Origin of the sequence: Ralstonia pickettii (genome assembly GCF_016466415.2) — a bacterium.
Classification (GTDB): domain Bacteria; phylum Pseudomonadota; class Gammaproteobacteria; order Burkholderiales; family Burkholderiaceae; genus Ralstonia; species Ralstonia pickettii.
In genome coordinates, this window is sequence record NZ_CP066771.1 from 1 (window position 1) to 57,185 (window position 57,185).

48 protein-coding genes (1 of these 48 running past the window's edge) are annotated in these 57,185 nt (G+C 62.9%); 28 read left to right on the forward strand and 20 right to left on the reverse strand.

Annotation, left to right across the window (positions count from 1 at the left end):
- The 8 genes from dnaA (at position 1) to RP6297_RS00040 (ending at position 13,904) form a co-directional block, all read left to right on the forward strand.
- Complete coding sequence (gene dnaA / locus RP6297_RS00005; protein WP_037027908.1) at positions 1-1,590, forward strand: chromosomal replication initiator protein DnaA; 1,590 nt, start codon at positions 1-3, stop codon at positions 1,588-1,590.
- A 276-nt stretch (positions 1,591-1,866) separates the two neighbouring features.
- Positions 1,867-2,982: a DNA polymerase III subunit beta gene (gene dnaN, locus RP6297_RS00010; RefSeq protein ID WP_012760842.1), complete on the forward strand. Its 1,116-nt coding sequence runs from the start codon at positions 1,867-1,869 to the stop codon at positions 2,980-2,982.
- A 128-nt stretch (positions 2,983-3,110) separates the two neighbouring features.
- A complete protein-coding gene (gene gyrB, locus RP6297_RS00015; protein ID WP_037027910.1) occupies positions 3,111-5,639 on the forward strand; it encodes a DNA topoisomerase (ATP-hydrolyzing) subunit B in 2,529 nt (842 codons plus the stop codon).
- A gap of 978 nt (positions 5,640-6,617) precedes the next feature.
- Complete coding sequence (locus RP6297_RS00020) at positions 6,618-8,693, forward strand: DEAD/DEAH box helicase family protein (RefSeq protein WP_037027911.1); 2,076 nt, start codon at positions 6,618-6,620, stop codon at positions 8,691-8,693.
- Complete coding sequence (locus RP6297_RS00025) at positions 8,690-8,908, forward strand: hypothetical protein (RefSeq protein ID WP_037027912.1); 219 nt, start codon at positions 8,690-8,692, stop codon at positions 8,906-8,908. The genes RP6297_RS00020 and RP6297_RS00025 overlap by 4 nt, the downstream gene beginning before the upstream one ends.
- On the forward strand, positions 8,905-10,890 hold the full coding sequence (locus RP6297_RS00030; RefSeq protein WP_037027913.1) for an AAA family ATPase: 1,986 nt from the start codon (positions 8,905-8,907) through the stop codon (positions 10,888-10,890). Before RP6297_RS00025 ends, RP6297_RS00030 begins: the two co-directional genes overlap by 4 nt.
- On the forward strand, positions 10,887-11,273 hold the full coding sequence (locus RP6297_RS00035; protein WP_144244002.1) for a hypothetical protein: 387 nt from the start codon (positions 10,887-10,889) through the stop codon (positions 11,271-11,273). Before RP6297_RS00030 ends, RP6297_RS00035 begins: the two co-directional genes overlap by 4 nt.
- 681 nt (positions 11,274-11,954) lie before the next feature.
- Positions 11,955-13,904, forward strand: a complete 1,950-nt coding sequence (locus tag RP6297_RS00040) for a sigma factor-like helix-turn-helix DNA-binding protein (protein WP_037027918.1) — start codon at positions 11,955-11,957, stop codon at positions 13,902-13,904.
- Here the strand turns inward: RP6297_RS00040 and RP6297_RS00045 are convergent.
- The 4 genes from RP6297_RS00045 to RP6297_RS00060 all read right to left on the reverse strand — a co-directional run bounded on the left by RP6297_RS00045 (position 13,901) and on the right by RP6297_RS00060 (position 19,218).
- Positions 13,901-14,806 (reverse strand): DNA-methyltransferase, encoded by a 906-nt coding sequence (locus tag RP6297_RS00045; RefSeq protein WP_225694659.1) that lies wholly within the window; start codon positions 14,804-14,806, stop codon positions 13,901-13,903. The genes RP6297_RS00040 and RP6297_RS00045 overlap by 4 nt on opposite strands.
- A gap of 681 nt (positions 14,807-15,487) precedes the next feature.
- The gene (locus tag RP6297_RS00050; RefSeq protein WP_037027922.1) at positions 15,488-15,958 is read right to left on the reverse strand and encodes a hypothetical protein; all 471 of its coding nucleotides are present in this window, start codon (positions 15,956-15,958) and stop codon (positions 15,488-15,490) included.
- Between the two features lie 403 nt (positions 15,959-16,361).
- Positions 16,362-17,512 (reverse strand): IS3 family transposase gene (locus RP6297_RS00055; RefSeq protein WP_086003189.1). Its coding sequence is split into 2 segments (ribosomal slippage): positions 16,362-17,266 and positions 17,266-17,512, totalling 1,152 coding nucleotides; the frame shifts between segments, so codons are not numbered across the junction.
- A gap of 146 nt (positions 17,513-17,658) precedes the next feature.
- On the reverse strand, positions 17,659-19,218 hold the full coding sequence (locus RP6297_RS00060) for a recombinase family protein (protein ID WP_223293251.1): 1,560 nt from the start codon (positions 19,216-19,218) through the stop codon (positions 17,659-17,661).
- Positions 19,219-20,146: 928 nt separating this feature from the next.
- On the opposite strand from RP6297_RS00060, the gene RP6297_RS00065 reads away from it, so the two are divergent.
- The 7 genes from RP6297_RS00065 (at position 20,147) to RP6297_RS00095 (ending at position 26,424) form a co-directional block, all read left to right on the forward strand.
- Positions 20,147-21,106 (forward strand): fimbrial protein, encoded by a 960-nt coding sequence (locus RP6297_RS00065; protein WP_037028760.1) that lies wholly within the window; start codon positions 20,147-20,149, stop codon positions 21,104-21,106.
- 491 nt (positions 21,107-21,597) lie between these two features.
- Positions 21,598-22,362, forward strand: coding sequence for a FadR/GntR family transcriptional regulator (locus RP6297_RS00070; protein WP_037027924.1), 765 nt, complete (start codon positions 21,598-21,600; stop codon positions 22,360-22,362).
- 27 nt (positions 22,363-22,389) lie between these two features.
- Positions 22,390-23,217, forward strand: coding sequence for a transporter substrate-binding domain-containing protein (locus tag RP6297_RS00075; RefSeq protein ID WP_037027927.1), 828 nt, complete (start codon positions 22,390-22,392; stop codon positions 23,215-23,217).
- A gap of 67 nt (positions 23,218-23,284) precedes the next feature.
- Entirely contained in the window at positions 23,285-24,019 is a 735-nt protein-coding gene (locus RP6297_RS00080; RefSeq protein WP_037028762.1) for an amino acid ABC transporter permease, read from the forward strand.
- Complete coding sequence (locus RP6297_RS00085) at positions 24,016-24,669, forward strand: amino acid ABC transporter permease (protein WP_037027929.1); 654 nt, start codon at positions 24,016-24,018, stop codon at positions 24,667-24,669. The genes RP6297_RS00080 and RP6297_RS00085 overlap by 4 nt, the downstream gene beginning before the upstream one ends.
- Positions 24,656-25,393, forward strand: coding sequence for an amino acid ABC transporter ATP-binding protein (locus RP6297_RS00090; protein WP_012760853.1), 738 nt, complete (start codon positions 24,656-24,658; stop codon positions 25,391-25,393). Before RP6297_RS00085 ends, RP6297_RS00090 begins: the two co-directional genes overlap by 14 nt.
- A gap of 83 nt (positions 25,394-25,476) precedes the next feature.
- Positions 25,477-26,424, forward strand: coding sequence for a bestrophin family protein (locus RP6297_RS00095; protein ID WP_037027931.1), 948 nt, complete (start codon positions 25,477-25,479; stop codon positions 26,422-26,424).
- 22 nt (positions 26,425-26,446) lie between these two features.
- Here RP6297_RS00095 and RP6297_RS00100 read toward each other — a convergent pair whose 3' ends face one another.
- Both RP6297_RS00100 and RP6297_RS00105 read right to left on the reverse strand, forming a co-directional pair.
- Complete coding sequence (locus RP6297_RS00100; RefSeq protein WP_037027935.1) at positions 26,447-27,118, reverse strand: hypothetical protein; 672 nt, start codon at positions 27,116-27,118, stop codon at positions 26,447-26,449.
- A 102-nt stretch (positions 27,119-27,220) separates the two neighbouring features.
- Entirely contained in the window at positions 27,221-27,919 is a 699-nt protein-coding gene (locus RP6297_RS00105) for a Crp/Fnr family transcriptional regulator (protein ID WP_037027937.1), read from the reverse strand.
- A gap of 193 nt (positions 27,920-28,112) precedes the next feature.
- On the opposite strand from RP6297_RS00105, the gene RP6297_RS00110 reads away from it, so the two are divergent.
- Positions 28,113-29,747 carry an acyl-CoA synthetase gene (locus RP6297_RS00110; RefSeq protein WP_037027938.1) on the forward strand — a complete coding sequence of 545 codons (1,635 nt, stop codon included), beginning with the start codon at positions 28,113-28,115 and terminating at the stop codon, positions 29,745-29,747.
- A 108-nt stretch (positions 29,748-29,855) separates the two neighbouring features.
- On the opposite strand, the gene RP6297_RS00115 is transcribed toward RP6297_RS00110, so the two are convergent.
- The gene (locus RP6297_RS00115; RefSeq protein WP_037027939.1) at positions 29,856-31,427 is read right to left on the reverse strand and encodes a lactonase family protein; all 1,572 of its coding nucleotides are present in this window, start codon (positions 31,425-31,427) and stop codon (positions 29,856-29,858) included.
- Positions 31,428-31,642: 215 nt separating this feature from the next.
- Between RP6297_RS00115 and RP6297_RS00120 the strand changes: the two genes are divergently transcribed.
- Positions 31,643-32,188, forward strand: a complete 546-nt coding sequence (locus RP6297_RS00120) for a GNAT family N-acetyltransferase (RefSeq protein WP_037028764.1) — start codon at positions 31,643-31,645, stop codon at positions 32,186-32,188.
- 85 nt (positions 32,189-32,273) lie between these two features.
- On the opposite strand, the gene RP6297_RS00125 is transcribed toward RP6297_RS00120, so the two are convergent.
- From RP6297_RS00125 to RP6297_RS00135, 3 genes are all read right to left on the reverse strand, one after another.
- Positions 32,274-32,744: a carboxymuconolactone decarboxylase family protein gene (locus tag RP6297_RS00125; protein ID WP_012760860.1), complete on the reverse strand. Its 471-nt coding sequence runs from the start codon at positions 32,742-32,744 to the stop codon at positions 32,274-32,276.
- Between the two features lie 132 nt (positions 32,745-32,876).
- Complete coding sequence (locus RP6297_RS00130) at positions 32,877-33,788, reverse strand: RNA polymerase sigma-70 factor (RefSeq protein WP_037027942.1); 912 nt, start codon at positions 33,786-33,788, stop codon at positions 32,877-32,879.
- A 71-nt stretch (positions 33,789-33,859) separates the two neighbouring features.
- Positions 33,860-36,082, reverse strand: a complete 2,223-nt coding sequence (locus tag RP6297_RS00135; protein WP_037027943.1) for a response regulator — start codon at positions 36,080-36,082, stop codon at positions 33,860-33,862.
- Positions 36,083-36,322: 240 nt separating this feature from the next.
- On the opposite strand from RP6297_RS00135, the gene RP6297_RS00140 reads away from it, so the two are divergent.
- Positions 36,323-36,937: a glutathione S-transferase gene (locus RP6297_RS00140; RefSeq protein WP_037027944.1), complete on the forward strand. Its 615-nt coding sequence runs from the start codon at positions 36,323-36,325 to the stop codon at positions 36,935-36,937.
- A 12-nt stretch (positions 36,938-36,949) separates the two neighbouring features.
- On the opposite strand, the gene RP6297_RS00145 is transcribed toward RP6297_RS00140, so the two are convergent.
- Entirely contained in the window at positions 36,950-38,098 is a 1,149-nt protein-coding gene (locus tag RP6297_RS00145) for an HPP family protein (protein WP_037027945.1), read from the reverse strand.
- Positions 38,099-38,330: 232 nt separating this feature from the next.
- Here RP6297_RS00145 and RP6297_RS00150 point away from each other — a divergent pair, with 232 nt between their 5' ends.
- Positions 38,331-40,316, forward strand: a complete 1,986-nt coding sequence (locus tag RP6297_RS00150) for an acid phosphatase (protein WP_037027946.1) — start codon at positions 38,331-38,333, stop codon at positions 40,314-40,316.
- A 19-nt stretch (positions 40,317-40,335) separates the two neighbouring features.
- Here RP6297_RS00150 and RP6297_RS00155 read toward each other — a convergent pair whose 3' ends face one another.
- The gene (locus tag RP6297_RS00155) at positions 40,336-41,217 is read right to left on the reverse strand and encodes an AraC family transcriptional regulator (RefSeq protein ID WP_037027949.1); all 882 of its coding nucleotides are present in this window, start codon (positions 41,215-41,217) and stop codon (positions 40,336-40,338) included.
- A 269-nt stretch (positions 41,218-41,486) separates the two neighbouring features.
- Between RP6297_RS00155 and RP6297_RS00160 the strand changes: the two genes are divergently transcribed.
- Positions 41,487-41,780: a GYD domain-containing protein gene (locus RP6297_RS00160; RefSeq protein WP_004635830.1), complete on the forward strand. Its 294-nt coding sequence runs from the start codon at positions 41,487-41,489 to the stop codon at positions 41,778-41,780.
- A 70-nt stretch (positions 41,781-41,850) separates the two neighbouring features.
- Here RP6297_RS00160 and metK read toward each other — a convergent pair whose 3' ends face one another.
- Entirely contained in the window at positions 41,851-43,041 is a 1,191-nt protein-coding gene (gene metK, locus RP6297_RS00165) for a methionine adenosyltransferase (protein WP_004635827.1), read from the reverse strand.
- 239 nt (positions 43,042-43,280) lie between these two features.
- Here metK and RP6297_RS00170 point away from each other — a divergent pair, with 239 nt between their 5' ends.
- From RP6297_RS00170 to RP6297_RS00185, 4 genes are all read left to right on the forward strand, one after another.
- The gene (locus tag RP6297_RS00170) at positions 43,281-44,129 is read left to right on the forward strand and encodes a lysophospholipid acyltransferase family protein (protein WP_037027950.1); all 849 of its coding nucleotides are present in this window, start codon (positions 43,281-43,283) and stop codon (positions 44,127-44,129) included.
- A gap of 13 nt (positions 44,130-44,142) precedes the next feature.
- On the forward strand, positions 44,143-45,036 hold the full coding sequence (locus RP6297_RS00175; protein ID WP_009239318.1) for a lipid A biosynthesis lauroyl acyltransferase: 894 nt from the start codon (positions 44,143-44,145) through the stop codon (positions 45,034-45,036).
- Positions 45,037-45,125: 89 nt separating this feature from the next.
- Positions 45,126-46,004 carry a diaminopimelate epimerase gene (gene dapF, locus RP6297_RS00180; RefSeq protein WP_012760869.1) on the forward strand — a complete coding sequence of 293 codons (879 nt, stop codon included), beginning with the start codon at positions 45,126-45,128 and terminating at the stop codon, positions 46,002-46,004.
- A gap of 47 nt (positions 46,005-46,051) precedes the next feature.
- Entirely contained in the window at positions 46,052-46,879 is an 828-nt protein-coding gene (locus RP6297_RS00185) for a polyphosphate kinase 2 family protein (RefSeq protein WP_012760870.1), read from the forward strand.
- Positions 46,880-47,005: 126 nt separating this feature from the next.
- Here the strand turns inward: RP6297_RS00185 and pyrE are convergent, their stop codons facing one another.
- On the reverse strand, positions 47,006-47,683 hold the full coding sequence (gene pyrE, locus RP6297_RS00190) for an orotate phosphoribosyltransferase (protein WP_004635818.1): 678 nt from the start codon (positions 47,681-47,683) through the stop codon (positions 47,006-47,008).
- 33 nt (positions 47,684-47,716) lie between these two features.
- Between pyrE and RP6297_RS00195 the strand changes: the two genes are divergently transcribed.
- Both RP6297_RS00195 and argC read left to right on the forward strand, forming a co-directional pair.
- Complete coding sequence (locus RP6297_RS00195) at positions 47,717-48,502, forward strand: exodeoxyribonuclease III (RefSeq protein ID WP_009239315.1); 786 nt, start codon at positions 47,717-47,719, stop codon at positions 48,500-48,502.
- A 127-nt stretch (positions 48,503-48,629) separates the two neighbouring features.
- A complete protein-coding gene (argC, locus tag RP6297_RS00200) occupies positions 48,630-49,643 on the forward strand; it encodes an N-acetyl-gamma-glutamyl-phosphate reductase (protein WP_037027954.1) in 1,014 nt (337 codons plus the stop codon).
- 72 nt (positions 49,644-49,715) lie between these two features.
- Here the strand turns inward: argC and RP6297_RS00205 are convergent, their stop codons facing one another.
- The 4 genes from RP6297_RS00205 to RP6297_RS00220 form a co-directional block, all read right to left on the reverse strand.
- Positions 49,716-50,624: a prohibitin family protein gene (locus RP6297_RS00205; RefSeq protein WP_037027955.1), complete on the reverse strand. Its 909-nt coding sequence runs from the start codon at positions 50,622-50,624 to the stop codon at positions 49,716-49,718.
- 308 nt (positions 50,625-50,932) lie between these two features.
- A complete protein-coding gene (locus RP6297_RS00210; protein WP_037028765.1) occupies positions 50,933-51,688 on the reverse strand; it encodes a YdcF family protein in 756 nt (251 codons plus the stop codon).
- Between the two features lie 121 nt (positions 51,689-51,809).
- A complete protein-coding gene (locus RP6297_RS00215; RefSeq protein ID WP_037027956.1) occupies positions 51,810-52,415 on the reverse strand; it encodes a DUF6630 family protein in 606 nt (201 codons plus the stop codon).
- Between the two features lie 25 nt (positions 52,416-52,440).
- Positions 52,441-52,953: a MarR family winged helix-turn-helix transcriptional regulator gene (locus tag RP6297_RS00220; protein WP_037027957.1), complete on the reverse strand. Its 513-nt coding sequence runs from the start codon at positions 52,951-52,953 to the stop codon at positions 52,441-52,443.
- Between the two features lie 217 nt (positions 52,954-53,170).
- Here RP6297_RS00220 and RP6297_RS00225 point away from each other — a divergent pair, with 217 nt between their 5' ends.
- Complete coding sequence (locus RP6297_RS00225) at positions 53,171-54,079, forward strand: DMT family transporter (protein ID WP_037027958.1); 909 nt, start codon at positions 53,171-53,173, stop codon at positions 54,077-54,079.
- An 8-nt stretch (positions 54,080-54,087) separates the two neighbouring features.
- Here RP6297_RS00225 and RP6297_RS00230 read toward each other — a convergent pair whose 3' ends face one another.
- Positions 54,088-55,032, reverse strand: a complete 945-nt coding sequence (locus tag RP6297_RS00230; protein ID WP_037027961.1) for a M48 family metallopeptidase — start codon at positions 55,030-55,032, stop codon at positions 54,088-54,090.
- A gap of 97 nt (positions 55,033-55,129) precedes the next feature.
- Here RP6297_RS00230 and RP6297_RS00235 point away from each other — a divergent pair, with 97 nt between their 5' ends.
- A complete protein-coding gene (locus RP6297_RS00235; RefSeq protein ID WP_037027963.1) occupies positions 55,130-56,419 on the forward strand; it encodes a muropeptide transporter in 1,290 nt (429 codons plus the stop codon).
- 4 nt (positions 56,420-56,423) lie between these two features.
- Here the strand turns inward: RP6297_RS00235 and RP6297_RS00240 are convergent, their stop codons facing one another.
- On the reverse strand, positions 56,424-57,185 hold the 3' portion of the coding sequence (locus RP6297_RS00240; RefSeq protein WP_037028766.1) for a class I SAM-dependent methyltransferase. The gene runs 432 nt beyond the window's last position; the window shows 762 of its 1,194 coding nt (coding positions 433-1,194); its start codon lies off the right edge, out of view; its stop codon occupies positions 56,424-56,426.

Genomic DNA, 57,185 nt, shown 5'->3' on the forward strand with positions numbered 1-57,185 from the left:
ATGCAGGATTTCTGGCATGCGGCGTCCGCTCAACTCGAAAGTGAGCTGACGCCGCAACAATTCAAGACGTGGATCAAGCCGCTGACGCCGCTGTCGTTTGACGAGCAGGCGTGCACGCTGCGGATTGCCGCGCCCAACCGTTTCAAGCTCGACTGGGTCAAGAGCCAGTTCTCGGGCCGCATCCAGTCGCTCGCGTGCGACTACTGGGAGGCGGCGGTCGATGTGCAGTTCGTGCTCGACCCGACCGCCGGCCAGCGCCAGGCGGCCCTCCAGCCGGCGCTCGCGCCGGTGCCGATGCAGCCCCTCGGTGCGCAAGCAGGTCAACCGCGGCAGGCCATGCCGACCGGCAACGGTGTCACCCATGACGCTGCCACGCTGCGCCCCGCGCCGTCCGTGTATCGCGAAGCCGCGCTGGCAACGGCCAGCCATGCCGCGGCCGATATCGACGTGCCCGTGATGGACGCCGCCGAGGTCAGCGCGCAGTCGTACCGCATACCGCCGCAGGCGCCTGCCGTGGTCACGACCCTGGCCGCGCCGCCGCAGGCGCCCGTGGACGATTCCGTGCATGAGCGCTCGCGGCTGAACCAGATCCTGACGTTCGACAACTTCGTCACCGGTAAGGCGAACCAACTGGCGCGCGCTGCCGCCATTCAAGTCGCCAACAACCCGGGCAAGTCGTACAACCCGCTGTACCTGTACGGCGGTGTCGGCCTGGGCAAGACGCACTTGATTCATGCCATCGGCAATTTCATGCTGATGGAGAATCCGCGTGCGCGCATCCGCTACATCCACGCAGAGCAGTACGTGTCGGATGTGGTGAAGGCGTACCAGCGCAAGGCGTTTGACGATTTCAAGCGCTACTACCACTCGCTCGATCTGCTGCTGATCGATGACATCCAGTTCTTCTCGGGCAAGAACCGCACGCAGGAAGAATTCTTCTACGCGTTCGAGGCGCTGATCGCCAATCGCGCGCAGGTCATCATCACCAGCGATACGTATCCGAAAGAGATCACGGGCATCGACGACCGCCTGATCTCGCGCTTCGACTCCGGCCTGACCGTGGCGATCGAGCCGCCCGAGCTGGAGATGCGCGTTGCGATTCTGATGAAGAAGGCGCAGGCCGAGAACGTGACCGTGCCGGAAGAGGTGGCCTTCTTCGTGGCCAAGCACCTGCGCTCGAACGTGCGTGAGCTGGAAGGCGCGCTGCGCAAGATCCTGGCTTACTCCAACTTCCACGGCAAAGAGATCACGATCGAGGTCACGCGGGAGGCGCTCAAAGACCTGCTGACGGTGCAGAACCGCCAAATTTCGGTGGAAAACATTCAGAAGACCTGCGCGGATTTCTACAACATCAAGGTCGCGGATATGTACTCCAAGAAGCGGCCGGCCAACATCGCGCGCCCGCGTCAGATCGCCATGTATCTGGCCAAGGAACTCACGCAGAAGAGCTTGCCCGAGATTGGCGAACTGTTCGGCGGACGCGACCACACCACGGTGCTGCACGCCGTACGAAAGATCGCCGACGAGCGCACCAAGGACGCCCAGCTCAACCACGAGTTGCACGTGCTGGAGCAAACGCTCAAGGGCTGACCGCGCGATGGTCAGTAGAGCGCATGGCAACGCCATTCGCCCTGAATCAAGCCTCGACAGACGCCCGCTCGAATGCGGGCGTCTTTTCATGCACAATAGACATATTTGCCGCGCGCGTGACGCTATCCAGCGCCCCCTTATTTGCGGTATAATTTGTGATTAACCCCTTGATTTACAACAACTTTGGGTTAATCGCGAATGCTCCTGCAGGCACCTGGCCATGTGGCCGAGGCTGGGGCGCGCGCGGTGTCACCTCTCAAGCCAAGGATCGCCTTCATGCAATTGGTCAAAACCTCGCGAGACAACCTGCTGCGTCCGCTGCAAATCGTGAGCGGCATCGTGGAACGCCGACACACGCTGCCGATCCTGGCCAATCTGCTGATCACCAAGCAAGGTGAACGGGTTTCCTTCCTGTCCACGGACATCGAAATCCAGATCACCACGCACGCCGATTGCGGCGCCGGCGCGGGCGATATCGCCACCACCGTGGCTGCCCGCAAGCTGGTCGACATCCTGCGTGCCATGCCTGACGGCGAAGTTGCCCTCACGCTCAACGACAAGCGCATGACGGTGCAATCCGGCAAGAGCCGCTTTGCGCTGCAGACGCTGGCCGCCGAAGAGTTCCCGACCGTTGCAGAGGCGACCGATTTCGGTGCCCGCATCACGCTGCCGCAGAAGACGCTCAAGCACCTGCTGGCGATGGTGCATTTCGCGATGGCCCAGCAAGACATCCGTTACTACCTGAACGGCATGCTGCTTGTGGTGGACGGCAAGCAAGTCATGGCCGTCGCCACCGATGGCCACCGCCTGGCCTACTGCGGCGTTGAAACCGGCGAGCAACCGGCGGGTGCCGGCGGCCGTCAGGAAGTCATCATCCCGCGCAAGACCATCCTCGAGCTGCAACGCCTGCTGGAAGACGTGGACGATCCCGTCTCGGTGCAACTGGCCTCCAACCAGGTCAAGTTCACCTTCGGCAATATCGAGCTGATCTCCAAGCTGGTCGAAGGCAAGTTCCCGGATTTCCAGCGCGTGATCCCGAAGGGTTACCGCAACAGCTTCACGATCGACCGTGCCTTCCTGCAGCAGGCGCTGCAACGCACGGCCATCCTGACCACCGACAAGTTCAAGGGCGTGCGCTGCATGCTCGACACCAATGTCCTGAAGATCAGCTCCACCAACGCTGACCAGGAAGAAGCGCAGGAAGAACTCGAAATCGACTACCAGGGCGATGCACTGGATATCGGTTTCAACGTCACCTACCTGCTGGACGTGCTGGCCAACCTCAAGGCCGAAAAAGTGCAGGTGAGCCTGGGCGACTCCAATTCGAGCGCGCTCATCACCCTGCCGGACGACGACACCTTCAAGTACGTCGTCATGCCGATGCGCATTTGACGCACCGCTGCACCCAGAGCAAGACGAGGGGCTGGATCGTGACGATCCGCCCCTTCGCCGTTTTTAAGCAACCCCGCTGTGTGCGTTGAGATAACCATTTCCGCGCCCATGGCAGCGAGCAGAACGACATGACCGAAGAGCAGAAACCGCAATCCACCCCCGCCGAGGCCAACAGCTATGACGCCGCCTCGATCCAGATCCTGGAAGGCCTGGAGGCGGTACGCAAGCGGCCGGGCATGTACATCGGCGACACCTCGGATGGCACCGGCCTGCACCACCTCGTGTTCGAGGTGCTGGACAACTCCATCGACGAAGCACTGGCCGGGCATTGCACCGAGATCCAGGTCACCATCCACACGGACAACTCCATCTCCGTGATCGACAACGGCCGTGGCATCCCGACCGGCATCAAGTTTGACGACAAGCACGAGCCCAAGCGCAGCGCGACCGAGATCGCCATGACCGAGCTGCACGCCGGTGGCAAGTTCAACCAGAACAGCTACAAGGTGTCGGGCGGCCTGCACGGCGTGGGTGTGTCGTGCGTGAACGGTCTGTCGAAGTGGATGAAGGTGACGGTGCGCCAGGGTGGCAAGGTGCATTACATCGAGTTTGCACAGGGCGTTCCGCAAAACCGCCTGATCGAAACGGTGCAAGGGCCGGACGGCCAGATGGTGGAGGTCTCGCCGCTGCGCGTGTTGGGCACCACCGACAAGCGCGGCACCGAAGTGCACTTCCTGGCTGACGAAGAGATCTTCACCAACGTCGAATACCACTACGAAATCCTCTCCAAGCGCATTCGCGAGCTTTCGTTCCTGAACAACGGCGTGCACATCCGGCTGACCGACCAGCGCACCGGCAAGGAAGAAGACTTCGCCTTCTCGGGCGGCGTGAAGGGCTTTGTTGAGTACATCAACAAGAACAAGACCGCGCTGCACCCCACCATCTTCTTTGCCGCTGGCGAGAAAGACGGCGTGGGCGTCGAAGTGTCGATGCAGTGGAACGACGCCTACAACGAGCAGGTGCTCTGCTTCACCAACAACATCCCGCAGCGCGACGGCGGCACCCACCTCACGGGCCTGCGCGCCGCCATGACGCGCGTCATCAACAAGTACATCGCCGACAACGAGATCGCCAAGAAAGCCAAGGTCGACACCTCGGGCGACGACATGCGCGAAGGCCTGACCTGCGTGCTTTCCGTCAAGGTGCCCGAGCCCAAGTTCAGCTCGCAGACCAAGGACAAGCTCGTCTCGTCGGAAGTGCGCCTGCCGGTGGAAGAAGTCGTCGCCAAGGCGCTGAGCGACTTCCTGCTGGAAACGCCCGTCGACGCGAAGATCATCTGCGGCAAGATCGTTGAAGCCGCCCGCGCGCGTGAAGCCGCCCGCAAGGCCCGCGAAATGACACGCCGCAAGGGCGTGCTTGACGGCATGGGCCTGCCCGGCAAGCTGGCCGACTGCCAGGAGAAAGACCCCGCGCTGTCAGAACTCTTCATCGTCGAGGGTGATTCCGCAGGCGGCTCCGCCAAGCAGGGCCGCGATCGCAAGTTCCAGGCAATCCTGCCGCTCAAGGGCAAGATCCTGAACGTCGAGCGCGCGCGCTTTGACAAGATGCTCTCCAGCCAGGAAGTGCTCACGCTCATCACCGCCATGGGCACCGGCATTGGCAAAGACGACTACAACCTCGACAAGCTGCGCTACCACCGCATCATCATCATGACCGATGCTGACGTAGACGGCTCGCACATCCGCACGCTGCTGCTCACGTTCTTCTACCGCCAGATGCCCGAGATCATCGAGCGCGGCCACGTGTACATCGCCCAGCCGCCGCTCTACAAGATCAAGCACGGCAAGGAAGAGCGCTACATCAAAGACGACGTCGAGATGGCCGCCTACCTCGTGCGCCAGGCGCTGGACACCGCCGTGCTCGTGCGCCCCGACGGCACCGAGATTGCCGGCGACGCCCTGGCCGAACTCGCACGCCAGTACCAGTTCAGCCAAAGCGTGATCGAGCGCCTGTCTCGCGTGATTGACGCCGACGCCCTGCGCGCCATTGCCGAAGGCGTGTCGCTGGACTTGTCCAACGAAGCCGCAGCCGAAGCCAGCGCCCGCACGCTCAAGGCCCGCCTGCTCGAAATGCAAGGCAACGCCAGCAGCGCCAACGGCGGCGCCACCGCAGACGCCTTCATGCAGTACGACGAGAAGACCGAGAAGTACCGCATCATGGTCGTCCGCCGCCAGCACGGCAACCAGCGCCTGAGCCACATCGACGCCGACTTTGTGGCCGGCGCCGACTACACCGCGCTCTCAAGCACCGCCGCCACCTTCCAGGGCCTGATTGGCGACGGCGCCAAGGTGCGCCGCGGCATCGGCGACAAGGTGCGCGAGCAGAACGTTGCCGACTTCCACGCCGCCATGACGTGGCTGCTGAGCGAGGCCGAGCGCGGTGTGAGCCGCCAGCGCTACAAGGGCCTGGGCGAAATGAACCCCGAGCAGCTGTGGGAAACCACCATGGACGTCACCCAGCGCCGCCTGCTGCGCGTGCAGATTGAAGACGCCATTGCCGCGGACCAGATTTTCACCACGCTGATGGGCGACGACGTGGAACCGCGTCGGAACTTCATTGAGAGCAATGCGTTGGTGGCGCGGAATATTGATGTTTGAGGAAAGGCTGGCCACAAGACGCCAGTGCGTACCCTCTGACACCGCGAGTCTTTGACGGACAGATAGGTGCAAATGCCATGACGCCCTACGCTGCACTGTGCCGGCGTGGGGCGCTCGAAAGGCAGATAGTGAATGCGAAGAAGTCTAAAGAGCCGGCCGAGGCACTTCAACTGCCGATACCACGTCCAGTCAAGTGAAGCTCTACAGTAAAGTCAAGGCGTTACAGTAGTCTCCAGTGACCCTCCGCATTTCTTGGAGCGGCCCGCCCTTGTGCGGTTTTCGGTGTCAACGCTGTCTGACATAACAGCATTACTAATTCTAGGTGCCCGTTCTGGGACCTGCGGCCGCTTTTGGATGTGCTGCCACTGCGACGTGTGTGCCATATTCTTGGCCTTCGCGTGGGACGCCTTCCTTACCAACAACTGCGTTACTAAATCAAAAGGGTTACAGCGTCTTCGTTGTAACCCTCTTTTTTTGGTTTTGAGCGGCCATGCAAACGATTCAACTTGCTACGCCGAACTAATCGCCCCGTCGCAGCAATATGTCACGTCGCGTCGATTCGCTACCTGGCCAGCGTGTCTCGGTCCATACGCTCCGCTGGCACAGAGGCATGCTTAGATTCTGATTTCCCATAGAAAAAATGCCCAGAGACATCCCCTCCGATGGGGGGCTCACCAACTTGAGGGGTGGCGGAGTAGTCTCTGCAAGCACACGTAGATCTTGCGGAAACAGGGTATGGCTATGATCGATGCTGTTACCTAGACCATTACGAGCCTATCTGTAGCACTGCACGGCAACATTTCATAGCGCTAATTTGACCCAGAGCTAATGAGTTACTTGTTGTAGTCGTATGGTCAGCTCACGGCCAAAATTTTCGCCACCTTTACTTCCAAATCGCTTCACACATTCGTGTCCCAATCAGATTAAGTTCGCTTACGAGCCCCTCTTATATTGACCGGGAAGAAAGTGGATGTACATATGAGTCCAGATACAGGGTTAGCAAGGTTCAGTTTCTCTACCGAGTACAGAACTGGCGATATCGATCCGGTCTCCGGCTTCTATCGCCCATGTTTGTTGAACTCGATCGATTACAAGCGAGCGGTAGGGTATTTTCGCTCCTCGGTCTACCTGATCGTCGGGCCCGCCACCGTCGAGTTTGCAAAACGAGGGGGCAAGATTCGATTGGTTTGCTCGCCATCCGTCACGACAGAGGATATGGAGACCATCGAAGCCGGTTATGAGGCTCGTATTGAACGGGTGGCGGCGAATCTTGGGGAGGAAATAGACCGAATGTTGGCTTCTGAGAACACAGCCTACCGCACGCGAGTTCTAGCAACTCTGATCTCGGCTGGAGCGTTGGATATTCGGCTCGCTCTTCGGCCGGAAGGATACGGCCTCTATCACGAAAAGATTGGAATATTCCGGGATGCAGTGGGGAATCGAGTCAGCTTCCTTGGCTCGGCAAATGAAACATGGAACGGCTGGCATAGCAGGGGAAACCACGAGGCTATAGAAGTATTCTGTAGCTGGCGAAATGGGGCCGAAAGAGAGCGTGTCGAACGCCACGATAGCTATTTCGAGCGACTTTGGGATGGAACTGTTACTGGAGTGGATGTTGTCCCGTTTCCGGAGGCGGCGAAGAAGCGTTTGCAAACAGTGAGTCTCGAAGGGATCGATACCGTGGACATGGACGCGCTAGATGAAAGCGCAGGTAAACGCGCTGCGCTGCCGCACCAGCTAGCAGCAATTGAGGCGTGGAAACGCGCTGGCAGTCGTGGAATATTTGAGCACGCCACAGGTAGCGGAAAGACTTATACGGCTTTGTTAGCTGTTAAAGAGCACACCGCGAAAGGCCTCCCGGCGCTCATTCTTGTTCCGAGTGCGTTGTTGCTGGAACAATGGGCGATAGAAATCCGCGATGAATTACCCGAGGCAATCCTTCTTCGGGCTGGTTCGGGCCATAACCGCTGGAAGCAAGCAGGACGTCTTGCAGGTCTAACGGACCCTTCGCCGGAATTCGGGCCACGGGTGATTCTCGCTACTATGCAGACGGCTGCAACGGACGCCTTCCTCGCGGATACGTGCGGCGGCGCACATCTATTGGTGATCGCAGATGAAGTGCATCAAATCGGAAGCCCTTACAACGCGCGAGCCATGGGAATAGAGAGCGGCTCCCGGCTTGGTTTGAGTGCGACACCTATTCGGTATGGTGACCCAGAGGGGACGGCAAAGATCCTTGCCTACTTCGGGCCGGTTATCCCACCCGCCATATCCCTCAGGGATGCAATTCGATCGGGCCGACTAGTCGAGTATGAATATCACCCCCATCCAGTGCACCTCACAGCGGAGGAAGCTGAAAGCTGGAAAGTGCTCACACGCAGAATTTTTCTGGAAATTAACAAAACAGAAGGCGACGTGATTAGATCTGCTCCTTTGAATGAGAAGGCAAAAATGCTCCTCATTCAACGCTCTCGCATCGCTAAGAAGGCGCAAGGAAAAATCCCCTTGGCGGTCGAGGTACTCCGTAGTGCCTATCGAAAGGGGCAGCGTTGGCTCGTATATTGTGAAGACGGCCACCAATTGGCCGAGGTCCTTGAGGCACTCTCACACGCAGGTCTTTCGGCGATGGAGTACCACACGGGCATGGCTGGCGACCGGGCGGCAGCGCTTGCATGGTTTCGTTCCTTTGGCGGCATATTGGTCTCCATAAAGTGCCTAGATGAAGGTGTTGATATTCCAGCGGTTGACCATGCGTTGATCCTCGCCTCATCTCAGAATCCAAGGCAGTTTATCCAACGACGCGGGCGCGTATTGAGGAGTGCGCCTGATAAACATATCGCTGTGATACACGATGCAGTAGTAGTGCCGTTGAATCTCGAAAATGAGCCCGAGCAGCTGTCTTTACTAAAAAGCGAATTTGTTCGTGCGATAGAGTTTTCAGAATCTGCACTTAATAGGACCGCAGGTGCGGAATTGCGAGCAATGGCCAATACCATGGGGCTCGACTTCGACATGTGGCGGGATGCTGGAGTGGAAGAGGAGGAGAAGGAATGACTGAGCCCCAGGAGGCAAACGACATGGCGTTAAACACGCTACTTTCGGTGGGACGCGAAGTCGCCCCGGATCTGCCAGAGCACCTTCTGCGCAGAGTTTTCAACTTGCAGCGATCCCATCAATTCGACGTTGACCGAGATGCGTCGCTACTCGATCTGCAGCGCGCCGTCGAGGAGTTTATTGGTCAATCTAACGCCGGCGAGGTGGCCGAATGAAGTTAATCTCCCTGACGGTTGAGAACTTCATGCCTTACAAAGGGGAAGCAACACTCGCCTTTCCGCAAGATCCGATGCGGAACGTGATGGTGGTGTTCGGTGACAACATGCGCGGTAAAACCAGCCTACTAAACGCGCTCAGGTGGGTTTTCTACGGCAAAGCTCTTGGTAGACATCTGCGCGAACTGCCCCTCCATGAATTGCTAAACAGGGAGGCTACGCTGGAAGGCTGCTGGACCATGGATGTAAGTGTGCAGTTCGAAGCGGAAGGCCATCTTTACGATCTGCGGCGGCGCGCTACGAAACGTGCCATCGTGGCGCAACCTACTCGGCCGGAAGACTTCGAGGTGCTGGTTGCTCTGAAGAAAGATGGCATACCCGTCGCCGGCAATTTGGTCGACGCAGAGATAAATCGTTTTGCCCCAGAACAGGTTTCTCGGTTTTTCTTGTTCGACGGCGAGTTGCTGCAGGAGTACGAAACGCTCCTGATTGAGGGGAGTGAGCAAGGTAAGCGCATAAAAGAGGCAATTGAACAAGTGCTCGGCGTGCCGACCTTAATTCATGGTCGGGATGAAGCGACGACCTTGCTGCGGAGTGCTACAAAGCAACAGACCAAGGACCTAGCTCACGTGGCTGGCTTGGAGAGCCAAGCACAGCGTCAAGCTGCGTGGCAAGCCAAGCTAGAGTCACTAGAAGATGACCGCGGCCGTCTGAAAATCAAGCTAACAGAAACTACACAACAGCGTTCCTCGCTTGATGACGAGCTTGAACGGTTGGCAGAAGTACATACCGCCAAGCTGCGCATTGACTTTCTTGGCGACCGTGAAAGCGAAATACAAAGGGAGCAGAAGACTCGAACGGAGGAGCGTCTTCTGCTATTGCGCGAAGCATGGCGCGATCTGCTGCGCCCAAAGCTGACGGTTAAGCAAAAGTTCCTTTTTGAAGCACAAAGCAAGATCACAGGAAAAATGGATGAGCGCAGCAAGCTCGAATTGCGCGCGGCAGATCTGCGATCCATTTTGTCGACCGCGTCATGCCCAACTTGCGGGCAACCCTTACACGACGATAAGCGCGACAAGGCCGGTAGTGAACTGGGTGAGATCGAGGCGACTTTAAGGACTATAACAATCGATCGGAGCGGATTGACGCAAGTCTCAGCGGAGATCCAAGAGATTAGTCGTCTGCTGAAGCCAGGCGTGGGCCCGAGGGTCCGTGATGTTGACGCCCAGATGCGCAGGCTCGGTGTGGAGCTGACAAAGGTAGAAAACGAGGCAGAGAAACTGCGCGAGGAGATAAGGGGTTACGACACTGCCGATATCGCACGAAAAAGAGCATTGCGAGATGGCTTGGTGCGCGAAGAGGGGCAGTTGGTGCGGGATATCTCCGCCAATGAGAAGGATATAGACGACGCAAAGAAGGAGCTCGCCATTATTTCCAAAGCGCTCCAGAATCTTCCGCAGGCCCGAGCCAGCCGCAGCACGGCCCTGGTAAAGATGTACGCTGCTATTGAAAAAGTCTTTAGCGAAAGCATTGAGCGATTGCGGAATGATTTACGTCTGCACGTGCAAGCCCTCGCCACTCAATCATTTAAAAGTCTAACTACTCAAAAAGCATATCGGGGACTCGAGATTAACAACAACTACGGCTTGACTATTCTCGACGAGCGTGGTGATCGAGTAACCGTGCGGAGTGCGGGCGCCGAGCAGATCGTTGCATTGTCGCTCATTGACGGACTGGCTCGTACGGGTAGAGCAGCGGGACCTGTCGTCATGGATACACCTTTTGGGCGACTCGACTTGCGGCATAGGGACAATATTTTGCGATATCTGCCCACGACCACTAGTCAGTTGGTGCTCCTCGTTCATGATGGTGAGATCCGTCGAGAGACGGACCTGCAGCCAATCGCCCAACGCATCGGCGCCGCTTATCAGATTAAGGAAGTGAACCCCCGGCATTCAGTGATAGAAAAGGTTACTTCATGACTTCAACAAACATGGCGGAGCCGACAATGATCGGCCTAAGCGAGAAATCGCATGCTCTGCTGAAGCGCCTAAAGGATGACGGCCATTTTGCGGAGATGGCTGACGCGTACCGATTCGGAATAGCGCTTGCGCTCGCACATGGGGTCGTTCCGCCAGAACCTCCGTCTCCTCGCACAACAATTTTTAGCGTCGCTACGATCGATCCCGAGCGTGAGATAGGGAACGCTGTTCGTATGCTTGCGGATACGCAGGATATGCCCATCTATCGATGGATTGAACGGCTGGCCGAATGGGGCGTCAACGAACTGGCGCGTCGTGCTGAGGGTGGGGAGATTGACTTTGGTGCGCTGCTTGCGGAAGCAGCGGAGTCAGATCAGGGTTGAATCTGAATGAGACCGTTGCGTGCATATCTTCTCATTCGCCACAGCTCGGATCATTGGGACATTACCGTTCATCGTGACTTAGAAGCGCTAACAGAAGCGTGGCGTCCATATGAAGCGGCGCAAGTTGGGGCTGTCGTACACGTGGGGTTCTGGCGCCCCGAGACGTCCTCCTTTGATTCTCTTGTCTCCCAATGGTGCGGCCGTGTGCTGCTCACAGCCGCCGCGAGGTATGCGCTACCAGTGGCGTACGCTGCGGCACCTACTCCAGTTGGCGAGGTAGAAGGGATGCCCGTGTATGTCGCGCTTGCAGGATGGGGTTATGAGGTTAGCGCAGAGCAGTTGGGGCTTGCAAACTCTTCGGCATCAGATGAGCGTTCGGTCAATGAACAGAGCCACCAACCCGGGCCAGCGAGTGAGGGGGATTGGTTGGGGGGGGCTGCAGATTCTTCGATAGCGGCAGAAGCACGAACTGCCGGAGTCGTCGATGAGGCGTCATATATCGAGCAGGAGAACCGACTACCTCTTCCGTTGCGGAAGGGCCTTGCTCTGGCTCGATATATCCACTTCGTTGGATCCGCTCCTACGGCCAATTCGGTCATCAATAACTTGCGCTATGCGCCCCCTTGGTTGCTTGCTCTGCCGATATCTGACTTGGGACTCTCAGTTCGCGCGAGTAATTGCATGCGCGAAAATGCCGTTCAGGTGGTTGAGGATCTCATGTTGTTTGGAGTCGATGCCCTATTGAAGTTTGAAAAATTCGGGCGGAGATCCCTTAGAGACGTCGAGGAAAAGCTAGTGCGCGCCTTTGAACAAGGGCCCGCGCCTTCCATTCGGCTGGATGACAATCAGGCTTCTGCGCGCTTTGGGGCAGGAACGCTGTCAAGTGTTTTCACAGAGCGCGAGCAGCAGACATGTCCCGTCGAAATCACAGGGCTCAACCAAGCATTCGCGATCGTCCTCTCACTGTTAAACGAGCGCGACGCACTCACGATGCGGTTGCGGATGGGGTTCGAGGGAAAGCCTAAAACTCTTCAGGAAATAGGACAGCTTCTTAACTTAACGCGTGAGCGCATTCGCCAGCGAGAGCAACATTGTATAAAGGTCATGGCGAGCCACAGTGTTTGGCGACATGACATGCAAGCCCGATTGGACAAAATGCTCTTAAATCGGGAGGATCCCTTGCCGCTGTTAGGGATGGAGATTCTCGATCCATGGTTCACCGGCGCCGAGTCCCTTGAGGAGCCGCTCGACTTCGCGCTGGAGCATTTTTGCGGACGGCGATTTTCTCTTGTCAGGACCAGCGGGATAGTCTTTGTGTCCTGCTTGTCGCAAGTTGCCTGGGACAAGGCGGTCCGCTCCGCCCGACGAGTTCTCGAAGCTGCGGTCAGCCAGCATCCAACAGAGACCGAAGTGCGCAGGATTATTGATTCGCTCCTTGTGGGCGCGGGAGAGGAGCTGCGACCACAGCTTTGGGAAGAGGCTACGAGGTGGGCCCATTTTTCGGCTGTCGACGGTGATAGCGACCAACGGCAACTGATGAGCTTCGGCGCAGGTGCTGAGAGCATTGTTGAGGCAGTCCTGGCGGGCTCTGACCGACCCCTGCACTTTACGGAGATCGCGCGACGTTGCGCGCAGCTCGGTCGGCATGTCGAAGTTCGTCGTGCGCACAACTCCGCGGCAAACGTGGGGTTGTTGTTTGGGCGTGGCTCGTACGGGCTTGCGAAGCATTTTCCGCTCACTGCAACCGAGAAAGAGATGCTGGTTGCAGAAGTCGAGGACCTCATCGATGGCGCAGACCCAACCCGGCAATGGCATTCGCGCGAGATCGCAGACGCTATGGAAGAGCGGGGCATAGATTTCGAGGGCAGGCTAACTCCCTATGTGGTTTCAATCGCGTTGGAGGGATCGCAGCGTCTCGTAAACCTGGGGCGAATGGTTTGGACGTCAAGATCCACGGGGGCTAGGGGTACGAGCAATCGGATAGACCTCCATCAGGCGGTCATATCGATGCTGGCGTCTGAGGGACGACCGATGCGTTCGGGCGAGATCAAAGAGAGGATTGAGCGTGAGCGTGGTCTGAACTGTTTTTTTCAGATCCAGGCAGAAGGTCCTCTGGTGCGGTTGGGTGCCGGCTTTTGGGGGTTGATCGACCGCGATTTGCCTTTTTCCGCCGATGAGGCAGACGCTATCGTCGATCGACTTGTGGCTGTGCTGCAAGAAAGGGGTAAGGGTCTGCATGTATCGGAGATACAGCAAGCCCTGGAAGCATTTGTTCCAAGAGTGGCGCAGATTGAGGACCCGACGGTGTTCCTAGGACTCGCTCAACGGGACGATAGATGTGGTGCTGGCAGAGGGCAATACGTCTTTCTGAGGGAGTGGGGCGGGTCACGTCGCCTCACGGTAATTGAGTCGGTCCGTCGCGCGCTGACCGCGGCTGGCGCTGACGGACTCACGTTAGCAGCAGTGGAGGAGGCCGCCGTAGCATTGGCGGAGCGTCCGATACCTCGACTATTGGTGGGACAGTCCTGCAGTCATATTGGTGCAGTCTATGACGAGGCTTCTTCCCGATGGACGCTTCCCTCTGCGTCGGAGGCAGATGGGTTGAGTGATTCAGAAAGGGAAGCTGCTTAGGCTGCTTGGGTCGTCGGTGGCCGGGCTTTTCCGCCGTCCTGTGCCAAGGGCGCCTCCTCGTCAAGAACGGGAACTGCGCATGGCGCGTGGATGCTGTAGGGGGCAAGCCTCATCTTGGTTTGGCCCTTTAGGTCACCTTCGAAACGAGCGACAGCGCCGTTCAGGTAGTCCATGTTTAGTTCTACACAAGCCCAACGCCGTTCCAGCGTCTCCGCAACCATCCCAGTGACACAGGAGCCACCAAAGGGGTCCAAAACCATGTCTCCCGGATCAGTGAGCATGCGAATGAAATACTCGGGCAAGAGGGCTGGGAATCTGGCGGGATGAACGTCTAGATTATTTGCGTTGCAAAATTCTTGATATTGGCCGTTGGATTCAGTGTTGGCTATCGCCAGGAGATTGGGTGGTACGGAACCGCCATTGTCCTTTCCGAATTTTTCGCTTATGACATGGCCACTGGGACGAGTCTTAGCCTGGTAGCCATTTTTCAGCAGATGCTTCATCGACTCGCTATAGGGAGCAAGAATCCGTCGGTTGCTCGCTTTGGGCCACGGTGTGGGTGAGAGCCACCAAATGCAGTTGACAGCATCTTTTACGCGCACGCGCCGAACGTTAACCCACTCGGCTGGCGTAGGGAGCTTCGCAGGATTCCACCAATAGTGTTCTTGGCAGAGGTGGAATCCGTACTCTTCACACAGCATTATCAAAAGTTCAAAGTGATACAAGCTGCGAGTAGGGAGTCCAGTTTTCCATGCGCCGCCGATGTCAATAACAAGGCTGCCGTTGTCTTTGAGTACACGTTTAAAGCCCTCCGCGAACGGACGAAACCAGTCACAGTAAGCGTGTGCATCTTCGTTGCCGTAGCTCTTCTTTCGAAGCAGGCCGAAAGGGGGTGACGTCATTACGAGGTCGACACTGCCAGGCTTAGCTTGGGTAAGCCAGTCCAGCGAATCTCCGTTCCACATTGCACCGAATTTCGTCGTGTGAAACTTCGTTAGCGGCTTACCAAGTCTGGGGTGTGACTGCTTCTTCGGCGAGGCCTCAAGATCGCGTCGTACAAGTACCCGCAAGTAATCGCTTAGCGAACGAAATCCCGCTTCCTTTGCTCGGGCCTCCATTGCGCTTTTCTCAGCATCACTCAGTCGAAGCGATGCAGTTGTCTCTCGCGGCTCAGCAGCTATGGGTCTCGCCATTTTTCTGATAATCCCGTCTTGGTTCTTGTAATACGGAAATCAGGAGGGTTTTCGTATTACGCCGATCAATTGTCGCTCGTATGTCCAACAAGCGCAAGCAAGAGATATCCGCTACGGGCGGTGCGTGGCGTACCGGTACCGGCTACTCCGAATGCCAGTCGATACATTGATCCGAGGGGCATGTGGCGAATCTCCGCGGTGATCTGCGGGACGATGTGTTTGCTCATGAGCAGTTTAGTTGCGAGGGCCAGCCCTGAACTCAATAGCAAGCGCCAAAATGTCGTGTAGCCAATCTCGGTAGACACTGGGGTAGTTATCATCGAAGAACCCACAAAAAAGAAGAAACCGCCCAAAGGGCGGCTTCCTTCAATCCATCAACAACCAATCACCTCACTGCGCAGTCTCCTCCGCCTTCTTCCTCGGCCTCCGACTAAACCGAGTCGACAGCGCCCGTCGCGCCCCCTCCAACCCTTCTCCCTTGCCCGCAACCTTCAAGTACGTGTAACCCTCCAGCGCAGCCGACATCAGATCACTACCCATCGCCAGTTGCGAATCGCGCATCCGTTCCAGCAGCTTGTCCACACGGGCGACACGGGGGCGCAGGGTGTCAAAGCCCGCCAGGTCGCGGCGCATTTCCTGCAGATTGAAGTTACCAGGCAGCACGCCGGGGTTGTTGCTGAGCAGTTCCACGGCTTCGCGGCAGAACGCTTCAGACTTGTGGCCCATCTTCATGAGCTTGCTGCGTTGTTCGGTCGACAGGCCGATCAGGCCGACGAGCTTTTCTTCCAGGGTCTTCAGGGCGCCATCAATGGCGGTTACGTCGGTGGCGCTGAGTTGAAACGAAATCAGGTTTTGAGACATTGAAATCCTTCTAATGCAGCTGTCAGCGTCGTGCCGGTCGGCACGACACGCAGATGTTGGGCACCGTTGCTGCGTATCTCAATGCCACGCACAATTTTTGACGGAAAGCGGTCGCGCATTACACGGCGCGCACCGTTTACCCCGCGCCGGCGCTTGTGCTTTGAGCGATAGCCTGAGCGGCTGCAGTTCGAGTATCTGACACTGACGCTTCAGTGTTTGAGGGTGAAGCTCCAGTGTTTGACACTGACGCTTCAGTGTCTGACGGTGAAGCTCCAGTGTTTGACACTGACGCTCCAGTGTCTGAGGGTGAAGCTCCAGTGTTTGACACTGACGCTTCAGTGTCTGAGGGTGAAACTCCAGTGTTTGACACTGACGCTCCAGTGTCTGAATCGCCCCGACTTTCCTAGACACCCACGAGCCGTGGGGAATGGCGTTGTTCGAACTCTACCGGCGATAGTCCGTTGGCGCTCGAATGGCGCCGTGTTGGGTTGTAGAACATCTCGATGTAGTTGAAGACGTCGGACTTGGCCTCCTGCCGTGTGGCATAGATCTGTCGGCGCACCCGCTCGCGTTTGAGCAACTGGAAGAAGCTCTCCGCCACGGCGTTGTCGTGGCAGTTGCCGCGCCGGCTCATGCTGCACAGCAGGTTGTGCTCGCGCAGGAAGCTTTGCCAGGTGTGGCCGGTGAACTGACACCCCTGATCCGAGTGAATCAGCACCTGCTGGTGCGGGCGGCGCCGCCACAGCGCCATCAGCAAGGCATCCAGCGCCAACTGGGTATCGATGCGCTGCCCCATGGACCACCCGACGACCATGCGTGACCACAGGTCGATGACCACGCTCAGGTACAGCCAGCCTTCGTGTGTACGGATATAGGTGATATCGGTCACCCAGGACTGGTTCGGAGCGTCGACTGTGAACTGCCGCTGCAGATGATTGGGGGCGACCACCGCCGGCTTGCCGGCACGCCCGGCAGGGCGTCGGCGGTAGCCTGATTGAGAACGCAATCCCTCGGCCTTGAGCAGCCGCGCCACGCGGTGTTTGCCGCAGCGCTCACCCAAGTCGCGCATGTCCAGGGTGAGCTTGCGATAGCCATAGACCCCGCCGCTCTCCAACCACGCCTGCTTGAGTAGTCCAAGCAGGCGCTGGTCGTCCTTCGCACGCGGGCTCAAGGGCTGCGCCTGCCACGCGTAATAACCGCTGGGATGCACCGCCATCGCTTTGCACAGACGGCGCACGCTGTATTGACCCGCGTGCGCCTTGATGAAGGCGTACCTCACCCGGACTGCTTGGCAAAGTACGCTGCGGCCTTTTTTAGGATGTCGCGCTCCTCGGTCACCCGTTTGAGCTCGGCCTTGAGCCTACGTACCTCCTCGGATTGCGATACCTGCCCTTGCGGCTCTGCCACGGGCTGGCGTCGCTGTTTGATCCACTGGTACAGGCTGTGCTGGCTCACGCCTAACCGCTGCGCGACCTCGGCCACGCTGTGGCCTCTGTCCAAGACCTGATTGACCGCCTCAACCTTGAATTCTTCGGTGTATCTCTGCGCACTCATCGCAACTCCTGTCTAACCTCTAGTTTGAGGCTCACAGGTGTCTACTGGGGCCGGGGCGATTCACTGTGCGTTGCGGTCCCGGGGGTTGAGGACTTCGATAGTGTCCAGCGGAATCATGCGCAGGTCAGGCTTTGCGTGTTTCCTCGTCATGCGGCCCTCCTGATGCGGCTGCGCTCGGCCATGCCATAGAGGTAGTCCAAGTTGCCGAATCGATAGGTCTCCAGTTCGAATCTGTTGTGATCGGCCAAGCTGATGCGTGGCAAACCAAAGTCCAACCGTGGCAACAGGTAGTAGTCCAGCGGTCCTTCGTTGGCCGTGTCGAGCCTCACGGCTACAGTGATGTCGGGAAGAAGGCCAGCATCAAAGCGCACCTTCCAGCGGTGACTGCCAGTCTCCAGTATCTGACAGCGGGACAAGACGATCGAAACACTGAACTCGCGATTGACAGTGAGCAGGTCGGTTGCCGAGTCACGTTCTACTGAGCCACCTAGTTCGGCAATCATCCGCTCCGTATGCCCGATGATTTGCGGATGCAAACGCCGCAAGAAGCGATTGATTTCGATGTAGTGGTAATCACGATCCGGCGTAAAGCCGACCGCTTGATACGCTCGAACAAGACTACCGAAGCGGTGTGCATAGGCTGCGGCCGAAGGCATGCCTTCCGTTTCGTCGATGATCAGGCCCGACAAGAAACCCCGACTGCGATAGAGATTACGCAGCTTATCCAACAGTTCTTCGTCGCTGAATCGCCGTGCACGGGCGCGCAGAATGCCTTGCGCTGTATAGAACAGTTCGGGTGACACGATGGCTTCGAAAGCCCCGTCCCTGCGAATCCACATTTCAGGTCCGTTGACCACCCGATGCTTCTTGAGTTTGAAAGACGTCCGGTTGTAGACGTTGTTGCCGATGTACTTTTCGTTGGACAGCACTTGGCGCACCGTTGCGCGTGTCCATTCGTGACCGAGGTCTGTGCGAATCCCGCTGGCGTTGAGCCGACCGGCGATTTCCGACTCTAGTAAGTTGCCGTCAATAAACCATCGGTAGATTTGATTGACCGTTGTGGTTTCTTCGTCCGGTCCTGGCATCAGGATGACGCGATCGGTTTGCAGGCTCTTTTGCTGGCCGTGCGCAAGCTCAGCTCGCACGCTGCCCAACTGGTCGACCAGGACGCGCCGCAGGCCATATCCCGCCGATCCACCCTGTCGATACCCCAGTTCAATGAGGCGACATTGGCCGGCGAACACTTTGGCAGACAGCTCGCGGCTGTACTCGCCAGCCATGGCCCGCTTGACGCCTTTGACGATAGTCGAGACCGGTGAACCGTCGTTCTCAAACTGTTCCGCGCAGTAGGCTACTTGGATGCCAGCACGGCGGCAGATGTACTCGTAATAGGCACTCTCATCGGCGTCTTGGAATCTGCCCCAACGACTGACGTCGTAGACCAGGATGACTTGGAAGTCTGCAGTGCCCGACTCCACGTCCTTGATGAGTTGCTGTAGTGCTTGGCGGCCGTCGAGACGAAGGCCACTCTTACCCTCGTCGGCATAGGTCCGCACAATCTGGATACCGCGACGCTGGGCGTACTCGCGAATCTTGTCCGCCTGATTCTGTGTTGAGTACTGCTGGTGCTCTGTCGACATCCGAACGTACTCGGCGCCACGAAGCAGGAACGGCTCGTCGGGAGGTCTCGAAAATGTTTCGGCCATACGTCCAACCGCGTAGAGTTTTTTCCGCCAATGCCAGCTAACGGACGTGGGCGCCTGTGGATTCAAAGGCCTATTTCCTGCCTCGCAGGATGGGCCAGGATTCACATGGAAGAAACGGTAACGGTTGTTCGATGCGCCGCCTATGACGTCCTATGTTTGCACACGTCTTTTTTGCATCAGTGGTCGAGATACACGGGCGTCATTCGTACGATCCACGCGTCCATTGTTGCGCCGCTCGGTTGGAAAACAGGCTCGATTCGGTAGAGGCCAGCCGGGAAGTTGGGCGGGAGTGAGCCGGCATACGAGGAGTCCTGGCCCCTCTTGTGCGTGTCCTTAGTTTCCCCGCCTTTAGCTGCGGCGTTCCGGTACTGCTGCCAGTACTCCGGATGCCGCTCATGCCAAGCGCGTTGACTGCGTTTTTGGTTTTCTCGGTAGTCCGGATCGTTCGCCATCTTCTCGTGCTGCCAACGCTGTCGCCGCGCTCGTTGGCAGGCCGGCATGGAGCAGTACGTCTGATTCGGAACTTGCGAGCGTGGGATGAAGGATTGGCCGCAGCATGCGCAGACTCGAATAGTTGCCATGGCGTTCTTCCTGACGAGACCCATAGATGCCTCGCAGTATCCCTGCCGTTTGCTGGCTGTCTGAGTTGCTACAGCGTCAAACCAGACCGCGCGGATTCTTCACCCGGCGCTTACGGTCTTAGGATTGGTCTGATACCGCCAACATCCCTCGATACACAGAATCAACCTCCATGTGCCCAGCCGTTATCGCACCATCCTGCGTAGCGCTGTGTTTGCGATAGCCGGGCGCATCCTGGGTATCCCCCAACGACTGAAACGTGTACCTAATTTCGGTGGAAGGACCGTGCAATAGGCCGATGCGCCAGGCACGCGGTTCCAAAACTGCCGAGCATATGGAGGAGAGACTAATGAAGATGCAGCGGCTGGGTCTGAAAGCCATGCGCGTGGTGAAACGGGCAGTAGCAACGACGCTGGGCTTGACTGCGGCCACGTCCGCTTTTGGCGCAGACTTCCGCCCTTTTCCTACCGCACTCTCACTGCCCCGGGATGTTGCGGCCAATACCGTTGTGGCGAGAGCCTATTTGACGCCTCAAGCGTTATGTGGCGAGGGCACATGCAGGTTGGTGAATTTCCGTCCGATTAGCTATGTTCATGTCGCCTCGGGTGACGTACCGGGCTTGGTATCAAACGGACCGACCGTCATCACAGAAATCAAAGGCTTGAGGATGCAAGTCCTCGTCAATGGGGAACCACAGACAAAGCTGGATGAAAATCAACCGTCCATAAAATTTTCTTCACCGATCGAAATTCAATTGCTGAGGGACGCTTCCCCAGAATTGGGCAACGGAACGACCGCCGATCCAATTCAGTTCTGGTTTTTCACAAAGACAACGTCGGAATCCAGCAGGATCGATAACTACATCCGCCTTAGCACGAGGCTGACCAAGATCGAAGGAACCTGCTCAGTGCCAAGTCAGACGCTGGAACTGCAACCCACCCGGGCAAGAACCTTGGCTGGCATTGGGACAACGGCTGCCGAGCGCAGCTTCCAGATCAGCATTAACAACTGCCCAAAGGGATACAACAGGATTTTCTACAGGCTCAAACCGATGGGCGACAACGTAGAGATGTCAGCGGGAGTATTGCCGCTTTCTGCCCAATCGACCGCCAAAGGCGTGAGGATCAGGGTAACTGACAGTGCAGGGGCGGCTGTTGTATTCGATACGCCGACCAGAATCGCTTATTACAACAGCGAAACCGGCGGTTCGTTCTCGATCCCGATGCGGGTGTCATACGTTCAGACCGAAGCCAACGTCACGCCGGGCACTGTGAATGGCGCTATGTCGGTGCTGATGGAGTATCAGTGATGAGCGGCGGGGCGGATGCGTTCGGCTGTGAGGGGCGCTAACAAAACCGATCGACGGATCGCCCGCAGATGACGACGCAGCTTGATGACATTCCGCGCAACGGGCACTGACTGCGCGATGCCCCGATGCGGCTCCGGGCTGTAGGGGTAGAAGGTTGGAGTTGTCGCCATGTGCCTGAGTTGTCTACGTCGTCCATCGAGGTCACGCTTCTGGTGAAGCAATATAGCCGCGCCGCTCTGCCACTGGTGCAACGCTAGTTGGAGCGCGCAGCTCCCTCATCGCCCACAGGTCCCAAACCGGTGCGCCCCGCACCAACTCCAAGCGCCCAATCCCCCGCACCCCCAGCCCACGCCTCACCCAAGGGCACAGCCCAGGCAACCAACCCCCCGCAATACCGCGCAACACGCAGCTTTATGCTGCATGGCACAAAACTCGCATAAGCCGTGGGCGACCGGTCAGACCACGACCATGTCTTTCTCCACCCCCCGCCCATGCACAGCATTCCATCCTCCGTCGCGCAAGCACTCCAGCAACGCATCCTGAGCGGCGCGTACCCCAGTGGCAGCCGCCTGCCGCCGCAGCGCGAGTTGGCGGAAAGCCTGGGCGTGAGCCGCGCGTCGTTGCGCGAGGCGCTGACGGTGCTCGAAACGCTGGGCTTGGTGGACATCCTCCCCAGCCGGGGCGTGGTGGTGCGCGGCCAGACGTTTGGCGCAGAAGGGGCGAGTGCCGAGCGCATGCACCGGCCGTTTGCCACGCCGGCGCTGGGCACGCTGTCGCCGCGTCAGTTGATCGAGCTGCGCCTCGTGCTGGAGCCCGGCTGGACGGCGCTGGCCGCCGCGCGCATGCATGCCGCTGGCCTGCGCCACCTGCAATGGCTGCAGCAGCAGTTGGCTCATGCGCTGGAGCGCAATGATTTGCTGAGCGCGGCAGAGGCGGATTTGCACTTCCACCTGCTGCTGGCGCAGTTGTCCGGCAACCCCGGGTTGATGGCGATGGCCGGCCAGTTGGAACACGCCATCGGCCACAGCCTGCGCCTGCCCTTTGCCCGCAACGGCGCAGACGACCACCCCGCGCACGAGCACAACGCCATCGTGCAGGCCATTGCCGCGGGCGATGTCGCCGCCAGCGCAGAGGCCATGCGTGCGCATCTGCTGTCGGCCGCGCGCCGCAGCGGCATCGATCTGACAGCGCCGCCTGTCACGCCCGAACCCATGCAGCACGAACCGGCTTCGTTTCGCCTCGCCTCGATTTCCTGATCCTGAATTTCCTGAAGGAGTTTTTGAATGACCCGCATCACTGCCCGCCACGCTTCGCGCCCCATCTCGCGTCGCTTCTTCCTCCATGCCGTCATGGCGGCAAGCGCTGTTGCGGCTTTGTTGCCCGGCCGCCCGGCCCATGCCGATGCGCTGGCCAACATCCAGAAAGCCGGCGTGATCCGCGTGGCCATCCCGAACGACTTTCCGCCGTTCGGCTCGCTCGGTCCGGACCTCAAGCTGCAGGGCTATGACATCGACATGGCCAACCTCGTCGCCAAGGAACTCGGCGTCAAGGCCGAGCTGGTGCCCGTCACCAGCACCAACCGTATTCCGTTCCTGACCACGGGCAAGGTGGATGTCGTCATCTCCAGCCTGGGTAAGAACGCCGAGCGCGCCAAGGTGATCGACTTCACGCAGGCGTATGCGCCGTTCCCTAAGAGCGTGTACGGCCCGAAGGATGTGTCGATCAAGGGGCCGGCAGATCTGGCCGGCAAGACGATTGGCGTCACGCGCGGCTCGACTGAAGATCTGGCGCTCTCGGCCGTGGCGCCGGCGTCGGCCACCATCAAGCGCTATGAAGACAACAACGCCACGGCGCAGAGCTACCTGATCGGCCAGGTGCAGCTGGTGACGGTGGGCAACATCGTCGCCAACGCGGTGAACGAGCGCACGAAGCTGCGCCAGCTCGACCTGAAGTTCCCCGTGGAAGACACGCCTTGCTATGTGGGTGTGGCCAAGGGCGAGCCCGCGCTGCTGGACAAGGTGAACACCGTCATCACCAAGCTGAAGACGGACGGCCGCCTGAACGATCTGTCGCAGCGCTGGATCAAGATGCCGCTGCCGGCCAAGCTCTAAGCACACGCACGCCTTCGCAACACAGGCCCGGCGCCCACGTTGGTGTGCCGGGCCACGGATGACCTCCATGGCCTATCAATTCGACTTTGGCGCTGTCTTCAGTTACAGCGGCCAACTCGCGCAGGGCGCGGCATTCACGCTTGCGCTCACGGCGGCGGGCGCGGTGCTCGGTGGCGCCATCGGCATTGCCGGGGGTGTGTGCCGCGCCTGGCGCATCGCCCCGTTCAATGCGTTGTTCAAGGTGTATGTGGAGGGCATCCGCAACACGCCGTTCCTCGTGCAGTTGATGTTCGTGTTCTTCGGCTTGCCCTCGCTGGGCGTCCAGATCAACGAATGGCAGGCGGCGTTGCTCACCGCGGTGGTCAACCTGGGCGCGTACATCACAGAGATCGTGCGTGCAGGCATTCAAGAAACACCGCGCGGCCAGCTGGAAGCCGCCAACGCGCTGGCAATGAGCCGCTGGGCCATCTTCCGGCACGTGGTGCTGCGGCCCGCGTTGCAGAAGGTGTGGCCGGCGCTGAGCAGCCAGATCGTGATCGTGATGCTGGGCACGTCGGTCGTCTCGCAGATTGCCGCGCAGGATCTGACCTTTGCCGCCAACTTTATCCAGTCGCGCAACTTCCGCGCGTTTGAAACCTACCTGGTGGTGACGGCGCTGTACTTTGCGCTGGCGCTGTTGCTGCGTCAGTTGCTGGCCTGGATCGGGCAGCGCTTTGTCGTGGGGCGCCGCGCGCCTGCGGTGTCCGCTGCACCGCTTGCTACTCCTGCCAACGCAGCCGCCTCCGTTGGAGACGCCGCATGATCGCCGACATCCCTCTGTTGCCCATTCTCCTCAAGCTGGGCGAGGGCCTGCTTGCCACGCTCATGCTGTCGCTCATGGCCTTTGCGCTGGGCGGCACGGCCGGCCTGGTGGTGCTGTTTGCCCGCGTGGGGCGCAACGTCACGCTGCAGCGCGTGAGCAAGGCGTACATCCAGCTCTTCCAGAACACGCCGCTGCTCATGCAGATGTTCATCGTGTTCTTTGGTGCGTCCATGGCGGGGTTCGAGATGTCGCCGTGGACGGCTGCCGCCATCGGACTGACGCTGTACACCAGCGCCTATCTGGCCGAGGTGTGGCGCGGCTGTGTCGAGGCCATTCCGCGCGGGCAGTGGGAGGCGTCTTCCAGCCTGGCGATGGGCTACTTCCAGCAGATGCGCCACGTGGTGCTGCCGCAGGCGGTGCGCCTGTCGATTGCGCCCACCGTGGGGTTCTCCGTGCAGATCGTCAAGGGCACGGCGGTGGCCTCCATCATCGGGTTTGAAGACCTGTCCAAGCTGGGTTCGGTGCTGGCCAATGCCACCTTCCAGCCATTCCTCATCTACGGGCTGGTGGCCATTGGGTATTTCGCGCTGTGCTGGCCGCTGTCTCTTTACGCCTCTCATCTGGAAAAGAAGCTCTATGCCGCTCGTTGATCTCTGCGCCGTACACAAGCATTACGGCAACAACCACGTTCTCAAGGGCGTCGACCTGCGCGTGGAGGCCGGCCAGGTGGTCGCCATCATTGGGCGCAGCGGCTCGGGCAAGAGCACGCTGCTGCGGTCCATCAACGGGCTGGAAGCGATTGACGACGGGCAGATCGTCGTGGACAACGCGGTGCTCCAGGGCTCGCAGGCCACGCCCGCGCGGTTGCGCGCGCTGCGCCTGAACGTCGGCATGGTGTTCCAGCAGTTCAACCTGTTCCCGCACCTCACAGCCGGTCAGAACGTGGCGCTGTCGCCCGTGGTGGTCAAGGGCATGAAGAAGGCCGACGCCAACGACCTCGCGCGTCAGATGCTCGTCAAGGTGGGCCTGGCCGATAAGTTCGATGCGTACCCCGACCAGCTCAGCGGCGGCCAGCAGCAGCGCGTGGCCATTGCCCGCGCGCTGGCCATGCAGCCGAAGGTGCTGCTGTGCGACGAGATCACCTCTGCGCTCGATCCGGAACTGGTGAACGAAGTGCTGGCCGTGGTGAAGCAGCTCGCCGCCGAAGGCATGACGCTGATCATGGTCACGCACGAGATGCGCTTCGCCCGTGACGTTGGCGATCAGCTCGTCTTCATGCACCAGGGGCTGATCCATGAAAGCGGGCCGGCCAAGGAGGTGTTTGCCAGCCCCAAGACGGCGGAACTGGCGGCGTTCATTGGCGCGGTGCAGTGAGGTGCACGGCATAGGCAGGCATCCGCGCGGCCTTGCCTCTGCCATAATTCGCGCACTCCCCTGCAACGCATTCGCGTCTTCCCATGGTTGTCCGCCCCCATCTGCACTGGTTCCGCATGCTGCTCGCATGGCGCGGATCGGTGCTCCCGCAGCTCCTGCCTCGTCTGTTCCTGATCTTCCTCGTGTCGTTGGTGGCCATCGCGGTGCATGCGCACTTGCTGCCCGTCTCCGTCAACCTGAGCACGACGCCGTTCTCGCTCGTCGGCATTGCGCTGGCAGTGTTCCTGGGCTTTCGCAACAACGCCAGCTACGACCGTTACTGGGAGGCCCGCAAGCTCTGGGGCCAGTTGCTCAACACGGCGCGTTCGCTCACGCGCCAGGCGCTGACGCTGCCGCGCGGTGATGGCCCGCATGACACCAGCGGTGCCGCAGCCGATGCCGACGTGCGCGAGTTCGCACAGGTGCTGGGCGCGCTGCCGCACGCGCTGCGCCACCAGTTGCGCCACACCGATGCACGCGAAGACCTCGCCGCGCGCCTGCCCGCAGCGTTGCTCGAACGCGTGATGGCCGCGCGCTACCGTCCCATCGCCATCGTGCAGTGGCTGGGCGAATGGGTGCAGCGTCGCGCGCAAGCCGGTGCGCTCGATGGGTACGCCGCCCTGGCGTTCGACCGCAACCTCAACGAGTTGTCGAACAGCACCGGCGGGTGCGAGCGCATTGCGGGCACGCCGCTGCCGTTTGCTTACTCGGTCATGATCCACCGCACGGTGTACTTCTTCTGCGCGGCACTGCCGTTTGGGCTGGTGGAAAGCATCGGCAGTTTCACGCCCGTGTTTGCGGTGTTCGTGGCGTACACCTTCATGGCGCACGAGGCCATCGCCTCGCAGCTCGAAGACCCGTTCGGCACCGAAGACAACGACCTCGCGCTCAACGCGCTGTCCGACACGATTGAAGATGCGGTGCTCGACATCCTTGGCGAGCCGAGCCCGCTGCCGCGTGCGGGCGTGCGGCGTGGGGTGATCTTCGATTGATGCCGCGGTTGCGGCGCAGCGCTTAAAGGGCCATCGCCAGCGGCTGCGCCCACCGCTCCAGCGGGGCGGTGCTGCCGTGCACCGAACCGCTGACCGAATCTGCGCTGCCCGCCAGCAGGGCAGCCAGCTCCACCCCGAACAGGCTTGCGCACGTTTCATTCAGCGTGCGCGCGTTGCGGAGGCCGGCCCACCGGGCCAGCGCGTGCAGCGCTTCGGCTTCGGGCTCGTCATTGCCGCACGTGTGCGCCAGCCGGTACAGCGCCCAGGCGGCGCGTTGCTCGCGCACCAGCGCATGCAGTGCTTCCCCTTCCGCAAACAGACGCGCACGCACCTGGCGCGGGCAGGCCTGCCAGCAATGGCTCAGCAGCGCGGCGTTCCACGCCTGCACGGGGTGTTCGAACACCAGCGTGGCGAATGCGCGCGCCCAGGGCTTGTCATGCTGGATGGCGGCCATGCGCGGGCAGCCGGCGTCGGGCACGGCCTTGAACGTGATGGCGCACGGATGCCACACGGTGCCCGGAATCTCGCAACCGAAATGCGCGAAGGCGGGCACCACGAACGGGTCGCCCGCGCGTACTTCGCGCCGGCCGTTGGCATCGCGCAGGCATACGGTGCCCTGCTCAGCCTGCACGCGCACCGCAAACGGAAAGCGCAGGCGCGAGAGACGGACGTGGGCGCGGCTGATGAGTGGCATGGCTGACCGATAAGGCGGCGGATGAAGCGCGACTGTTGCAGGATTCTATGTCTGTGCGCAACAGGCGCAATGTCGCCCCGGTGACAGAGTCGGGCGCGGCGCTTACAACTCCGACAGACCGAAAAGCCGCAGCCGCTCAAGGTCGGTCACGCGAATGGTCTGGTATGACAGCGCGATCATTCCGCCTTCGGCCAGCCGTTGCAGCGCGCGGTTCACGCGCTGGCGCGACAGCCCCGTCAGCAGCCCGATCTCTTCTTGCGACAGCTCCAGCACGGTGCTCGTGCGCGGGTACAGGGCAGGGTGGAACAGCTGCGCAATCGCTTGCGCCACGCGCGCATCGGCGCTCAGCAGGCGATCGTTCTGCACGGTGGCAATGAGCTGACCCATGCGTTCGTTGAGCTGGCGCACCACAAAGCTGGCAAACGGCAAGCTCTGCGCGAGCAGCGTATTGAACACGGGTTCGGGCACCAGCAGCACGTGCGAGGCGCGAATGGCGATCACGTCATAGCGGCGGTCTTCGCGCTTGATGACGCTGCCCTCGCCGCACCAGCCGCCCGCAGGCACGCCGGAGAACGTGCAGCCCCGCCCGTCGGAGGTGTACACGGCCAGCTTGATGAGGCCGGTGTCCACGCCGATCCAGTAGCGGGACGGTTCGCCGCGGCGGGCAATGAAGGCGCCGGGCTCGAAGGCCTGCAGCAGGGTTTCTCGCGCCGCCAGGGCCTGGTGTTCAGGCGCCAGCGCGGTGTACCACGCATGGCCTTGCAGTTGCGTGGCGGGCGTCGGAGCACGGGGTGTCGTCATGGCAGGCGTGGGCACACGGTCAAGGGTGGCGGGGGCGCGTGGGGCTCTGCCTTCGCTTTGTAAGAAACCCGTCAGCCTTGGGGCGGCGCGGGTTTCCGGGCGGTTTGTCACTCAGGTGACAGAGTGCGGGAGCCGGCCGATGATAGCGTTGCCCAACAAAAAGCAACAGCGCCCGGCGCACGGAGACACAGCAATGCCCACGGATTTTGATAGCGGTCTGGCCCGCAACGCGGCCAACTTCGTCCCGCTCACACCCATCGAGTTTCTTGCCCGCGCGGCGGATGTGTATGGCGACCGCCTGGCCATCGTGCACGGGCCGGCGCGCCAGAACTGGCGCGACACCTATGAGCGCGCGCGGCGCCTGGCCAGTGCGCTGTCGCTGGCGGGCGTCGGCCGTGGCGACACGGTGGCGGCGCTCCTGCCCAACACGCCTGCCATGGTGGAGGCGCACTTCGGGGTGCCGATGGCGGGCGGCGTGCTCAACGCGCTGAACATCCGTCTGGATGCTGCCAACCTGGTCTTCATGCTGCGCCATGGCGAAGCCCGTGTGCTGCTGGCCGACACCGAGTTTGCCGACCTGGCCCGCCAGATGGCGCTGGAGATTCCCGGCCTGAAAGTGATTGCCGTGAACGATGCCCTGGGCCCGCAGGCCGAGCCGTTTGGCAACACCGATTACGAAACGTTCCTGGCCTCGGGCGACCCGCACTACGCCTGGCAGTTGCCGGCCGACGAGTGGGACGCCATTGCGCTGAACTACACCTCGGGCACCACGGGCGACCCGAAGGGCGTGGTCTATCACCATCGCGGCGCGGCCATCAACGCGGTGTCGAACATCCTGGAGTGGGATCTGCCCAAGCATCCCGTCTATCTCTGGACGCTGCCGATGTTCCACTGCAATGGCTGGTGCTTCCCATGGACGATCGCGGCGCGTGCGGGCGTGAATGTCTGCCTGCGCAAGTTCGAGCCGAAGCTGGTGTTCGACCTCATGCGCGACGAAGGCGTGACGCACTACTGCGCCGCGCCCATCGTGCATACCGCGCTGGTGAACGCGCCGCCGTCGTGGCGCGAGGGCCTGCGCGGGCCGGTGCGCGGCATGGTGGCGGGTGCACCGCCCCCGGCCGCCGTGCTGGCGCAGATGGAAGCCATGGGCTTTGAGCTGACGCACGTCTACGGCTTGACCGAGGTGTACGGCCCTGCAGCCGTCTGCGCCGAGCAGGACGAATGGCGTACGCTGCCCGAGCACGACCGGGCGACGATGAAGGCGCGCCAGGGCGTGCGGTACCACCTGCAATCGCAAGTGGCGGTGCTCAACCCCGAGACCATGCAGCCTGTGCCGGCCGATGGCGAGACCATTGGCGAAATCATGTTCCGCGGCAACATCTGCATGAAGGGCTATCTCAAGAACGAGAAGGCCACGCGCGAGGCCTTTGCCGGCGGCTGGTTCCACACCGGCGACCTGGGCGTCTGCATGCCCGACGGCTACATCAAGATCAAGGACCGCAGCAAGGACATCATCATCTCGGGCGGCGAGAACATCTCAAGCGTGGAAGTGGAGGACGCGCTGTATCGGCACCCGGCCGTGCTGGCTGCCGCCGTGGTTGCCCAGCCGGATGCCAAGTGGGGCGAAACGCCCTGCGCCTTCGTTGAACTCAAGGACGGCGCCACCGCCACCGCAGAAGACCTGATCGCACATTGCAAGACGTTGCTGGCCGGCTTCAAGGTGCCCAAGGCAGTGTTCTTCGGGCCGCTGCCCAAGACGTCGACGGGCAAGATCCAGAAATACGAGCTGCGCCGCAAGGTGAAGTCGACTTCGGCGATTGATGTGTGAGGCTGGCCGGGGCTGCCGCGTGGGACCCCCGCAATAAAACAGAGCCCCTCGCCTTCGCGAGGGGCTTTGCATTCCTGCAGACCGATTCAGCTCAGCTCAACTACAACCTCACGGCACCGCCACAATCGCCATCCCGCGCGGGATGTTGCCGGTGGCGGCTGACCCGCTTGCCACGGCGGTCAGCTTGCCGGTGGTGCTGTCGATGCTGTATGCGCTGACGCTGTTGTCCACGGCGCTGACCACATAGGCGAAGGTGCCGGCGGGGTTGACGAGCACGGTCACGGGCGCGTTGCCGGTGGGTGTGGTGGCGACCGCTGTCAGGGCGCCGTTGGACGGGTTGATGCTGAAGACGCTGACCGTGTTGGCCAGCACGTTGGTCACGTACATGAAGCCGCCCGACGGTGCGATGGCGATGTAGTACGGGTTGGTGCCTGCCGCCACCGGTGTGCCCGATGCGGTGAGCGCCCCGGTGTTGCTGATGCTGTAGACGCTGATGGTGTTGTCTGCGGCGTTGGTCACATAGGCGTAGGTGCCCGCCGAGTTGACCGCGATGAACTGCGGCGTGTTGCCCGTGTTGACCGTGGTGCCCACCTGCGTGAGTGCGCCCGTTGTGTTGTTGACGGCAAACGCCATGGCCGTGCCCGGGGTGGCGCCGCTGTTGGCGTTGACCACGTAGGCGAAGGTGCCTGCGCTGTTGATGGCGACCGTGTACGGGTTCGCCCCCGCGGTGATGGGCGCGAGCGCGGTCAGTGCACCGGTGCCCGCGTTGACGGAGAACGCCGACAGCGTGTTGTCTCCATAGTTGGCCGTGTACGCAAACTTGCCGTTGGGCGTGCGCGCAATGCTGTACGGCTGTACACCCGTTGGGGTGGCTGATCCCACGACCGTCAGCAGGCCGGTATCGGCATTGATGGACAGCGTGGTGATGGTGTTCGCGTTGGCGTTGGCCACGTAGACGAACTTGCCCGCAGGGTCGATGGTCAGCGACAGCGGGCCCGCGCCCACCGTGACTGCTGTACCAATGGCCGTGGGCAGCCCGGTGGTCGCATTCAGTGTGAAGGCGGAGATGGTGCCGTCATTGGAGTTGACCGCATAGCCGAACAGGGGCTTGGGCGTGCAGGCCACCGCAATGGTGGTCACGTTGCTGGTGCCCACGGTGCCGCTGCCGTTGGTGACGGTGCAGGTCTCTCCCACCGGACGTGTGCCGACCGTCGCTGCATAGGGTTTGCCCTGCGCGAGCTTGGTGGGGAAGTTGAAGCTGCCGTTGGCGTTGACGACAACCGCATCGCCGCCGTTGTCCAGCAGCGTGACGGACTTGCCGCTGGTCAGCCCGCTGACGGTGCCGCCCACGGAATAGGTCGCCGGCGCAGGCGCGGGCGCAGGTGTGGGCGCCGGCGTTGGTGTGGGCGCAGGTGATGGCGATGGCGTCGGTTTGGGCGCCGGTGTGGGCGCGGGTGACGGGGTGGGGGCTGGCGTGTTGTTGTTCGTCGGCGGGGTGGTGGTGCCGGCATCGTCGCCGCCACCGCAGGCAGTCAGCCCCAGCGACAGCGCGGCGGCCATCACCAGCGCGGCGCCGTGCATGCCGCGTGCGTGCCGCGGGGCGTCGGGCGGAATCGGTGCCGGTGTGGGTTGTGTGTGCGCGCTGCTGCCTTGCGCTTTGGCGATTAAAAGCTCGGCCATGGCTCCCCCCCGTTCCGGTTGTCGCGGTTTGTAGATTTGTTGACTCGCGTTTCCCGAAGCATAGGTACCTGGGCACATGCCGACATAGGCCAATTGACGGACAAAGCCCTCGGCTTCATGGACGGAGGCGGCACTGTAGGTCGTGCGGGTGTGATTGGCGCGATACTGGCCGCTTACGTTTGCTTTTCGCCTACACGTCGATCGCCTTGCCAGCCATGTCCAACGCCAACCCAAATTCGAACAACACAGTCTTGATCCGTCAGTTGTCTTCTGCCGATGCAAACGATGTGGCTGACTACCGCGCCATTCGTCTTGCTGCGCTCAAGGATTCGCCCGACGCATTCGGATCAACCTATGAGGCCGAAGCCGGGCTCTCTACGGAAGCGTTTGCCGAACGCTTGGCGACCACCATCGTGCTGGGCGCCTATGCCGGAACGGGCAGCGACGTGCGCATCGTCGGCATGATCGGCTTCAAGCAGCAAACGATAGCGAAGCTCGCGCACAAGGGTTTTCTGTGGGGCTTTTACGTGGCGCCGGCCGCGCGCGGGCGCGGCGTGGGTGTGGCGCTGGTGGATCGCATCGTGGCGGCGGCAACGGGCCTGGTGCAGCAGCTCACCTTGTCGGTGGTACGCGGCAACGATGCAGCGCTGGCGCTGTACGAGCGTTGCGGGTTTGAGACCTACGGCGTGGAGCCCCGCGCGCTCAAATCGACCACGGGCTATGCAGACGAAGTGCTGATGGTGCGCTTCCTGCACGGCTGAACTTGTTGAGCCTGTCGGTGCAGCGCCTACGCGTGGGCGCAAGCGCTGCTGTACAGCGATCGTCCTACCGACGGCGCAGTGCTTGTCAAGCTGCTGCAGCATACGGCGCGTTCAGCGGCACCGGGTTGCGCAGGCTCACGTTCAGCAGGTTCCAGCTGTTGATGGTGACGATCACAAAGCTCAGTTCGGCGATCTCTTCATCGCTGAAGTGCGTGCGCAGGCGGGCGAATTCTTCGTCGCTGGCATCGCTGTGCGGCGTGTTGGTGACCAGCTCGGCCCAGCGCAGGGCAGCGCGCTCGCGCTCGGTAAAGAACGGCGCTTCGCGCCAGCCGGCCACGGCGTTCAGGTGGCGCGGGTCTTCGCCCATCTTCATCAGGTCGCTCCAGTGCATGTCGATGCAGAAGGCGCACCCGTTGATTTGCGACACACGCAGCAGTACGAGGTCGACCAGCCTTGCGCCCAGCAAGTCGCGGCGCAGGCCGTTGGACAGGTTCAGCAGGTTGTTGAACGCCTTCGGTGCGAGTTGGAAGTAGGCAATGCGGGGGGCTTGCGACATACGTGGCTCCTGAGGGGTTGAGTTGATGAACGAGCCGATGCAGGCGGCAGGTGGGTGCCTGGCGTCGCTCCATACCCTGAAGACGCCTAGCGCGGCTGCGTTGTGACAGCCCCGCAAGAAAACTTTGTTTTTTTATGCGCCGATGCCGATGTGAGCCAGCTTGTCCGGATTGCGCACCACGTAGATGGCCACGATCTGGCCGTTCTCGATGACGAACGACTGCGCCGATTCCAGCTTGCCATCCACGTAGCGCAGCAGGCCGGGCTCGCCGTTCACGCGGGCCTGCACGTAGCGGACGTCGCCCATGGCGCGCACCAGCTCGCAGTAGATCTTGGTGATCTGACCGGCGTCTTGAATGATGCGCGTGAACGACGGCACCTTGCCACCGCCGTCGCCCACGAGTTGCGCGTCATCTGCCAGCAGCGCGCGGATGGCATCGCGCTGGCCCGTGCGTGAGGCTTGCGCAAAGCGCTCGAGCAAATCCCGATGCGCATCGGGCGCGACATCGAAGCGCGGGCGCTCCTGCTGCACCCGGTCTGATGCGCGGTGCACCATCTGCCGGCACGCAGCTTCGGTCTTGCCCAGCAGGGCGGCGATCTCCGAGTAATCCTGATCGAATACCTGGCGCATCAGAAACGCCGCGCGCTCTTCGGGCGACAGGCGCTCGAGCACCCACAGCAGGGCCATCGACACATCGCCTGCCAGTTCCACGGCGGTTTCGGGCGTGTGGGCGTGGCTTTCGGGTTCAACCAGCGGCTCGGGCAGCCACCAGCCGACGTAGGCTTCGCGCTCGGTTTTGGCGGCGCGCAGGCGGTCGATCGACAGGCGCGTGACGACGGTCACTAGCCACGCCTCGGCCGATTGCAGCGCGGTCTGGTCGGTTTGGTGCCAGCGCATCCAGGCGTCCTGCAAAACGTCTTCCGCGTCGGCCCGACTGCCCAGCATGCGGTAGGCAATCGCAAAAAGCCGAGGCCGCGCGGCGCTGAAGGCTGTGTCTTCGCGATCAGTGCGGGTAGCACGGTCGGGGTGTGGTTGTGACGTCATGGCGAAGGTGTCGTCTAGGGAAGATGCTCCCTAGACGGACAGGCGCGGTCAGTTGTGACAGGACGCAGCGATTATGCGGCGTTCGTCACATGTCGCGTTGCCGCGTTTACGGTCGTACCGAGCCATGGCGCCAGCGCTTCATGCAGCAGCGTCAGTTCGACGGGCTTGGCGAGCACGCGTGCGCCCGGAATCGGCTCGCCAATCTCGGCGTGCGCGCCGTAACCGGTCATCAGCAGTACGTCCATGTGTGGGTGCAGCGGCCGCAGCGTGCGGGCGAGCTCAGCGCCGGATCGGCCCGGCAGGGTGAGGTCGGTCAGCAGCACTTGAACCGGGCGCGTGTGGGCCAGGGCGAGGGCGTCTTCCGCAGTGGCGGCGGCCAGGCATTGCAGGCCAAAGGTGGCGAGCACCTCCTGCATGGCTTCGCGGGAGGCAGTGTCGTCTTCCACCAGGAGCACCGTAGGCGGTCGCGACGTGTCTGCAGTTGCAGGCACGTCGATGGACGGCACTGGCGATGTCGTTGCCGATGTCGTTGATGTTGGCTGCAACCGCGCCTGCACTGTGCGGCTGCTGTCGAGCACGTTGCGCACCATGCGCGCCAGGTCATCGCGCCGGTAAGGTTTGTCGAGCAGCGTCACGCCAGGCGGCAGCCTGCCGTCGTGCAGTATCTCGTCACGCGTGTAGCCCGAAACGAGCAGCACCGGTAGCGGCGGCACGCGTTGCGCCGCCCGGATCGACAATTCGCCGCCCTTGATGGGGCCCGGCATGATCACGTCGGTAAACAACAGATCGATGGGCGTGCCGCTGTTCATGAGTTCCAGCGCGGCTTCGCCGTTGGCGGCGGTCAGCACGCGGTAGCCGAGCTGGGTGAGCATGTCGACGGCGGTCAGGCGCACGTCGGTGTCGTCCTCCACCACGAGGATGGTCTCGCGCCCGCCCATGGGCGTGACGACGGTATCGCGCAGGTCCAGGGCATCGTCCTGGGCGGCCACCGTGCTGCGCGGGAAGTAAAGCCGCACCGTGGTGCCCCGCCCGACCGCGCTGTCGATGGCGATATGCCCGCCGCTCTGCGTGACGAAGCCGAACACCATGCTGAGCCCCAAGCCTGTGCCGTGGCCGTCGGGCTTGGTGGTGAAGAAGGGCTCGAAGACGTGTTCGACCACTTCGGGCGGCATGCCCACGCCGGTGTCGGTAACGGAGAAGACGACGTAGTCGCCGGGCGCAAGCTGGCCGCGCCCCTGCGCCTGCGTGCTGTCGAGCGTGACGTTGGTGGCGGCGATGGTCAGCACGCCGCCGCCGCGCATGGCATCGCGTGCGTTGATGGCAAGGTTCAGCAGCGCGTTCTCGAGCTGGTTGCGGTCGGCCTGCACGTGCCACAGATCATCGGCCAGGTGCGTTTGCACCTTGATGGCCTCGCCCAGCGCGCGGTGCAGCATCTCGCTCATGCCCTGGATCAGCCGTGTCGGGTTCACCACCGCAGGCGAGAGTGGCTGGCGCCGCGCGAAGGCCAGCAATTGCGCGGCCAGCGTGGCGCCGCGCTGCACGGCGCGCGTGGCAGCGGCCACCCGGTGCTGAACGCGCGTGTTGCCCGGCGCTTCCACGGCCAGCATCTGCAGGTTGCCGGCAATCACCTGCAGCACGTTGTTGAAATCATGCGCGACGCCGCCGGTCAGGTTGCCGATGGCTTCCATCTTCTGGGCCTGGCGCAATTGCGCTTCCACTTCGGCGCGGGCAGACAGTGCGTCGGCCACGCGTTGCTCCAGCGTTTCGGTCAACTGGCGCAGGGCCTGCTCGGCGGCCTGCCGCTCGCGCTCGGTCTGCACGCGCTCGGTGGTTTCCACCACGATGGCAAGCACGCCAGCCGGGCGGCCCGTGTCATCGGGCAGCGGGCTGTAGTAAAGATCCATCCACACGTCTTCGGGGCGGCCGTTGCGCAGCAGGACGAGTTCCTTGTCGCGGTACGACAGCGTGCCGCCACCGAGGCAGACGTCCATGACATGGCGGTTGAAGTCGGCCACTTCGGGCCAGCCCAGTTCAACGGGGCAACCCAGCAGATAGGGATGACGCCCGCCGGCAAACACGGCGTAGGCATCGTTGTAGACCATGTAGCCGTGGCGGCCCCACAGCATGACCAGCGGCACCGGACACGCCAGCACCATTTGCACGGCGGCACGCAGGCTGGGTGACCAGTCCTGGATCGGGCCCAGTTCAGTGGAGGCCCAATCGAATGCCAGCACGCGCTGCGCCATCTCACCGTTCCAGCCGAGGCAGTCATGGTGATGCGCGAGAAACGGCATAAGGTCTCCTGTCCGGCGGGCAGCACAGTGCACCCGAGTTGTGGTCATTCTAGAAAATCGGGAGGCCGGCCGGCGTCGGCAACAGACGGCTCAAAGCCATGCCGCGCACGCAGAAAACGTGCCTGAGGCGGTCGGCACGCTTTGCGCTGGCTGTCTATCATGTGCATCCGTGCCCGCGCAGCCTTGCGCTTCGCACCAAGGTTTTCTACCCACCGCCGCCCCCACCAGCGAGGAGATTTCATGAAGTTGATCGGCATGCTTGATTCACCGTACGTGCGCCGCACGGCCATTTTGCTGAAGCTGCTCGGGCTGCCGTTCGAGCACGCGGCGGTCTCGGTCTTCCGGCATTTCGATCAGTTCAGCGCCATCAACCCCGTGGTCAAGGCGCCCACACTGGTGTGCGACGACGGCACCGTGCTGATCGACTCCACGCTCATCATCGATTACGCAGAAACGCTGGCAGGCCGCAGCTTGATGCCCGCCGCCATTGCCGAGCGCCAGCACGCGCTGCGCGTGATCGGCCTGGCGCTCGCCGCGTGCGAGAAGGCCGTGCAGATCGTCTATGAACACAACCTGCGCCCGAGCGAGAAAGTGCACGAGCCGTGGGTCGAACGCGTGCACAGCCAGTTGCTGGCGGCGTTGGAAGCGCTTGAAGCGGAGTGGAAGGACGCGCCCTTGCCGGTGGACCAGAACGAGCTGAGCCAGGCCGGCATAACGGTGGCCGTGGCCTGGGCCTTCATCCAGTTGATGGTGCCGGACCGCGTGCCGGCGGCGGATTATCCGCGCCTGGTGGCGTACTCGGTGGCGGCGGAACAGCTGAGCGCTTTCCGCGAGTTGCCGCTGGATGCGGTCTGACGGCGGTTCAGCTCAGGCCGCCTGTGGCTCGATGTTGGCCTGACGGTACAGCCCGCCCACCAAGTCGGATTCCGTGACGATGCCGGCCAGCCGTCCGTCGGCATCCAGCACCGGAATGTGGTGGTGGCCGGCGCTGGCAAACATCGGCACCAGATCCGACATGGGCGCGTTGGCGGCGATGGTCTGCACGCGTGTCTTCATGTGATCGGCCACGCGCGGGGGCGTGAGCGCGCCGATGCTGAACCAGCGGCGCAGCGTCTGGCGCATGTCCGCCGGCGCCAGGCCTAGCAGGTCGACGCGCGTGACGATGCCCACCACGCGCCGTCCCTCATCCACCACCGGCAATGCCTTGAAACCATGCTGGCGCAGCAGTTCCAGTGCACGGGGGATCGACGTGCCGGCCAAGACCGTGACCACCGGCGTGGTCATGATGTCTGCACAGGTGAGCGCCTGGAAGGTGCGCGTGTAGGCCTGCAGTTGCATCTCGCGCAGCACGGCTTCGATGTCTTCGGGGTCGATGTCGAGCAGCTCGCTCTGGCGGCGCAGCGCGGCGACGATGTCGGCGCGGGTGAAGCCGGCCGCCGTGGGCGGACGCTCGCCAGCAGGCAGGCGTTGCGCGTGCGGATACCGGTGGCCCGTGGCCGCGTGGTACACGAGTGCGCCCACCAGCAGCAGCGCTGACTGGATCAGGATGGGCTCCAGCACGAAGCGGTAGCCCAGCGCATGCACGGCCGGGCCGCCAATCACGGCGGTGAGCGCCACTGCGCCCGAGGGCGGGTGCACGCAGCGCAGCGCAAACATGCCGGCAATGGCCGCCGAGATGGCCAGCGCAGAGGCAATCACCGGATCATTCACCAGCAGCGCGAACGTCACGCCCACGGTAGCCGCCACCAGGTTGCCGCCGATGATCGACCACGGCTGCGCGAGCGGACTGGCGGGCACCGCAAACAGCAGCACGGCAGAGGCGCCCATTGGGGCGACCAGCAGCGGGATCAGCGTGGAAGCGCCCGGCACCATCTTCATCATCGTGCCGGTAAAAAGGATGCCGGCGAGGGCGCCGACTGCGGAACGGACGCGCTCGCTCCAGCGCACCGTCACGGGTGCAGGAATGAAGCTGTGGAGCCAGCGGCGCAGGGCGGGATGCAGGGATGAAGAGGACATGGTCGACGGACGGCGATTGCCCGGACCAGGCTTCACCAATGTCAAAGAATGCAGCCGGCGATTCTATCACGCTGTGACATAACTCACTGTCAGCGCTGTCATGACGCGGAATGCCCCAATGTAGGGCGAAGATCATGCGGATTTGTCAACGAAACGTCACCGTTGTTTCATGGCGCGTGTCGAGACTGCCGGGCTTTCCAACGCTCTTTGCGGGTTGCGAGCCCGCCGCACCATGTCCTTCACTGCCCGCCCCGCGTTTTCCCGCCCGCGTCTGTGCTCCAGCCTCGTTGCGCTGTTCGGTGCCCTCGCGCTCACCGCGTGCGGCGGCGATGACACCACCAGCAGCACGCCCGTTGCCACCACGCAGGCCATTCCGGCGCCGCCCGCGGACCCGGGCTTTGTCGACACGGCGGCCGTGGCCACCGGCGTACCGGCCTTCGTCGACAACATCGCCACCAACCAGCGCGGCGATGCCCGCTACGCCACGCTGGGCACCAATGCCGGCGTGCGCCTGTTCATCCGCTTTCTGGATCTCTGGCAGCCGCTCACGGAAATCGTCGATGCGGGCGTGAGTGCGCCAGCCAACGGGTCGTTCCCGGCGGTCGTGGCGTCCACGTGGACGGGCCTGCCCAACGACGGCACGGCCGGCGGCACGCAGCTCAATCTGCCGGTCTTGAACGCAAACGTTCAATACGTGGTGAACGCCACCACCAACCGCACGCAGGCCCAGGCCGACGCGGCGTACTTTGACGACCGCCGCGGCAAGGGCTACAGCGTGAGCGACGGCATGGGGCCGCTGACCACCGCGTGGCGCACGCTGGCGCAGCAGACCACGTCGATTACCACCGTGCCGGCCGATGCCACCACCGTGCTCTACAACGACAGCGGCAACAACACGGGCGTGGGCACCTCGGCCGGCAACACTGCCTTCGGCAAGGTGGTCGACCTGATCAACACGGTGGGCAACAACGCCTCCACCGAGCCTTCCAAGCGCTTCTACAAATACGCGCGGCCGTACCGCTGGAGCAGCAGCGTGGTCGTCGTGCCGACGCTGGTGCCGGCCGAGAGCCCGACGCCCACCACCGACGGCGGCTTCATCAGCGGCCATTCGGCGGAAGCAACGCGCGATGCGGTGGCCATGGCATACCTGGTGCCCGAGCGCTTCCAGCAGATCCTGGCGCGCGGCATGGAGCTGGGCGAGAACCGCATCCTTGCCGGCATGCATTCGCCGCTGGATGTGATGTCCGGCCGCATGATCGGCATTGCCGCCGCGGCGGCCAACCTGGTCGATCCGGCCAACGCTGCGCTCAAGGCGGCGGCCTTCACGCAGGCGCACGCTGCGCTGATGGCGCAGACCGGCACGGATGCGACGACGTTCCCGGCGCTGGCCCAGTCGGGCACCCTGGCCACCGACCGCTTTGCCGACTACGCCACCAACCAGGCCAACTTCACGCGCCGCATGACGTTTGGTTTTACGCAGATCGGTGCGACGACGCTGGCGCCGGTGGTGCCCAAGGGCGCCGAGGTGCTGCTGGAAACGCGCTTCCCGTACCTGAGCGCCGACCAGCGCCGCGTGGTGCTCAAGACCACCGAGCTGGCGTCCGGCTACCCCGTGCTCGACGACGCCGAAGGCTGGGGCCGCCTCAACCTGTTCGCGGCGGCCGACGGTTACGGCGCGTTCAACGGCAACGTGATCGTGTCGATGGATGCAACGCAGGGCGGCTTCAATGCGGCCGATTCGTGGCGCAACGCCATCTCGGGCCCTGGCAAGCTCACGCTGCAAGGCACCGGCAGGCTGCGTCTGGCAGGCGCCAACACGTACACCGGCGGCACCCAGGTCGCAGGCGGCGTGCTGGAAGCCGATTCGGCCAATGCATTCGGTGCGGGCGACGTGTATGTGGGAGCCGGCACGCTGGCGGTCAACGCGCCGGCGGCGGTGGCCATTGCCGGCAAGTTCACGCAACTGCAGGGCACCACGCTTGATCTGGCCATCGGCCCGAACGGCCAGGGCAAGCTGAGCGTGGCCGGCCTTACCACCATTGCGGGCGGCACGCTGCACGTGAAATTCGTGAACGGCTACACGCCCAAGGTGGGCGACACCATCGCCGTGGTGGATGGCGCCGGCAGCAACCGGCAGTTCACGTCGGTGGTGGTCGACGGCTTCCAGGCCACGGCCATCTACACGGCCACCGGCATCCAGATCCACCTGGACGCCTGATGCCTGAACGCCTGAACGTTCACCTGAGCGGCAGAAGCACGTCAGTCTCGGCTTCGTGCTCGGGCACGTCGGGGTAGAAGCGCACGCGCCGGAACAGCAACGGCGCGTCGCGCAACTCCTCGCCGCTGGCGGGCAGCCAATCGGCATACAGGTACGCAACACTCTGGCCGAGCGTGTCGTCGGAGCCCGTGTGGCGCAGCACGGCGTAGCGCCCGCCTGCCAGCGTCTTGCCCGCTACGCCCGCCGCATTGGGAGCGACCGGCGCGCGCGTGGCGGCGCAGATGTCCATGCGGAACGCCTCGGGCGGCACATCGCTGGGGTTGTCGTAGACGACGTTGTACGTGGTCGAAACGCTTGGGTGCAGCCGATGCTCGCGACGCCAGGCGATAAACGTGCGGAGAGTCTCGCCCAGGCGGGCGGGATCGCCGCGGTGCTCGATGGCCGCGACGGGCACGGCCTCGCGCTCGACGATCTCGACGGATTGGGTTTGCTGTTGTGCGGGCATATGCAGGCTCCTGAGGGCGCGCAACGCTTGTAGATCGGTGGCCCAGGGCGCCCACTGCGGCGCCGCCCGAAATGCCGACGGCGATTGCCCCGCCTGCCTGCGGAACGCCCGCGCAAATGCCTCCGGCCCTTCGTACCCGCACGCCAGTGCGATGTCGGTGATGCGCGCATCGTCGCGATAGGCGAGTTGATGCGCGGCGCGCTTCAGGCGCAGCAACTGCACATAGCGCCCGACGTTCATGCCGAACAGCAACGAGAACTGGCGGTGGAAGTGGTACCGGGAAAATGCGGCCACCCCGGCCAGCCCGTCTACATCCAGCGTGTCTTCCAGATGCGCGTCGATGTGTGCAAGCACGGCGCGGAAGCGGGCGAGGTAGCGGTCGGTGGCGGTGGTCAAGTTGGGCTCCTGGGAGGAGATACGTTAGCGCGCGTGATACCGCCGTGCCTGACCGAAGTTGCGCAATGGGCGCTTTTCAGCGGCGGTGTATCGCATCTGAAACCATCCGGGGCCCTGCACGGGCTGGAACGGACCGGTGTGGGCGCGATGTTGCCGCAATGGGGCTTGCCAGCTTGCCTGGCGTGCACATTGCACGAAAGCACCTCCCGCGCGTTTCGGCGGCGCGCGATGCAGCTTCCCTCCGACTCCCGCCGATCAGGAGATGCACCATGGCAACTTTTCTGGCCCTGCTGAACTTTACCGACCAGGGCATCCGCAGCGTGAAAGACACCACCAAGCGGGCGGCTGCGGCCCGCGAACTGGCCAAGGCGGCCGGCATCGACATGAAGGCGATCTACTGGACGCTGGGCCAGTACGACCTCGCCGTGATTTGCGAGGGCCCGGACGATGCCGCCATGACGGCCTTCGGGCTGGCGCTGGCCGCGGCGGGCAATGTCCGTTCGCAGACGCTGAGGGCGTTTTCCGCAGATGAGATGAACGGCATTCTCAGCAAGATGCCGTGAGCGCGGTATCGCCAAGCACGCAACAAAAAACCGCCCCGAAGGGCGGTTTCTCTTTGGCGCCAGCGCAGGCTCAGGCAAACGCCTTGGCCGGCTCGCCGGCCAGGCCGGCCGCTTCGCGCAGCAGCAGGGCCTTGTCGGTGGCTTCCCAGCTGAACTCGGGCTCCTCGCGGCCGAAGTGGCCGTATGCGGCGGTCTTTTCGTAGACCGGGCGCAGCAGGTCCAGCATTTGCACAATGCCCTTCGGGCGCAGGTCGAAGTGCTCCTGCACGAGCTTGGCGATCTGCTCGTCCGGGATCACGCCCGTGCCTTCCGTGTACACCGTGATGTTGATCGGGCGTGCGACGCCAATCGCGTAGCTCACCTGCACCTGGCACTGGCGCGCCAGACCGGCGGCCACCACGTTCTTGGCCACGTAGCGCGCGGCATACGCCGCCGAGCGGTCGACCTTGGACGGGTCCTTGCCCGAGAACGCACCGCCGCCGTGCGGGGCGGCGCCGCCGTACGTGTCGACGATGATCTTGCGGCCGGTCAGGCCGCAGTCGCCTTGCGGGCCGCCGATGACAAAGCGGCCGGTCGGGTTCACCAGGTACTTGGTCTCGGCCAGCATGTGCGACGGGAGCACCGGCTTGATGATCTCTTCGATCACGGCTTCGCGGATGGCCTCTTGCGACATTTCCGGCGCGTGCTGGGTGGACAGCACCACGGTATCGACGCTGTGGGGCTTGCCGTCCACATAACGCACCGTCACCTGCGACTTGGCGTCCGGACGCAGCCAGGGCAGGCGGCCGTCGCGGCGCAGTTGCGACTGGCGCTCGACCAGGCGGTGCGCGTAGTAGATCGGGAAGGGCATCAGCTCGGGCGTTTCATCGCACGCGTAGCCGAACATCAGGCCCTGGTCGCCGGCGCCCTGGTTGAGGTAGTCGTCCGACGCGCGGTCGACGCCCTGGGCAATATCCGGTGATTGCTTGTCGTAAGCGACGAGGACGGCACAGCCCTTGTAGTCGATGCCGTATTCGGTGTTGTCGTAGCCGATGCGCTTGATGGTTTCGCGCGCAACGTGGATGTAGTCGACGTTGGCCGTCGTGGTGATTTCACCCGCGAGCACCACCAGGCCGGTGTTGCACAGCGTTTCTGCTGCGACGCGCGCATATTTGTCCTGGGCGAGGATGGCGTCCAGGATGGCGTCGGAAATCTGGTCGGCGACCTTGTCGGGATGGCCCTCGGAGACCGACTCCGAGGTGAAGAGGAAGTCGTTTGACACGGCTGTTAGCTCCAGATTGGCTATCACGTTGCCAATCCGTTGAGCCACGGCCGGCGACGCTTTAGCGGTATTTAGCAACCTTGCCGAGGTTTGTGGCCAAGCAAGGATTCGCCCCGCAAGTTGTCAGTTAACTCGGCGAATCGCGCTATTATACGCGGCACTTTTCGGGGCCGCAGCAAGGCCTGTCAAGACCCTGCTTCCCTGTCGACTGCGACCAACACATTGCTGCGACCGCACGCATGACCTTCCTGTTCTGGCTGTTTTCACGCTTGCCCCTATCCGCGCTGCAGGCGCTGGGCGGCTGGCTGGGGGCGCTGGCGGCCAAGGTGCCCGGCCGCTATCACGACCGGCTCATTGCCAACTTCCGCCACGCCTATCCCGACGTCACGCCCGCCATGCTCAAGGAGGCCGGGCGATCTGCCGGCCGCATGGTGTTCGAGATGCCCTACTTCTGGGTGCGCAAGAACGGGGCGGACGTCGCCCCTCACCTGTTCGACGTGTGCCGGTCGATCGTCGAGCGCGCGCTTGCAGATGGGCGCGGCCTGATCTTCCTGACGCCGCACCTGGGCTGCTTTGAAGTGCTGCCGCAGGCCTACGCGCGTGAGCACCCCGTCACCTCGCTGTTCAAGCCGCCGCGCAAGGCAAGCCTGCGCGGCTGGATTGAAACCATGCGAGCGGGACCGAACATGCAGATGGCACCGGCAGACCCGCGTGGCGTGCGCATGCTGGTGCGCGCGCTCAAGCGCGGCGAGGCCGTCGGCATCCTGCCCGACCAGACCCCCACCGCCGGCGAAGGCGTATGGGCGCCGTTCTTCGGCAAGCCCGCCTATACGATGACGCTGGTGCACCGTTTGCATCGGCTCACAGGTGCGCCCGTCGTGGCACTTTTTGCCGAGCGGTTGCCGCGCGGCGCGGGCTATCGCCTGCACTTGGAGGAGATCGGCGATCTGCCCGAAGACGCAACGCAGGCCGCCACCCGCATCAATGCCGCCGTCGAACGGTTGATTGCCGTGGCGCCGACGCAATATCTCTGGGGCTATAACCGCTACAAGCATCCCAAGGGCGCGGACGCTCCGCCCGCTGCCTGACACTGCTGCCTTTATGGAACGTCTCTCTGCCAAACTCGGACTCGGCTTCTTGTGGCTGCTGTCCTTCCTGCCGTACGGCTTTGTCGCGCGTTTTGGCGAAGGCCTGGGCGGGCTGCTGTACCGCATTCCCAATGGCCGCCGCCGCGTGGTGCTGGCCAACTTGCGCGCGTGCTTTCCCGAGAAGTCCGAAGCCGAGCGCGAAGCCATGGCGCACGAAGTCTTCCGCAAGGTCTTCCGCAGCTTTGCCGAGCGCTCGTTTGCGTGGTTCGCGTCGGAAAAGCGCCTGATGCGCGTGGTGAAGATCGACGACCAGGCCAATCTGCCAGCGCTGCACGGCCAGCCGCACATTCTCGTCACGCTGCATCTGTCGGGCGTGGAGATCGGCGCGCTGGCGCTGACCGACTACCTGCGCAAGCACGTCGGCAACGCCGGCTGCTCGCTGTACACGCGCATGGCCAACCCGGTGCTCGATGACGCCATCAAGGCGCTGCGCAGCCGCTTTGGCGCGACCATGGTGTCGCGCAACGAAAACATCCGCCAGATCATGCGCACCATCAAGCGCGGCGAGGCGCTGCAGCTCATCTCCGACATGGATTTCGGCGAGCGCGACTCGGAGTTCGTGCCGTTCTTCGGTGTGCCGGCGCTCACGCTCAACGCCATCCCGCGCATGGCATCGATGACCGGTGCCAAGGTCGTGCCGATGTACACCGAGATCCTGCCCAACTACGAGGGCTATGCGCTGCGCATCCTGCCCGCGTGGGAGAACTACCCCACCGGCGATCTGACCGCCGACACGCGCCGCATGAACGCCTTCTTTGAAGACGCGATCCGCCCGCGCATCACCGAGTACTACTGGGTGCACAAGCGCTTCAAGCACCGTCCCGAGGGCATGCCGGGCATTTATTGATGCGGGGAGCCGGCCCGCGGCAACCCCAGCCGGCTCCCTTTAGAATGGGTGTTTTCCGAACGCTCATCGCCGCATCTGTGCGGCCAGCCATGAAACTGCACTTCACCAAGATGCACGGCGCGGGCAACGACTTTGTCGTGCTCGACGGCATCCAGACCCCGATCGACTTCACGCCCGAGCAATGGGCTGCCATTGCCGACCGCCATTTCGGCGTGGGGGCGGACCAGCTCCTGCTGGTCGAGCGTTCAACGCGGCCCGACGTCGATTTCCGCTACCGCATCTTCAACCACGACGGTGGCGAGGTGGAGCACTGCGGCAACGGCGCGCGCTGCTTCGTCAAGTTCGTCACCGACCGCGGCCTGACGGACAAGCGCACCGTGCGTGTGGAAGTCATGAACGGCATCGCCACGCTGACGATGCAGGACGACGGCCAGGTCACGGTCGACATGGGCGCACCGGTGTTCGAGGCGGCGCGCCTGCCGTTCCTGCCCGAAGGCCTGCCCACCCGCGTCGAGGGCGACGACACGCAGCACGCGCTGCAGATCAACGGCCGGACCGAATGGCTGTCGACCGTGTCGATGGGCAATCCGCACGCCGTGCAGATTGTCGACGATACGGAAGCCTTCCCCGTGCTGGAAGATGGCCCGCTGATCGAATCGCATGCCGTGTTTCCGCGTCGTGTGAATGCGGGCTTCATGCAGATCGTCGATCGCCATTCCGTGCGCCTGCGCGTGTACGAGCGCGGCGCGGGGGAGACGCTCGCCTGCGGCACCGGCGCCTGCGCAGCAGTGGTGGCCGGCATCCGCCGTGGCGTGCTCGATTCGCCCGTCAAGGTAACCACGCATGGCGGCGACCTGACCATCGCGTGGGCGGGCGGCGGCCAGCCGGTCATGATGACGGGCCCCGCCACGACCGTGTTTGAAGGCACGCTGGATCTGGATGCGCTCAAGCTGACCGTTGCCCACTAGGCGCGCGGGAACTGCCCATTCGCCTGTCTGAACAACAAGGAGACACCGTGGCATCCAACGGCAAGAACCCCATCGACGACTGGTATTTCGACGGCAGCAGCAAGTTCAAGATTGCCAAGTTCGATCCTGCCGCCAAACCGTGCACCACGGGCAGCAAGGCGGGTGACCTGGCGCGGCTGGCCGAACTGTCTGCGCGCATTGAGGCGCTGCAGGACATCTTCTATGCCGAGCACCGCCGCAAGCTGCTGGTCGTGCTGCAGGGCATGGATACGGCGGGCAAGGATGGCACGGTACGCACCGTGTTCCGCGCGCTCGACCCGCTCGGCCTGCGCGTGGTGGGCTTCAAGGTGCCCACGCCGCTGGAGTTGGCGCATGACTTCCTGTGGCGGATCCATGCGGAGGTGCCGGCCGCAGGCGAGATCGTCATCTTCAATCGCAGCCACTACGAAGATGTGCTCGTTACCCGCGTGCATGGAGACATCGACGCCGCCGAGTGCAAGCGCCGTTACGCTCACATCAATGCTTTCGAGCAGATGCTGACCGAGACCGGTACCACCATCGTCAAGTGCTTTTTGCATATCTCCAAGGAGGAGCAGCGCGATCGGCTGCAGATGCGCATCGACGATCCGCAGAAGCACTGGAAGCTTGGGATGGCGGACATTGAAGAACGCAAGTTCTGGGAAGACTACATGGCTGCCTACGAAGACGCGATCAATGCCACAGCCACCCCGCACGCGCCGTGGCACATCATTCCGGCGAACTCCAAGTCGCATCGCAGCCTGATGGTGGCGGAGATTCTGCTGCAGGTGATGGAGCGGTTGCAGCCGGAATATCCGGTGGGGAATCCGGCGTTCTTGGGGTTGAAGATCGAATAGGGTGGTGGTTTGCGGCTCTTGCGCTGATGGTGCATCCCTCGCATCGGCTGCGGCAGGAGAATGAGCCACAAAAAAACAAAACCCCGGCGAACAACATCCACCGGGGTTCTTTAACGCGGCAAAAACTCAGATCGCGCTAACGCCGTACTTATCCCGATAAGCAGCAGCCTTTTCCCGATACCCAGCCAGCGCCGGGTCGCCCGCGTTATCCAGATACCCAAGCAGGTCATCCAGATTCGCAATCGACACCACCGGCATGCCGTACTGCGCCTGCACATCCTGCACCGCAGAGCGCTCGCCGATATCCACGGCGTTGCCGCTGCGCTCCATCCGATCCATCAGGATCAGCACAGCAGCCGGGGTCGCGCCGGCGGCGCGAATCAGCTCGACGGACTCGCGCACCGAGGTGCCGGCAGAGATCACGTCATCGACGATCACCACCCGGCCCTGCAGCTTCGCGCCGACCAGGCTGCCGCCTTCGCCGTGGTCCTTGGCTTCCTTGCGGTTGTACGCAAAGCCCACATTGCGGCCCAGGCCTGCGAGCGCCACGGCGGTGGCCGACGCGAGCGTGATGCCCTTGTAGGCCGGCCCGAACAGCATGTCGAACTCGACACCCGAGTCCAGCAGGGTTTTCGCATAGAATTGCGCGACTTGGCCCAGCAGGGCGCCGTCTGCGAACTTGCCGGCGTTGAAGAAATAGGGCGACGTCCGCCCCGCCTTGGTCACGAATTCCCCGAACGACAGCACGCCGGCTTCCACCGCAAAGCGGATGAAGGATTGGCGCAACTCGCTGTTTTGGCTCATCTTTTTTTCTCTGGTCCGCAAAAAAGTCCCCCCATGTTACGCATCATTTCCGCCAACCTCAACGGCGTGCGCTCCGCTGCCAGCAAAGGCTTTTTTGATTGGATGGGCAAGCAGGACGCCGACTTCGTCTGCGTGCAGGAACTGAAATGCGCGCAAGACGACATGACCCCGGAATTTCTGGCGCCGCACGGCTATCACGGCGTGTTCCAGCACGCGGTAAAGAAAGGCTACAGCGGCGCGGGCCTGTACACGCGCCACAAGCCAGACGAAGTCATCGTCGGCTTCGATAACGGCGAGTTCGATGCCGAAGGCCGCTACGTCGAGGCCCGCTACGGCAAGCTGTCGGTCATCTCGGTCTACGTGCCGTCGGGCTCCAGCGGCGAAGAGCGTCAGCAGGCCAAGTTCCGCTTCATGGACCTGTTCATGGAGCACCTCAAGGACCTGCGCCACGAAAAGGGCCGCGAGGTCGTGCTGTGCGGCGACGTCAACATCGTGCACAAGGAAATCGACATCAAGAACTGGAAGGGCAACCAGAAGAACTCCGGCTGCCTCCCTGAAGAGCGCGCGTGGCTGACCAAGCTCTTCGATGAGGTCGGCTACGTGGACGTGTTCCGCACGCTCGACCAGCGCCCCGAGCAGTACACGTGGTGGAGCAACCGCGGCCAGGCATACGCGAAGAACGTCGGGTGGCGGATCGATTACCAGATCGCCACGCCGGGCATTGCCGCCACGGCACGCCGCGCGTCGATCTTCAAGGACATCAAGTTCAGCGACCACGCGCCGCTGACGATCGATTACGACACGAAGCCGCACTGGTAAGCGGCACTAAAAACACTTCATAGCGCTGCCGCGGAAATGTCTTCGTCAGCCGCTACAATGCAAACCTCACGCGCCGGCATCGCTTGCCGGCGTTGTCTTTAGCCCCCAGTTTTTTAGCGAGATCACCATGGCATTCAAGGTTTTCGTCGACGGTCAGGAAGGCACCACCGGCCTACGCCTGCTCGATTATCTGTCGCAGCGCGACGATATCGAGCTCCTGCGCATCGCCGAAGACAAGCGCAAGGATTCAGCCGAGCGCGCCAAATTCCTGAATGCCGCCGATGTCGCATTCCTGTGCCTGCCCGACGTCGCCTCGCGCGAGGCCGTCTCGCTGGTCAACAACCCGAACACCTGCATCATCGACGCCAGCACCGCGTTCCGCACGTCGGACGACTGGGTCTACGGCCTGCCCGAACTGGCCCAGGGTCAGCGCGAGCGCCTGCGTAACACCAAGCGCATCGCCGTGCCGGGCTGCCACGCCAGTGCGTTCGTGCTGCTGATGCGTCCGCTGGTGGACGCGGGCATCGTCCCGGCCGACTACCCGGTCACCGCGTTCTCGCTCACCGGTTACAGCGGTGGCGGCAAAGCGATGATTGCCGACTACCTCGCCGCCAATAATCCGAAGCTCGACAGCCCGCGTCCGTACGCGCTGGCGCTGGCGCACAAGCACCTGCCGGAGATGCGCGTGCAGAGCAAGCTGTCGCTCGCACCGATCTTCACGCCGGTCGTCGGCAATTTCCTCAAGGGCCTGGCCGTGACGATCGGCCTGCACCCGCAGCACCTGGCCCGCAAGGTGAGCCCGGCGGACATCGCCCGCGTGCTGGCCGATTACTACCAGGGCGAGCAGTTCATCCGCGTGGCGCCGGCTGACAACGTTGCGACGCTCGACAACGGCTTCTTCGACGTGCAGGGCGCCAACGACACCAACCGTGCCGACCTGTTCGTGTTCGGTTCGGACGAGCGCATGGTCGTCACGGCGCGTCTGGACAACCTGGGCAAGGGCGCGGCCGGTGCGGCGGTGCAATGCATGAACGTGCATCTGGGCGTGGATGAAGCGACCAGCCTGCATGTGGAAGCGCCGATTCCCGCAGCTGGCGCCGAGCACGCCGTGCGCGAAGCCGCGCCGGGTTTCGCGAGCTGATTGCCGCCTGAGCGGAAACGAAAAACGCGCCTTCGGGCGCGTTTTTCTTTGGCCGTTTTGACGACCCGGGGCTTACTTGCTCTGCGCCCCCGCCGGGATGTTGAACAACATGCCGCCGCCGTTGCCGCCCGCCATCACGCTCGGCGTCACGCCGTTCCATTTCTCGATGGCGGCACGTTCGAGCTTCAAGCGTTCCCAGGCGAGCAGCCGGTCATCCAGCGACGAGGCGAGCGCATGGTTGGCAGCGGCTTCGCCTTCGGCAATCGCCACTTTCTTCTTCGCCTCGGCCTGGGCGGAGCGCACTTCATTTTCAGTGCGGATCGCGTCTTGGATGGCCTTGGTCTTGGCGCTCACTGCATCGAGCAGCGCACGCGGCGGGCGCAGCGAGCCGACGATGCCGAACTGCTTGATCGACACGCCCAGCGGTGCGAGCCGCGTGTCCAGCTCCTTGGTCAGCCGCGCGACAAACTCTTCCTTCTTGCCGCCGTTCACGTCGTCAAAGTTGTATTCCGAGCCCATGACGACGATCACGTTGCGCGCGGTGTCGCGCAGGTAGCCGTGCGTGAACGTCTCGATGCGATCGGCGCGGAAGTTGGTGTAGAAGGCCGGCACCTTCTCGCGGTCGAGCTGGTACGAGACAGCCACGTCCACGTTGACGGGCACGGCGTCCTTCGTGTTGAACGTCAGTTCTTCGTTGAGGGCGCGGCCTTCGTTCACGTCTTGCGTCCAGATCACGCGCTGCACGTAAGTCGGGTACTGAATGATCGCCGTCTGCACGGGGTTGTAGAACACGAACCCGGTGACGACGTTTTCATGCGTGATGCCGCGATCGACGAGCCGGTTGATCTTGATGCCCGTGTAGCCGGGCGGAATGATCTGCCAGTTCAGCAGGAAAGTCCGCCCGATCACCAGCGCCGCGACGGCGCCGAAGACGAGCGCGAGCAGTTTGACCGGCAGCTTGCTTGCCGTGACTTGAGGCATGAGGGTTCCCCTTGCTTGTTGGTTTGCTTCTGAGGTGTGGCTGGCGGGGTGGGCGCTGCTTACGCAGCGGCCCACTTGCTGGCGCAGGAATCGTCAGCGATTCCCGTCAGGGATGGCCGCGCCCGGTGGGCGGGTGCTGGCAAGCGAGCTTGCCAATGGTGATGAGGCGGTGAGCTTCAATACGGCCGAGATGGCGCATTGCGATGCCCGGATGTTGCGATGCACAAAGTATAGGTCGGCGCCGGAATTTTGCTCCCCCCCGGAAGCACTAGAGCACCACTTCGAATGCCCGGCGCAGGGCCGCCGAATCAGGCGTCACCGGGGTTGATGCGCGCGGGGTTCCAGCCCAGCGCGTTGTACATGTGATAGCGCGCGATGCCGATCCACTCGTGCAGTGCGAAATCGGTCAGCGCAAAGTTGTATGCCATCGGCAAGGGCGACGCCGCGGCCTGCAGATCGTCGGCGCGCACCGGAATCGGCGCCATGCCGAAGTGCGTGAAATACAGCAGGCTGCGCCGCAGGTGGATGGCGGACGACACGAGCACCGTGCGGTCCGGCGCGTATTGCGCCAACACCGTGCGCGAGAATTGCGCGTTCTGCCACGTGTTCATGCTCTGGGGCTCTATGAGCACGTCGTCCTTGGCGACGCCCAGCCTGACAAGCTCGCGCTGATACACGGTGGCTTCCGGCGAGCCATGGTGACGTGCATCGCCGCCGCTGACGAGGACCTTGCAATCGCCATCCGACTTGCGGCACGCCTGGTACAGCTGTGTGGTTTCCACCAGCCGCGGATACGAGAACAGCCCCGGCTCGACCGAGTCGCCCACGCGGAACGTGCCCGCGCCCAGCAGCACGATGGCGTTGCGCGTGCCCCATTGGATGTGCGGCTCGTTCTCGAACGGTTTTTCGAGCGAATCGAGCAGCCAGGCCGGCACCGGCCCGCAGCCGATCGCGATCACCAGCACACCACAGAACACCGCCAGCCCGCGCGCAGCCCGACGTCGGCCGCGCGCTGCACACACCGCTGCCACGATCACCAGCACACACAGGATGGTCAGGCTCACACGCTCCTCCAGGTTGGCGCCCCACGCGCACACGTGAGCCGCCATCGTAAAGAGGAACGGCCCGGCGCGCGACCCGTTTGCTTACGGGGTTGTTGCGGCCGATTGCGGATATTGCAACACGCTAGAGCGACAGCCCTTGCGACGCGCGGAAGTCGTCTGCCTGTTCGATTTTCAACCCTGCTCGCTCGGCGTACAGGCGGGCCTCTTGCAGCAAATCCGCCCGGATGGGAAACGCAAAGTAGTCGTCGCCGCCAGTGTCGACGTGCAGCAATTCGTAGCCATGCGGACGCAGCCACGCGCCAAAATCGAGCAGGCCGTCGGCAACGGTGCGCTCGGCTTCAGCGCGGGCCCATTCCCAACGCGCCCCGATGCCGAGCGTGTCGAGCAGCTTCTCTGCCTGCCATTCGATTTCATCCCAGGCTTTCCAATCGACCGAGATGGCCAGCGTCCACGGGGCGCCATCTCCCAGGTTTCGGGCGAGTGACCATGTCAGCAGGCCGGCGATGTCGTCGCCGGGGAGGTCACCGGTTCGTACGGAATCGGCTATCTGATCGGCCTCAGCCTGCCCGCACGGGCTTCCTACAAGGCGCACGAATTCGGCGAGGGCATCGAGCGTTTCCGCGCTGGGAGAGAAGTCGTCCCGCAGGATGTCGTCGTCGCGCAGCGGATCTTCCGATACCGGTGTCGACGCAGGCCGGCTGAACAGGTGTTTGAATCGCTTCAGCATGAAGGTGTTCTCCTTTCTGCGGGGTTCAGCCGCCAACGCCACCGATCTTACCCAGCAGTTCGCGCAACATCGCCCGCTCCGCCGGACTCAGCGCCGCAAGCATCCGTTCTTCTGTCTGCACATGCGAGGCGACCAGTCCGTCGACCAACGCGAAGCCTTCGTCGGTCAGCACGATCTGCAGCCCGCGCCGGTCGTCTGGATCGGTCTTGCGGGCGATCAGGCCGCGTTTTTCCAGCCGGTCGAGCCGGTTTGTCATGGCGGAGGTCGACAGCATCATGTCCTTGGCCAGCGCCGAAGGCGACAGCGCCTGGTCGCGGCCGTTGCGACGCAGCGTCAGCAGCACGTCAAAGCCCGCCATGTCGAGATCGGCTCCCGCCACGTTGGCGACCACGCCGCTGCGCAGCCGCTCGCCGGCGCGCCAGACATCGCCGCAGACTGCCATCGGGCTCGGGTCGATGTCGGGGCGCTCGCGCCGCCATTGCGCGAGGATGTTGTCCATCGGTGCCCCTTGCGGGGATGTGGAATCGCCTTGACCCATAAAACTCCTCATCCTAGTATTTCGACATCGAATTACTTGATGTCGAGACTTTAGGAATCGTATCGGGTTTGGCCGAGCGAGACAACGCGAGCCGTGATGGTTCCCGCTGAAGCCACAGGGCGTCGACGCGAGCGGGTGCTATGTAGCGGAACACGCATGAAACCTGTCCAAGCGACTCATTACTTCGATATCAAATAACGTGACATGGAGATTTCTCATGCAGTTCAACCGCCTGGCGCTCATGTTGGCTACCGCTGCGGCACCCGTTCTGTGGGGCACGACATATCTGGTGTTCACGCAAACGCTGCCCGTTGGTCACCCGTTGCTGGTCGGCGCGCTGCGTGCGCTCCCGGCAGGGGTGCTGCTCATGCTTCTCGGCCCGGGCCTGCCGCCGCGTAGCAAGTTGCTTCCCTTGCTGTTTCTCGGGCTGGCGAATATTGGCGTGTTCTTCGCGCTCTTGTTCTTGGCGGCGCAGCGCCTGCCAGGTGGCGTGGCAGCGACGATCATGTCGGCGCAACCGCTGGTGGTGGCGCTGCTGGCGTGGCCCCTGCTGGCCCGCAAGCCGCGTCCGGCGCAACTGGCGGCAGCGCTGGCAGGGTCGACGGGGGTGGGGCTGCTGATTCTCGGCCCAGCGGCCAGGCTCGATGCGATTGGTGTGGCGGCAGCCCTGGCCGCTGCGTTTTCGATGGCGATCGGCACCGTGCTCATTGAACGCTGGGGCCGAATCGGCACGCCGCTCGCGCTGGCTGCCTGGCAGCTCGCGCTGGGCGGGCTGGTGCTGCTGCCGGTGGCGCTGTGTGTGGAAGGTTTGCCGCCCATGCTCACAGCGCGCAACGCGGTGGGCTTCGCTTACCTTATCGTCATCGGCACGGCGTTGGGCTACTGGCTGTGGGTGCGCGGTATCGGCGTGCTTGGCGCAGATGTGACGTTTCTGTCTTTGCTCAGCCCGCTGACGGCGACCGTGCTCGGCGCGCTGGTCCTGGGCGAGTGGTTCAGCCCGATGCAGACGGGCGGCGCGGTGCTGATCCTGGGCGCAACGGTGGCGGGGATGGCGTTGTCGCGGCGGGCACGGCGAGAGCCCGCAGTGCAGCGTCCTGGCTCAAGCGAGCAGCTGCAGCCGCATTGATTTGCACACTACCGCCGCACCATCGGCCGCATCGGCGCTTCGTCGCCATTATCAACAGGCGCAGCCCCCAGATATTGCATGTTCGACCGATATTCGGGCAGTTTCGCCATCGTCATATGGCGGGCATCGGCAAACAGCGTGAGCGTTTCTGGCAAATGGCGTGACAGCACCGCCATCCGGGTGCGCCCCGATGGGTGTGTCGACAGAAACTGCTTTTGCTCCGTCCCGCCGATCGAACCCATTTTCTGCCACAGCGTGAGGGCGGCGCGCGGGTCGTAGCCGGCGCGGGAGGCGATGTCCATGCCGACCAGGTCGGCCTCGGTTTCCTCCGCACGCGAGAACGCCAGCAGGTGCATCTTGGCGCCTTCGCCGAGGTCCGTATCGCCCCGGTTGCCGAAGCCGAACAATTGCGAGATGACGTTGGCGCCCAGGTTGGTGATTTCACGCTGGCCGGCGCGGGCGCGGGCGTGTTCGCGCAACGCGTGGGCGATCTCGTGGCCGAGCGCCATGGCGAGTTCGTCGTCCGTCAGCTTGAACTGTTCGAGCAGGCCCGAGAACACGGCGATTTTGCCGCCGGGCATGCAGAACGCGTTCACCTGCGACGAGCCGATCAAGTTGACGTCCCACTGCCAGTGCGTGGCGTCGGGGTTCCAGCGCGGTGCCTGAGGTGTGAGCCGTTTGACGATGCCGCGGATGCGGATCAGATCCGGCACGTTGTCCGGCGCCAGCGCGCCTTCGTGGGCCGCGTTGTCGATGATCCCCTGATATTCGGCCAGCGCGCGCTTATCGATTTCCTCGGCCGGAATGACGAGCCGGATGTTGGGCGATGTGGTGGTGGGCGCTTCCAGCTTCACGCCGTCGGCGGGGACGGGCAGCGGGCCGTCCATGGCGGTTGCCCACGCAGATAGCGCGAGGCCGAAAGTGGTCAGCAGGGAGCGTGTGACGCGGGGCATATGGGTGAGGGGACGGATCCGTGCGACATAATATCGGCCAACGCCGCGCGCCACGCTACGTGGCAACCCGCATTCGCCTTCGCCACCGGCCTGCCGCATGACCTTCCACGATTACCTCGATATTTTCCGCAACCGCCGCATCGGCGCCATGTTGTTGCTGGGCTTTGCCTCCGGCCTGCCGCTGGCGCTCACCTCGGGCACGCTGCAGGCGTGGATGACGGTGGAAGGGCTGGATATCCGCACCATCGGGCTGTTCTCGCTGGTGGGGCAGGCCTATATCTTCAAATTCCTGTGGGCGCCGTTGATGGACCGCTTCACGCCGCCGCTGATGGGCCGTCGGCGCGGCTGGCTGGTGCTCACGCAGGCTGGGCTGGTGGCGTCGATTGCAGCCATGGCCTTCACGCCGCCGCACGCCGCGCTCTGGGCGCTGGCGGGGCTGGCGGTGCTGGTGGCGTTTTTATCCGCGTCGCAGGACATCGTCTTCGATGCCTACAGCACCGATGTGCTGCATACGAGCGAGCGCGGCGTCGGCGCGGCCGTGAAGGTTCTGGGTTATCGGCTGGCGATGCTGGTGTCGGGCGGCCTGGCGCTGTATCTCGCCGATCGCGTGATGGGCTGGAGCAACATGTATCTGCTGATGGCCGGGTTGATGGCGCTGGGCATCATCACGACGCTGTGGTCGCCCGAGCCGGAGGTATCGGCGCGCCCACCGCGCAGCCTGCAGGAAGCGGTGGTCGGCCCGCTGCGGGACTTTTTCTCGCGCCGTGGCGCCTGGGCGCTGCTGGCGCTGATCGTGCTCTACAAGCTGGGCGATGCGTTTGCGGGCAGCCTGTCCACCACGTTCCTGATCCGCGGTGTCGGCTTTTCCGCGGGTGAGGTCGGCATCGTCAACAAGACGCTCGGCTTGGCCGCCACCATCGTGGGCGCGCTGTATGGCGGCACGCTGATGGTCCGGCTGGGGCTGGTGCGCGCGCTGCTGATCTTCGGCGTGCTGCAGGCGGTGTCGAACCTCGGCTACTGGGTGCTGGCGGTGACGCCGCAGCACCTGTGGACGATGGCGGTGGCCATCGGCATCGAGAACATCTGCGGTGGCATGGGCACGGCGGCCTTTGTGGCGCTGCTGATGGCGCTGTGCAACCGGTCGTTCTCGGCGACGCAGTATGCGTTGCTGTCGGCGCTGGCCTCCATCGGCCGCGTGTACGTCGGGCCCACTTCGGGCTACCTCGTTGAAGCCTACGGCTGGCCCGCGTTCTATCTGATGACCGTGGTGTTTGCCTTCCCGGGCCTGGCGCTGCTGTGGTGGATGCGCGGCACGATCGGCCGCTACGAAGCCGAGCAGAACGAACGCGCCTTGGAAGCCAACGCGGCCAAGGCCGCGTCAGCCTGATCGACTAACCCAAGCGGTTCGAGCGGTCTGCATCCGCAAAGCCGGCCAGCGGCAGCGCCGCATCGATGCCTTTGCCCAGCGCGATGGCTTTGAACAGCTCGCCCATTTCTGCCTCGGACAGCAGCTTCTGCACGGCATTGGCGGCCGGCAGAAACTGCATCGGGTCGGACGGATCGAGCCTCATCAGCAATTCGCCCACACCGGCGCTCAACAGAAAGCGCGCCTGGCTCGTATAGCCGAGCAGTTCCAGCCCGGCTTCCTGGCCCGCCTGTGCAATCCCCGAAAAATCGACGTGCGCGGTGATGTCCTGCAGGCCGGGCAGCCAGAACGGATCGTCGTGCGCGTGCTGGCGGTAGTGGCACATGAGCGTGCCGTTGGCGCGGTGCGCGTGGTAGTACTCGGCGGCCGGGAAACCGTAGTCGATCAGCAGCAGCAGGCCGCGCTCGAGTGCCGCGCCGACACTGCGGATGAAGCCCTCGCCGGCTTCGTGCGATTCGGTCACGAAGTCGTCCGTGCCGGGCAGGGCGGCCAGCTTGGCGGGCACCTCCGACAGACTCACGGGCCGGTCTTCCCATTGCAGGCCGTTGTCGGCATCGAGCACCACGCCGCGCTGGTGCCACACGCCGTCGCGGCGCGCCCAGAGCGACACGGGCATCGCATCGAGCACTTCGTTGCCGACCATCACGCCTGTGAACGGCGCGGGCAACGTGTCATGCCACCGCGCGAGGGCGCCCAGCTCGGGGCCGAGCGCAGTCAGACGCTCCTG

What these genes read in the sequence shown, in the direction of transcription:
- RP6297_RS00145 (WP_037027945.1), bottom strand. Translation starts at nt 38,098, where the DNA reads ATGTCCTCTTCATCCCTGCATCCCGCCCTGCGCCGCTGGCTCCACAGC.
- RP6297_RS00220 (WP_037027957.1), bottom strand. Translation starts at nt 52,953, where the DNA reads ATGGGTCAAGGCGATTCCACATCCCCGCAAGGGGCACCGATGGACAAC.
- RP6297_RS00150 (WP_037027946.1), top strand. Translation starts at nt 38,331, where the DNA reads ATGTCCTTCACTGCCCGCCCCGCGTTTTCCCGCCCGCGTCTGTGCTCC.
- RP6297_RS00070 (WP_037027924.1), top strand. Translation starts at nt 21,598, where the DNA reads ATGCACAGCATTCCATCCTCCGTCGCGCAAGCACTCCAGCAACGCATC.
- dnaA (WP_037027908.1), top strand. Translation starts at nt 1, where the DNA reads ATGCAGGATTTCTGGCATGCGGCGTCCGCTCAACTCGAAAGTGAGCTG.
- RP6297_RS00110 (WP_037027938.1), top strand. Translation starts at nt 28,113, where the DNA reads ATGCCCACGGATTTTGATAGCGGTCTGGCCCGCAACGCGGCCAACTTC.
- RP6297_RS00130 (WP_037027942.1), bottom strand. Translation starts at nt 33,788, where the DNA reads ATGACGTCACAACCACACCCCGACCGTGCTACCCGCACTGATCGCGAA.
- RP6297_RS00040 (WP_037027918.1), top strand. Translation starts at nt 11,955, where the DNA reads ATGCGCGAAAATGCCGTTCAGGTGGTTGAGGATCTCATGTTGTTTGGA.
- RP6297_RS00195 (WP_009239315.1), top strand. Translation starts at nt 47,717, where the DNA reads ATGTTACGCATCATTTCCGCCAACCTCAACGGCGTGCGCTCCGCTGCC.
- RP6297_RS00090 (WP_012760853.1), top strand. Translation starts at nt 24,656, where the DNA reads ATGCCGCTCGTTGATCTCTGCGCCGTACACAAGCATTACGGCAACAAC.
- RP6297_RS00085 (WP_037027929.1), top strand. Translation starts at nt 24,016, where the DNA reads ATGATCGCCGACATCCCTCTGTTGCCCATTCTCCTCAAGCTGGGCGAG.
- RP6297_RS00115 (WP_037027939.1), bottom strand. Translation starts at nt 31,427, where the DNA reads ATGGCCGAGCTTTTAATCGCCAAAGCGCAAGGCAGCAGCGCGCACACA.
- RP6297_RS00050 (WP_037027922.1), bottom strand. Translation starts at nt 15,958, where the DNA reads ATGTCTCAAAACCTGATTTCGTTTCAACTCAGCGCCACCGACGTAACC.
- RP6297_RS00235 (WP_037027963.1), top strand. Translation starts at nt 55,130, where the DNA reads ATGACCTTCCACGATTACCTCGATATTTTCCGCAACCGCCGCATCGGC.
- RP6297_RS00175 (WP_009239318.1), top strand. Translation starts at nt 44,143, where the DNA reads ATGGAACGTCTCTCTGCCAAACTCGGACTCGGCTTCTTGTGGCTGCTG.
- RP6297_RS00215 (WP_037027956.1), bottom strand. Translation starts at nt 52,415, where the DNA reads ATGCTGAAGCGATTCAAACACCTGTTCAGCCGGCCTGCGTCGACACCG.
- RP6297_RS00100 (WP_037027935.1), bottom strand. Translation starts at nt 27,118, where the DNA reads ATGCCACTCATCAGCCGCGCCCACGTCCGTCTCTCGCGCCTGCGCTTT.
- RP6297_RS00025 (WP_037027912.1), top strand. Translation starts at nt 8,690, where the DNA reads ATGACTGAGCCCCAGGAGGCAAACGACATGGCGTTAAACACGCTACTT.
- RP6297_RS00225 (WP_037027958.1), top strand. Translation starts at nt 53,171, where the DNA reads ATGCAGTTCAACCGCCTGGCGCTCATGTTGGCTACCGCTGCGGCACCC.
- RP6297_RS00120 (WP_037028764.1), top strand. Translation starts at nt 31,643, where the DNA reads ATGTCCAACGCCAACCCAAATTCGAACAACACAGTCTTGATCCGTCAG.
- RP6297_RS00095 (WP_037027931.1), top strand. Translation starts at nt 25,477, where the DNA reads ATGGTTGTCCGCCCCCATCTGCACTGGTTCCGCATGCTGCTCGCATGG.
- RP6297_RS00020 (WP_037027911.1), top strand. Translation starts at nt 6,618, where the DNA reads ATGAGTCCAGATACAGGGTTAGCAAGGTTCAGTTTCTCTACCGAGTAC.
- RP6297_RS00030 (WP_037027913.1), top strand. Translation starts at nt 8,905, where the DNA reads ATGAAGTTAATCTCCCTGACGGTTGAGAACTTCATGCCTTACAAAGGG.
- RP6297_RS00080 (WP_037028762.1), top strand. Translation starts at nt 23,285, where the DNA reads ATGGCCTATCAATTCGACTTTGGCGCTGTCTTCAGTTACAGCGGCCAA.
- RP6297_RS00035 (WP_144244002.1), top strand. Translation starts at nt 10,887, where the DNA reads ATGACTTCAACAAACATGGCGGAGCCGACAATGATCGGCCTAAGCGAG.
- RP6297_RS00160 (WP_004635830.1), top strand. Translation starts at nt 41,487, where the DNA reads ATGGCAACTTTTCTGGCCCTGCTGAACTTTACCGACCAGGGCATCCGC.
- RP6297_RS00045 (WP_225694659.1), bottom strand. Translation starts at nt 14,806, where the DNA reads ATGACGTCACCCCCTTTCGGCCTGCTTCGAAAGAAGAGCTACGGCAAC.
- RP6297_RS00205 (WP_037027955.1), bottom strand. Translation starts at nt 50,624, where the DNA reads ATGCCTCAAGTCACGGCAAGCAAGCTGCCGGTCAAACTGCTCGCGCTC.
- RP6297_RS00075 (WP_037027927.1), top strand. Translation starts at nt 22,390, where the DNA reads ATGACCCGCATCACTGCCCGCCACGCTTCGCGCCCCATCTCGCGTCGC.
- RP6297_RS00065 (WP_037028760.1), top strand. Translation starts at nt 20,147, where the DNA reads ATGAAGATGCAGCGGCTGGGTCTGAAAGCCATGCGCGTGGTGAAACGG.
- RP6297_RS00230 (WP_037027961.1), bottom strand. Translation starts at nt 55,032, where the DNA reads ATGCCCCGCGTCACACGCTCCCTGCTGACCACTTTCGGCCTCGCGCTA.
- gyrB (WP_037027910.1), top strand. Translation starts at nt 3,111, where the DNA reads ATGACCGAAGAGCAGAAACCGCAATCCACCCCCGCCGAGGCCAACAGC.
- RP6297_RS00060 (WP_223293251.1), bottom strand. Translation starts at nt 19,218, where the DNA reads ATGGCCGAAACATTTTCGAGACCTCCCGACGAGCCGTTCCTGCTTCGT.
- dnaN (WP_012760842.1), top strand. Translation starts at nt 1,867, where the DNA reads ATGCAATTGGTCAAAACCTCGCGAGACAACCTGCTGCGTCCGCTGCAA.
- RP6297_RS00170 (WP_037027950.1), top strand. Translation starts at nt 43,281, where the DNA reads ATGACCTTCCTGTTCTGGCTGTTTTCACGCTTGCCCCTATCCGCGCTG.
- RP6297_RS00140 (WP_037027944.1), top strand. Translation starts at nt 36,323, where the DNA reads ATGAAGTTGATCGGCATGCTTGATTCACCGTACGTGCGCCGCACGGCC.
- argC (WP_037027954.1), top strand. Translation starts at nt 48,630, where the DNA reads ATGGCATTCAAGGTTTTCGTCGACGGTCAGGAAGGCACCACCGGCCTA.
- RP6297_RS00125 (WP_012760860.1), bottom strand. Translation starts at nt 32,744, where the DNA reads ATGTCGCAAGCCCCCCGCATTGCCTACTTCCAACTCGCACCGAAGGCG.
- RP6297_RS00135 (WP_037027943.1), bottom strand. Translation starts at nt 36,082, where the DNA reads ATGCCGTTTCTCGCGCATCACCATGACTGCCTCGGCTGGAACGGTGAG.
- pyrE (WP_004635818.1), bottom strand. Translation starts at nt 47,683, where the DNA reads ATGAGCCAAAACAGCGAGTTGCGCCAATCCTTCATCCGCTTTGCGGTG.
- dapF (WP_012760869.1), top strand. Translation starts at nt 45,126, where the DNA reads ATGAAACTGCACTTCACCAAGATGCACGGCGCGGGCAACGACTTTGTC.
- RP6297_RS00105 (WP_037027937.1), bottom strand. Translation starts at nt 27,919, where the DNA reads ATGACGACACCCCGTGCTCCGACGCCCGCCACGCAACTGCAAGGCCAT.